This window comes from Flavobacterium sp. NRK F7 (assembly GCF_024054195.1).
In the GTDB taxonomy this organism is placed as follows: domain Bacteria; phylum Bacteroidota; class Bacteroidia; order Flavobacteriales; family Flavobacteriaceae; genus Flavobacterium.
This window is the reverse complement of the sequence record NZ_JAMXLB010000001.1, coordinates 646,493-704,163: the sequence shown is the minus strand read 5'-3', so window position 1 is coordinate 704,163 and position 57,671 is coordinate 646,493. Positions and strand designations below refer to the sequence as shown.

General features: G+C 29.5%; 50 protein-coding genes and 1 tRNA gene (1 of these 51 cut by a window edge). 17 read left to right on the top strand and 34 right to left on the bottom strand.

Going from position 1 to position 57,671, the window contains the following annotated elements; all coding sequences use genetic code 11:
* From NHF47_RS02935 to NHF47_RS02840, 20 genes are all read right to left on the bottom strand, one after another.
* Window positions 1-1,148: the 5' portion of a lipopolysaccharide biosynthesis protein gene (locus tag NHF47_RS02935; RefSeq protein WP_252763526.1), read on the bottom strand. The gene continues 127 nt to the left of window position 1, outside the view; the window shows 1,148 of its 1,275 coding nt (coding positions 1-1,148); it begins with the start codon at window positions 1,146-1,148; the stop codon falls past the left edge of the window.
* Between the two features lie 111 nt (window positions 1,149-1,259).
* A complete protein-coding gene (locus tag NHF47_RS02930; RefSeq protein ID WP_252763525.1) occupies window positions 1,260-1,802 on the bottom strand; it encodes a hypothetical protein in 543 nt (180 codons plus the stop codon).
* Window positions 1,803-1,835: 33 nt separating this feature from the next.
* A complete protein-coding gene (locus tag NHF47_RS02925; protein WP_252763524.1) occupies window positions 1,836-2,573 on the bottom strand; it encodes a glycosyltransferase family 2 protein in 738 nt (245 codons plus the stop codon).
* The gene (locus tag NHF47_RS02920; protein WP_252763523.1) at window positions 2,570-3,301 is read right to left on the bottom strand and encodes an FkbM family methyltransferase; all 732 of its coding nucleotides are present in this window, start codon (window positions 3,299-3,301) and stop codon (window positions 2,570-2,572) included. The genes NHF47_RS02925 and NHF47_RS02920 overlap by 4 nt, the downstream gene beginning before the upstream one ends.
* A 5-nt stretch (window positions 3,302-3,306) precedes the next feature.
* Window positions 3,307-4,365: an NAD-dependent epimerase/dehydratase family protein gene (locus NHF47_RS02915; protein ID WP_252763522.1), complete on the bottom strand. Its 1,059-nt coding sequence runs from the start codon at window positions 4,363-4,365 to the stop codon at window positions 3,307-3,309.
* Entirely contained in the window at window positions 4,365-6,041 is a 1,677-nt protein-coding gene (locus NHF47_RS02910) for a hypothetical protein (protein WP_252763521.1), read from the bottom strand. Before NHF47_RS02910 ends, NHF47_RS02915 begins: the two co-directional genes overlap by 1 nt.
* Before the next feature lie 12 nt (window positions 6,042-6,053).
* Window positions 6,054-8,291, bottom strand: coding sequence for a hypothetical protein (locus NHF47_RS02905; protein ID WP_252763520.1), 2,238 nt, complete (start codon window positions 8,289-8,291; stop codon window positions 6,054-6,056).
* A complete protein-coding gene (locus tag NHF47_RS02900) occupies window positions 8,288-8,725 on the bottom strand; it encodes a T9SS type A sorting domain-containing protein (RefSeq protein ID WP_252763519.1) in 438 nt (145 codons plus the stop codon). The genes NHF47_RS02905 and NHF47_RS02900 overlap by 4 nt, the downstream gene beginning before the upstream one ends.
* 2 nt (window positions 8,726-8,727) lie before the next feature.
* Window positions 8,728-9,789, bottom strand: a complete 1,062-nt coding sequence (locus NHF47_RS02895) for an NAD-dependent epimerase/dehydratase family protein (RefSeq protein WP_252763518.1) — start codon at window positions 9,787-9,789, stop codon at window positions 8,728-8,730.
* A gap of 4 nt (window positions 9,790-9,793) precedes the next feature.
* A complete protein-coding gene (locus NHF47_RS02890; RefSeq protein WP_252763517.1) occupies window positions 9,794-10,561 on the bottom strand; it encodes a GIN domain-containing protein in 768 nt (255 codons plus the stop codon).
* A complete protein-coding gene (locus NHF47_RS02885; protein ID WP_252763516.1) occupies window positions 10,558-11,664 on the bottom strand; it encodes an acyloxyacyl hydrolase in 1,107 nt (368 codons plus the stop codon). Before NHF47_RS02885 ends, NHF47_RS02890 begins: the two co-directional genes overlap by 4 nt.
* Before the next feature lie 4 nt (window positions 11,665-11,668).
* Complete coding sequence (rfbD, locus tag NHF47_RS02880; protein WP_252763515.1) at window positions 11,669-12,586, bottom strand: dTDP-4-dehydrorhamnose reductase; 918 nt, start codon at window positions 12,584-12,586, stop codon at window positions 11,669-11,671.
* The gene (rfbC, locus tag NHF47_RS02875; protein WP_252763514.1) at window positions 12,580-13,131 is read right to left on the bottom strand and encodes a dTDP-4-dehydrorhamnose 3,5-epimerase; all 552 of its coding nucleotides are present in this window, start codon (window positions 13,129-13,131) and stop codon (window positions 12,580-12,582) included. The genes rfbD and rfbC overlap by 7 nt, the downstream gene beginning before the upstream one ends.
* A gap of 2 nt (window positions 13,132-13,133) precedes the next feature.
* Window positions 13,134-13,997, bottom strand: coding sequence for a glucose-1-phosphate thymidylyltransferase RfbA (gene rfbA / locus NHF47_RS02870; RefSeq protein ID WP_252763513.1), 864 nt, complete (start codon window positions 13,995-13,997; stop codon window positions 13,134-13,136).
* A gap of 137 nt (window positions 13,998-14,134) precedes the next feature.
* On the bottom strand, window positions 14,135-15,148 hold the full coding sequence (gene rfbB / locus NHF47_RS02865) for a dTDP-glucose 4,6-dehydratase (protein WP_252763512.1): 1,014 nt from the start codon (window positions 15,146-15,148) through the stop codon (window positions 14,135-14,137).
* A 2-nt stretch (window positions 15,149-15,150) separates the two neighbouring features.
* The gene (locus NHF47_RS02860) at window positions 15,151-16,116 is read right to left on the bottom strand and encodes a hypothetical protein (RefSeq protein WP_252763511.1); all 966 of its coding nucleotides are present in this window, start codon (window positions 16,114-16,116) and stop codon (window positions 15,151-15,153) included.
* 7 nt (window positions 16,117-16,123) lie between these two features.
* The gene (locus NHF47_RS02855; protein ID WP_252763510.1) at window positions 16,124-17,815 is read right to left on the bottom strand and encodes a hypothetical protein; all 1,692 of its coding nucleotides are present in this window, start codon (window positions 17,813-17,815) and stop codon (window positions 16,124-16,126) included.
* Window positions 17,816-17,859: 44 nt separating this feature from the next.
* The gene (locus NHF47_RS02850; protein WP_252763509.1) at window positions 17,860-18,738 is read right to left on the bottom strand and encodes a carboxypeptidase-like regulatory domain-containing protein; all 879 of its coding nucleotides are present in this window, start codon (window positions 18,736-18,738) and stop codon (window positions 17,860-17,862) included.
* 7 nt (window positions 18,739-18,745) lie between these two features.
* Entirely contained in the window at window positions 18,746-20,245 is a 1,500-nt protein-coding gene (locus tag NHF47_RS02845; protein ID WP_252763508.1) for a GH3 auxin-responsive promoter family protein, read from the bottom strand.
* A gap of 2 nt (window positions 20,246-20,247) precedes the next feature.
* Window positions 20,248-21,000, bottom strand: a complete 753-nt coding sequence (locus tag NHF47_RS02840; protein ID WP_308219254.1) for a M23 family metallopeptidase — start codon at window positions 20,998-21,000, stop codon at window positions 20,248-20,250.
* 248 nt (window positions 21,001-21,248) lie between these two features.
* Here NHF47_RS02840 and NHF47_RS02835 point away from each other — a divergent pair, with 248 nt between their 5' ends.
* On the top strand, window positions 21,249-21,449 hold the full coding sequence (locus NHF47_RS02835) for a twin-arginine translocase TatA/TatE family subunit (protein WP_252763506.1): 201 nt from the start codon (window positions 21,249-21,251) through the stop codon (window positions 21,447-21,449).
* 79 nt (window positions 21,450-21,528) lie between these two features.
* On the opposite strand, the gene NHF47_RS02830 is transcribed toward NHF47_RS02835, so the two are convergent.
* The 7 genes from NHF47_RS02830 to NHF47_RS02800 form a co-directional block, all read right to left on the bottom strand.
* On the bottom strand, window positions 21,529-23,652 hold the full coding sequence (locus NHF47_RS02830; RefSeq protein WP_252763505.1) for a Tex family protein: 2,124 nt from the start codon (window positions 23,650-23,652) through the stop codon (window positions 21,529-21,531).
* A gap of 78 nt (window positions 23,653-23,730) precedes the next feature.
* Complete coding sequence (locus NHF47_RS02825; RefSeq protein ID WP_252763504.1) at window positions 23,731-24,552, bottom strand: NAD(P)H-hydrate dehydratase; 822 nt, start codon at window positions 24,550-24,552, stop codon at window positions 23,731-23,733.
* Window positions 24,553-24,564: 12 nt separating this feature from the next.
* Window positions 24,565-25,617 (bottom strand): hypothetical protein, encoded by a 1,053-nt coding sequence (locus tag NHF47_RS02820; RefSeq protein WP_252763503.1) that lies wholly within the window; start codon window positions 25,615-25,617, stop codon window positions 24,565-24,567.
* A gap of 15 nt (window positions 25,618-25,632) precedes the next feature.
* Entirely contained in the window at window positions 25,633-26,535 is a 903-nt protein-coding gene (locus NHF47_RS02815) for a cation diffusion facilitator family transporter (protein WP_252763502.1), read from the bottom strand.
* A 3-nt stretch (window positions 26,536-26,538) separates the two neighbouring features.
* Window positions 26,539-26,877: a hypothetical protein gene (locus NHF47_RS02810; protein ID WP_252763501.1), complete on the bottom strand. Its 339-nt coding sequence runs from the start codon at window positions 26,875-26,877 to the stop codon at window positions 26,539-26,541.
* Entirely contained in the window at window positions 26,877-27,308 is a 432-nt protein-coding gene (gene rpiB / locus NHF47_RS02805) for a ribose 5-phosphate isomerase B (RefSeq protein ID WP_252763500.1), read from the bottom strand. Before rpiB ends, NHF47_RS02810 begins: the two co-directional genes overlap by 1 nt.
* A gap of 631 nt (window positions 27,309-27,939) precedes the next feature.
* A complete protein-coding gene (locus tag NHF47_RS02800; RefSeq protein ID WP_252763499.1) occupies window positions 27,940-28,179 on the bottom strand; it encodes a DUF2007 domain-containing protein in 240 nt (79 codons plus the stop codon).
* Between the two features lie 200 nt (window positions 28,180-28,379).
* On the opposite strand from NHF47_RS02800, the gene rnr reads away from it, so the two are divergent.
* The 3 genes from rnr to NHF47_RS02785 are packed head-to-tail and all read left to right on the top strand — an operon-like array spanning window position 28,380 to window position 31,976.
* The gene (gene rnr, locus NHF47_RS02795; protein WP_252763498.1) at window positions 28,380-30,557 is read left to right on the top strand and encodes a ribonuclease R; all 2,178 of its coding nucleotides are present in this window, start codon (window positions 28,380-28,382) and stop codon (window positions 30,555-30,557) included.
* Between the two features lie 29 nt (window positions 30,558-30,586).
* Window positions 30,587-31,252, top strand: a complete 666-nt coding sequence (locus NHF47_RS02790; protein WP_252763497.1) for a head GIN domain-containing protein — start codon at window positions 30,587-30,589, stop codon at window positions 31,250-31,252.
* A 43-nt stretch (window positions 31,253-31,295) separates the two neighbouring features.
* Window positions 31,296-31,976, top strand: coding sequence for a LysE family translocator (locus NHF47_RS02785; RefSeq protein WP_252763496.1), 681 nt, complete (start codon window positions 31,296-31,298; stop codon window positions 31,974-31,976).
* 275 nt (window positions 31,977-32,251) lie between these two features.
* Here the strand turns inward: NHF47_RS02785 and NHF47_RS02780 are convergent.
* Together NHF47_RS02780 and folB are read right to left on the bottom strand one after the other, a co-directional pair.
* Window positions 32,252-32,322, bottom strand: a tRNA-Cys gene (locus NHF47_RS02780).
* 88 nt (window positions 32,323-32,410) lie between these two features.
* A complete protein-coding gene (gene folB, locus NHF47_RS02775) occupies window positions 32,411-32,767 on the bottom strand; it encodes a dihydroneopterin aldolase (RefSeq protein ID WP_252763495.1) in 357 nt (118 codons plus the stop codon).
* 115 nt (window positions 32,768-32,882) lie between these two features.
* Here folB and NHF47_RS02770 point away from each other — a divergent pair, with 115 nt between their 5' ends.
* Window positions 32,883-34,565 (top strand): glutamine--tRNA ligase/YqeY domain fusion protein, encoded by a 1,683-nt coding sequence (locus NHF47_RS02770; protein ID WP_252763494.1) that lies wholly within the window; start codon window positions 32,883-32,885, stop codon window positions 34,563-34,565.
* Between the two features lie 329 nt (window positions 34,566-34,894).
* Here NHF47_RS02770 and NHF47_RS02765 read toward each other — a convergent pair whose 3' ends face one another.
* Window positions 34,895-35,875: an SPFH domain-containing protein gene (locus NHF47_RS02765; protein WP_252763493.1), complete on the bottom strand. Its 981-nt coding sequence runs from the start codon at window positions 35,873-35,875 to the stop codon at window positions 34,895-34,897.
* 98 nt (window positions 35,876-35,973) lie between these two features.
* Here NHF47_RS02765 and NHF47_RS02760 point away from each other — a divergent pair, with 98 nt between their 5' ends.
* Both NHF47_RS02760 and NHF47_RS02755 read left to right on the top strand, forming a co-directional pair.
* Window positions 35,974-36,624 carry a PorT family protein gene (locus NHF47_RS02760; RefSeq protein WP_252763492.1) on the top strand — a complete coding sequence of 217 codons (651 nt, stop codon included), beginning with the start codon at window positions 35,974-35,976 and terminating at the stop codon, window positions 36,622-36,624.
* 79 nt (window positions 36,625-36,703) lie between these two features.
* The gene (locus NHF47_RS02755; RefSeq protein ID WP_252763491.1) at window positions 36,704-37,615 is read left to right on the top strand and encodes a hypothetical protein; all 912 of its coding nucleotides are present in this window, start codon (window positions 36,704-36,706) and stop codon (window positions 37,613-37,615) included.
* Window positions 37,616-37,660: 45 nt separating this feature from the next.
* On the opposite strand, the gene gltX is transcribed toward NHF47_RS02755, so the two are convergent.
* Entirely contained in the window at window positions 37,661-39,163 is a 1,503-nt protein-coding gene (gltX, locus tag NHF47_RS02750; RefSeq protein ID WP_252763490.1) for a glutamate--tRNA ligase, read from the bottom strand.
* A gap of 83 nt (window positions 39,164-39,246) precedes the next feature.
* Complete coding sequence (locus tag NHF47_RS02745) at window positions 39,247-40,275, bottom strand: alkane 1-monooxygenase (protein WP_252763489.1); 1,029 nt, start codon at window positions 40,273-40,275, stop codon at window positions 39,247-39,249.
* Window positions 40,276-40,367: 92 nt separating this feature from the next.
* On the opposite strand from NHF47_RS02745, the gene NHF47_RS02740 reads away from it, so the two are divergent.
* From NHF47_RS02740 to NHF47_RS02715, 6 genes are all read left to right on the top strand, one after another.
* Window positions 40,368-43,706 (top strand): hypothetical protein, encoded by a 3,339-nt coding sequence (locus tag NHF47_RS02740; protein ID WP_252763488.1) that lies wholly within the window; start codon window positions 40,368-40,370, stop codon window positions 43,704-43,706.
* Window positions 43,699-44,118 carry an rRNA maturation RNase YbeY gene (ybeY, locus tag NHF47_RS02735; protein WP_252763487.1) on the top strand — a complete coding sequence of 140 codons (420 nt, stop codon included), beginning with the start codon at window positions 43,699-43,701 and terminating at the stop codon, window positions 44,116-44,118. The genes NHF47_RS02740 and ybeY overlap by 8 nt, the downstream gene beginning before the upstream one ends.
* A 118-nt stretch (window positions 44,119-44,236) precedes the next feature.
* Window positions 44,237-46,108, top strand: coding sequence for a tRNA uridine-5-carboxymethylaminomethyl(34) synthesis enzyme MnmG (gene mnmG / locus NHF47_RS02730; protein WP_308219272.1), 1,872 nt, complete (start codon window positions 44,237-44,239; stop codon window positions 46,106-46,108).
* Between the two features lie 84 nt (window positions 46,109-46,192).
* Window positions 46,193-47,059 carry a class I SAM-dependent methyltransferase gene (locus NHF47_RS02725; RefSeq protein ID WP_252763485.1) on the top strand — a complete coding sequence of 289 codons (867 nt, stop codon included), beginning with the start codon at window positions 46,193-46,195 and terminating at the stop codon, window positions 47,057-47,059.
* Window positions 47,060-47,283: 224 nt separating this feature from the next.
* Window positions 47,284-47,880: an OmpH family outer membrane protein gene (locus tag NHF47_RS02720; protein ID WP_252763484.1), complete on the top strand. Its 597-nt coding sequence runs from the start codon at window positions 47,284-47,286 to the stop codon at window positions 47,878-47,880.
* A gap of 91 nt (window positions 47,881-47,971) precedes the next feature.
* A complete protein-coding gene (locus NHF47_RS02715) occupies window positions 47,972-50,236 on the top strand; it encodes a helix-turn-helix domain-containing protein (RefSeq protein WP_252763483.1) in 2,265 nt (754 codons plus the stop codon).
* A gap of 1 nt (window position 50,237) precedes the next feature.
* On the opposite strand, the gene NHF47_RS02710 is transcribed toward NHF47_RS02715, so the two are convergent.
* Window positions 50,238-50,621: a DoxX family protein gene (locus NHF47_RS02710; protein ID WP_252763482.1), complete on the bottom strand. Its 384-nt coding sequence runs from the start codon at window positions 50,619-50,621 to the stop codon at window positions 50,238-50,240.
* 4 nt (window positions 50,622-50,625) lie between these two features.
* The gene (locus NHF47_RS02705) at window positions 50,626-51,774 is read right to left on the bottom strand and encodes an ATP-binding protein (RefSeq protein ID WP_252763481.1); all 1,149 of its coding nucleotides are present in this window, start codon (window positions 51,772-51,774) and stop codon (window positions 50,626-50,628) included.
* A 563-nt stretch (window positions 51,775-52,337) separates the two neighbouring features.
* On the opposite strand from NHF47_RS02705, the gene NHF47_RS02700 reads away from it, so the two are divergent.
* The 4 genes from NHF47_RS02700 to NHF47_RS02685 form a co-directional block, all read left to right on the top strand.
* On the top strand, window positions 52,338-52,772 hold the full coding sequence (locus NHF47_RS02700) for a hypothetical protein (protein ID WP_140998996.1): 435 nt from the start codon (window positions 52,338-52,340) through the stop codon (window positions 52,770-52,772).
* Between the two features lie 35 nt (window positions 52,773-52,807).
* Window positions 52,808-54,079 (top strand): hypothetical protein, encoded by a 1,272-nt coding sequence (locus NHF47_RS02695; protein WP_252763480.1) that lies wholly within the window; start codon window positions 52,808-52,810, stop codon window positions 54,077-54,079.
* Window positions 54,080-54,196: 117 nt separating this feature from the next.
* Window positions 54,197-55,750 carry a gliding motility-associated C-terminal domain-containing protein gene (locus NHF47_RS02690; RefSeq protein ID WP_252763479.1) on the top strand — a complete coding sequence of 518 codons (1,554 nt, stop codon included), beginning with the start codon at window positions 54,197-54,199 and terminating at the stop codon, window positions 55,748-55,750.
* Between the two features lie 18 nt (window positions 55,751-55,768).
* On the top strand, window positions 55,769-57,671 hold a 1,903-nt coding region (locus tag NHF47_RS02685), incomplete at its 3' end, for a PorP/SprF family type IX secretion system membrane protein (protein WP_252763478.1).

The following is a 57,671-nucleotide window of genomic DNA, read 5'->3' as shown; positions in this document are numbered from 1 at the left end:
AAAATTCCAATACTATTTAATATCGTAATTACAATTGTTATTTTAATATATACATTCTTTTTTTCTAAACTAAAAAGCAATTGTTCCAGTGGAAGGCTTATACCTATTAGCAAAGGAATTAGTAAAGCTACTTGCAAATATAGATTTAATTCAATTAATTCATTTGTTTTTACTTTAAAGAATAAGAGAATTTGTTCTGAAAAAAGGAATGCCGTTAAAAGCAAAAAAACAAGTGCCATAAAATTCGTTATGTTAAATTTTTTCCATAAAATAAACCCTTGTTTAAAACCTTTATCCATTTCAAAAAAAACATAACTCAAAGAGAACTTAAAAAACATTTGTAAATACGTTCTAAAAAGGTTAATTACCTGTTCAATAATTTTAAATTGCCCTGCTAGGTAATCGCCACCCACAAAACCAATTATAAGTATTGCTGAATAGTTTCTGGTTGCAAGGAATAATTGGGAAACACAGAAAGAAAAGTCAGAAATTATGTATTTTTTAATATTAGAAAAGGAAGCGATTTCAAATTTAAATTTGTAGGTATTAAAAATCCAGAATAAACCAACTAAATTGGAAAGTATTAACCCCAATCCTAACCACAAATTTACATCAATATAACGCTCTTCTGTTTTAATAAATAAAAAAACTCCAAAAACATAAATTAACTTTGATAAAATATTAATAATTGTAATCCATTTGAAATTTTCAATGCCTTGAAAAAACCAAGTTGGATTTAAAAATTGACCAATTATTATTGTAGCACTTAAAAGAAAAGCCGCTTGCTCATTATAAAAAAAAGGTACAAACCAAATAAGCAAACCTATAAACAAAAGTACAATTAAGAGTAACAGCAATTTAGATGAAAAAATAGTAATAAATATTTTCTCTAATTCTAACTTATTATTTCTATTTACTGAGATATCTTTTACGCCAATTATATAGGAACTATAATCTACAACAACAATTAAGATATAGGCCATCGATTGTCCCATAGCTATAATTCCGAGTTTATCTATGCCACAAATAGCCACTAAATAAGGAATTATTAACAACGGACTTACAATGTTTACCGCCTGACCTAAACCATAAACACTAAAGTTTCTTATGGTTTTATTAAAAAATAATTTTTTAAAAATTGTATACAAGTTTGTGCAATTGCTTTATCTTACAAATATATAACAAAGAAATAAAGGCTGATTTTAAAATCAGCCTTTATTTCTTTGTTATAATTATTTTTTTAAAACCTGTAAAAAAGGTTATTGTATTAATTTTTGTATTTCTGGCTCTAAAACCGTTTCATGAGGGTGTAACACAGACTCTACTCGTTTGCCATCTTGTATGGTTGGACTTAAAATTCCTGTATTAAAATCGATTTGTGTTAATTCAAGTGGTCTAAAATATGCAGATAACATTTCTTTTTCAATGATAAATTTTTTACCAAAATACTCCATTTCTATGGAAGATAGTAAAATGTCTTCTTGATTATCATTTACACCAAAATCAAACCTAACTAAGTTGGGAAGGACATCTTTTGGCATCTCAAAAACAATTTTTTGTAAATTATCATTTCCTTTTACAGCAACCCAAATTGATTTTTCTTCTGTAAAAGTTTCTCCTTTATTTTCAGTATAATAAATCTGAAAATCATCGTCTTTTTTTACTAATACGTTTAATGAAACTTTAAAAGTATCATCTACTTCTATTTTATTTTCTTCTTCTTTAATCTCTTTATTATTCTCTTCATTTTTACAAGAAAATAGGGTAATAACAAACACTAAAAAAAATAAGGTCTTTTTCATAATTTATTAAATAAAATTTAAGCAAATATATTACTATTTTTTTCTTTTAAAATCTCCTCTTGAAAAATATTTTTCGACAAAACAATACATCAAAATAAAGAAGTAACGACTACCCATTTCTTTAATTTTTAACTTAGAAACCCCATACTTTCTGTTGGTCCAAGAATTAGGAACTACTGTATAGGTATAACCTCGAATAATTGCTTTTAAAGGTAATTCTATGGTTAAATTAAAATGGGGAGACAAAATAGGCTTCACTCCATCTATAACTTCCTTCTTATATAATTTAAATGCATTGGTAGTATCATTATATTTAATCCCCATAACCATTCTAATAATGAAATTGGCAATGCGATTGATTATTTTTTTTACAAAAGGATAATCTATTACTTTTCCGCCTTTTACGAAACGACTTCCAAACACACAGTCATAATTCCCTTCTATCATAGTGGTATAATAGCGAATCAAATCATAAGGAGAATCTGATAAATCTGCCATCATAACCGCTACGCAATCACCTGTAAAACGTTCTAATCCATAGCGAACAGCAAAACCAAAACCATTGGGGCCTAAATTGGTTTCATATTTTAAAGCAGGATATTGCTGACTTAATGATTCTAAAACAGTTAAAGTATTATCTTTTGAATTGTCATTTACTACAAAAATTTCATGATCAATATTAACCTTTGCAAAAGCCTCTTCTATTTGCTGAATTGTTTCAGTAATAGATTCTTCTTCATTATAGGCAGGAATTACAATACTTAATTTCATTTATACTTTTTATTTTCAAATATTATTTCAGTAAAATCTCCAAAACCATGTTTAATTTCAGCAATCTTTTCAAAATTGTTTTTATATAGAATGTTTTCTATTTCTTGATGTTGATTATTATTTAAATACATATCATCATTATGACTTTCTAATTGAATGAAACGGATAGGTAAAACATCTTTGTCATTGATAAAAAGACCTTGTAAGCATTGCAATTCATGTCCTTCAACATCAATTTTTAAAACATCATAATTCTTATTTGAATTCTCATTTAGAAAATCTGCTAATCTTATAACATCAACTTTATAGTTATCTACAATAATATTTTCAACAGAAACGCCTAAAACTTTTGCTTTTTTTTCTAAATATTTAGAATCTAAATTTAATTCTTCAAAAGTAGATGTTTCATCTAAAATGTTTTCATGAAAAATTAACTCTCCTTTTAAATTACTGACACCTAAATTATGCAATTTGATATTTGCGCTTGTTTTGTATTTGCTTTGTAAGAAAGTATATAATTTTTTGTTAGGTTCAAAAGCATCAAAATTAATTTCTTTATTTATTTTTTTAAAAAAATCAATTGATTGTCCTCTGTTTGATCCAACATCTAGAATATTAATATTTCCTTTTTTTAAATTTTGTTTATAAAATCTTTTCAGTTTTGGGTAAAAGAAAACACTTTCATTAATATGAACAAGCTTTTGGATTATTTTGGTTCTTAATGACATTCCATTTATTTTTTTATTGTAGCTTCATATATTTGAGTTAAAATATCGTTTATATTGTATTTCCAATGCCATTCTGGATAGTGTTCTTTAAACTTTGAAACATCACTAACCCACCAAATGTGATCGCCTATTCTGTTAGTTTCTGAATATTCATAATTCATGGGTTTCCCAGTTATTTGTTCACACATTTCAATGGCTTCAGCCATTGAACAATTGGAATGTCTACCTCCACCAGCATTATAAACCTCACCTTGCTTTGGATTTTGATAAAAATGCCAAAACATATTGACTAAATCCCAACTATGGATATTATCTCTCACTTGCTTACCTTTATATCCAAATACGGTATATTTATCTCCTGTGATAGCACATTTCATTAGATACGATAAAAAGCCATGCAGTTGTGTTCCAGAATGATTAGGGCCTGTTAAACAACCACCTCTAAAAACACCTGTATTCATTCCAAAGTATTTTCCATATTCTTGAACTAGTACATCTGCAGCTACTTTTGAAGCTCCAAATAAAGAATGTTTGGTATGATCAATACTCATGTTTTCATCAATCCCTTCCTTAAAATAAGGATGAGTCGGATCGATTTCCCATCTTTTTTCTTGTTCAATTAATGGAAGGTAATTAGGAGTGTCTCCATACACTTTATTGGTAGATGTAAAAATAAAAACGGCTTTTTCACAATGTAAACGCGTCATTTCTAACAAATTTAAAGTTCCATTTGCGTTTACTGTAAAATCGGTGATAGGTTCTCTGGCTGCCCAATCATGACTAGGTTGTGCTGCGGTATGAACAATTAATTTTATATCTGATTTGTATTTTGAAAAGATAACTTCAAGTTCCTCAATGTTTCGAATATCAGCTGGATGATGTTCAAAATTAGAAATCGTATTTATCAACCGATTGGTATTCCATTCTGTGGAAGCTTCTTCACCAAAAAATCGAGCACGCATGTTATTATCTATACCTATAACTTTATCAAATTTTTGTGCAAAAAATGATACCGATTCACTTCCAATTAATCCTGAAGATCCAGTTACTATACAAATATTCATTATTTTATTAATTTATTTGGATTAATTATTCTTTTTATACTATTATTTTCGATTAGCAAATATAGCTTTTTATATGCATTTGGTAAATCTTCATCTTTTATTCTAAAAATAAATCCCGAGTATTCTAAATTATTTTTATTAAAATATGGATTTAAATCATATCGTTTCACTTTTTGAGCCTCAAAAAATATTTTCTTTTTTTGAATCGTATCTTCTACAGCTAGAAATACTTTTTGATCATTAGTTTCCAAACTATCAATGAAAGCCCATCCTTCAATATAAATAGAGTTTTTTAATTTTTCTATTTTATCAATATTACTCATTATTGATTTATTTTGATAACTATCTGGGTTAATTTCAACTCTTTTAGAAAATTTAAGTTCATTATTTACTTTATTTATAGTTGGTAAAAAATATGTTTGAGATTCTTTTGCTTTTACTAAAACTTTATCATAATATTCTTGTTCAAATCCATTTAGGTAGTTATAATTCCCATTTTGATAAAACATTACACCAAAATAATTTTGTTTTTTTCTAAACTCTAAGTATTCTCGTTGTGGCAAATTTATTCCAAAATAATACCCTACTGAACATAACAATAAAATTCCATTTAAATATTTTTTTTTTCTTGAGACGTTTTCATTGAAAAAGATTAAAACGCATATCAAAAAGATACTACTATTTATTCTATATCGTGAAGCAATAGACATATCTATTCCTAATTGTGATCTTGTTACTCCTGTTACAAATGAAATTAGAATAATTAAAGTCATTACTGAAAAAACAAATAGATTTTTCTTGTAATATTTTATTTTAATTGTATAGATATAAAAAATAAAAAATAAAAAACCTACTCCAGTTGAAAGCATTAAAGATTCATTAGTGTCGTTGGTAAAGATTAAATATTTAGATAAAATATTGCCTAAAAAGGAAAAGGAAAATAAAAAAGATCTAAACTTATAATTTCTAAGGGTTTCAAGTATTTCTGGGCTATTAAAAGGTTTATGATAATCAAAAAAATAAAGTAAAATTAAAGCAAATGAAATAATTAAAAGCTGATATAAGTATTTTTTTTCCTTCTTATAAATGAGAATCGAAATAGTTATTAAAATCAAAAAAATTCCTGCTCCTTGAGTAAATATAGCTAAAATCAAAAATAAAACTGATAATCCAAAATCTCTTTTGTTTAATTCAAATTTTGTAATAAAGTGAATAGAGAGTAAAGAGAATAAAACCACGGTAAAATTTGATAATGCAGCCATAGAAAACGTAATGTTTTCATAGAATGAAAAATTAAAAATTAGAACTGCTACAGGTAATAAAAAAAAGGAATTGGTAGTTTTGTTTTTAAATTTATAAAAGAAGAAAATAAAAATGCCGACTAAAGATAAATTACCAATAAAAGATAAATGATTAAAGTTTAACTGATTAAATAATTTATAATCGATAAAAAACCATAATTTATCATATAATATTCTATGTTCATTATGTTGCTTGAATATCAATTTAATTTTTTCAAATGAAGAATTAGAATTGATAATATCTGTAAAGTTTTCTAAAACCGCATAATCATCATTAATTGGAATATCTGAAGTAACTCTAAAAAATGAATAGAAAAAATAAACTATCAATAAAATCGCAAAAGAAAAATCAACAATAATAAATTTGTTCTTCATAATAATATTTAATTAATTTTTTAATTTATAAGAAACCAAATTATATGTTTCATTATAAGTAACTCCATTAATTGTAGCTACTTCATCTATTTTAATAAATAAAGCCACACTTCCATCCGTTAATGTTAATGACCCTGTATTGACACCACCAGCAACTCCATTCATGTTTCCTAAATAAATGTTTTTTGTTTCATCAAATTTTATTGATCCTTGATCAGACCTAATAAAAAATATCTCCCCAGCAGATATTGTGGATTTAAATTCTTTGACATCTTTAATAGTACCAGAAGTGTTTTTTATATATATAGCTTTAGCTCCTTCAATATCAATCACATCAGAAGATATATTCGTAAAATCAATATCTTTTTTGATTCCAATGGTAGCGCCTAAAGTTTTACTATCAAATCCTGTTCTTGTGTCTTCAAAATAATTTCCAGAAGTATTAATTCCAAAGTTATCCGAAGGATAAGGGTCTAAACTTATCAGCTTATGTGTTTCATTAGCTGGATCATTAAAATAATCATCATTTGGACCTCTACTATTTACAATATAATTATTGGTAAAACTAATCTTGGACTTATTAACAATTACTAAAGAACCCGAATTAGGAGGAAGTTCTCCATATCTACCTGAAGAATTTAAAAAAGAACTGTTAGTTATATTTATTGCTTTAGAAATTCTATAATCTCCTTTCACAACTATTGCTCTTTCAAAAAACTCAAACCAACAAGTATCTAAATTTATATTATTCGAGGATTGTATAAAAACCCCTTCTTGTCCGTTTTGGATAGTACATAAATTAAATTTTACTACAGCTGGATTATAAAGAGTTCCTTCAATCCCTCCTATGTAAACAGGAATTCCATTTACTCTATATAAAGGAGTTAATGATCCATTCCCAAATAAGTAAGAACCTCCATCAAACTTACAATTATTAAACAAAAATTGATTACACGAACCTCTTAATACTAATGCATGATATACATTATCAATTCCTGTATAGGTTTTCATTTGACCAACACTTTCTACACCAACATTTTCCATAGTGATAAATTGATTCACCGATTGAAAATTACCCGCTCCTCCTGCAGAAAAATATATTGATTGTCCATAAAAAAATTGAATTGTAAGGTTTTTAAAAGTGGAGTCCCATATACCTCCTAATTGTCCTTCTGAATCAAAATTAAAACATCCTTTAATATTTATATTTCCCCCTGTATAATTTAATGCTGTTCCATATAATGTTAAGTCAGAAATGTTAATATTTCTTACATAACCATTGTCTTTAATAAACATTGCTCCAGAATTATCATTTGTTGTTACTATTGTTGTTTCCAACATTGATGATCCTTTTAAATTAACATTAGATTTTAATACTACTTGACTAATTTGATATGATCCATTAGCAATATAAACGGTATTACTATTTCCATATCCATAAGGTCTAGTGGATATATCTTGTGTAGATTTATGCGCATAATCAATCGCTTTCTGTAGTTTTTCTGTTATATCTACACCTCCTGTAAAAGCGCCATAAAATCTCAGGTCAATATCTCCACTAAATTGTCTAATCCAAATACCTTTTGGACTAAAACTTCCATGATATGAATGGATGAAAATTCCATCATCATTTATTGGCTTTCTTGGATCATTAGTATATAATGGTGCATTCGATGGGTCTAGTCCCATTTCGGAATATCTTTTAAAAATAAACATTCCACCGCCACCATCACTTGGAGAGGAATAACCTTGAACATATACAACGGGGAAATCTTGTTCTGGATTAAAATCAATGAAGTTTTTTAATTCTTCAATAGTCTTAATTGTTGTAATACTTTTATTTGGATTAGTGTTTTCAGTTGTGCTAGAAAACAAAGCATAAGGAACACTCATTAATTGACTAGAACCTATAACACTATAATTTGTTCCATTTGTAGGGTCTATAGCAATTTCTAAAAATTTATTACCTATAGACCAATTAATATCGCTAAAATTATTTGATCCTTGAACTATTCCTTCTCCTATATTAAAATTATATTGACCATTATTATTTGTTGTTCTATTATGAGTCTCTTCATAAACAATAGTTCCCGAAGCACCATTATCTAAAATTCTTACTCGAACTCCTATATCTGTATTTGTCAAAACCACTCCAGAAGAATTATATGCAATGCCTCTATGACTCATTCCTTGTGGAACCTGAGCAAAAGTAAAACATGAACAAAGTATAAATAATAAAATATTTTTCATTTTTTTAAAATTTTAAAATAATATTTTTTATTCTTATTAAACATTAAATAATAAATTCCAGTAGGAAATTCTTCCAATGAAACCTGTTTAATATCCTCTTTTGTATTAAATATTAGTTTTTGAAATTGATCAAATATTTCTAAGGATTCAAAATTAATCTCTTTTGAAAGAGTGTAATAAAGAATTTTACTTGTTGGATTAGGATAAATTGTTATAGTTTTTTCAACTAGGGTTTCTGTTACTTCTTCATCGTTAAAAAAAACTTCTTTAGATGTTACTTCACTTGAAGCAAAGTTATAAACAACAAAGATTTCGCCAGTATTATATTCTAAATTATTTGTATAATTAGATGAGCTATTTACTATATTCTGTGAATACATTAAATTAATAACTAAACAGAAAACAAGTATGTAAAATATCTTAATTTTTATCATCTTTATTTCAAAATCAATTCCAATTGTTCTTCATTTTCTTTAATCCAATGGAAAATATCTCTAAAAATAGTTTCTACTGATTTTTTTGGTTTCCAACCAATTTCATTTTCAATTTTAGAATTATTCGTAATATATATTCTTAAATCTGCCGTTCTTGTCTCTACTATCTCATCAATTTGAATTTTATTTCCTGTAATTTTTTCACAAATTGCAGTCATTTCTTGTAAAGAGGCGCTGTTTTGTAAGCCTCCACCTGCATTATATACTTTGCCTGTGAATTTTTCAATATTATGAATCTGATAATCTATTAATTCTACTAAATCATCAACATGTAATAAATCTCTAACTTGCTTTCCTTTTCCCCCATAACCAATATATTTTAAAGATTGTTTCCAATAATGTTTTGCCATCCATAACGTAACAACTCCTTGGTCCGTTTTTCCCATTTGTCGTGGCCCAGCTATTACTCCAAATCTTGTAATAGCTGCTTGTAAACCATAAAAAGCAGCATACTCCTCAATAAACAATTCTGAACTTAATTTTGTAGTCCCATAAAAAGATCTTGCCCCATCTAAAGATAAGGCTTCTGAAATTCCATTGTGTGAAATTCCTTCTATGTTTTGGTTATCTGTAAATAAAAATTTGGTTTCCTCTTCTCTATAAAGTGCTTTTTCTATAGTATCTATAGGGTAAACTCTACTGGTTGATAAAAAAATTAATTTGGCCTTATTTTTAATACATGCGTTAAAGCAGTTTATAGAACCATATAAATTATTGTTGATTACATAGGTAGGGTCTGAGTCTAATCCAGCTGTTACAGAAGGCTCCGCTGAAGCTTCTATTAAAACATCAAACTTGCCTATTGATAAAATATCTTCATTATTACGAATGTCTCCATGAATAAATTCTATATTGTTTTTCTTGAAATCTATAAGATTCAATTCAGAACCTCTTCTTTTAAGATTGTCAAATGCTACAATTGTATAATTAGGATATTTATTTTTTAAAGCTAAACACAATGTTGACCCTACAAATCCAGCTCCTCCAGTAATTATTATTTTCATATTATCAATTATAAATTAAACGTCCTGTAAACAATTCTTGCACCTCAATTTCAGGTGGATTATTTCTCAAAAACACATCCCCAGTGGAAAGAATTTTTCCTTCTATTCTTTCTATTGGTTTAACTATCATATCATTTGATCCTCTGTGAAAAAGTTTTATTGTTTGAACTTGCAAATTGTCACCATAAAATTTTCCTTCACCAAAATAGAAATTCAACAACATTTCTGAACAACTGCCATTGATATAAAAATTTGAGACTGTATTGCATTCTACAACCAATTGACTGTTCGATTCACAATTAATATAAAAATCACTCGCCCCTGAGCCATCTCCATCATCGCCAATCGAATACAAACGAACAATTGGAGCATGTAAGGTGCTAAGTGTTTCTATTTTTTGTTCCGATTTTGAGTATAATTCCAACTCTTGAATTAAGGGTTTAATGGTACCATCAGGAATAGTTACATAAACTGTTGTTACTCCATAATCTCTAGTTATATTACAAGAAGAATTGTCTTTTACAACTAACAAATCTCCTTCTAAAGCTACTTCAATATGTTGTTTAATGTTTTTTGTCGTTTGTATTTTTACTTCATAATCAGGTCCTTCATTTAAAACCAATCCAACACCTGTATATACTTTTATTTTAGTAAAATTCTCATATGGAAAAGTCAGGGTTGTAGGATTGCTATTTCCTTTAAAACAATCTTCAGAAATACCACAACTAACTAACAATACTACTAGTACTATATATAAATTAATTTTTATCATAATCGTATTCCTAAAGTTGCTTCAACAGCTTCTGCTCTGCCTCTATGCGTTTTTAAACCAATTCCTGTAAAACAGTTTTTGTAAAGGTAATATTTTAGACCAACTCTTTGATAAATATTATCTTCATAATGAAACGGTTTATAAACATAATACCCTAATTGTGTTTCAATAGATAACTTATTAATAAATAGTTCATGTCCTACGAACAAACCTATTCTTTTATAATCGGTATTTGGGTCGGTATAGTTTTTATGGTCTTTTGGAAAAGCAACCGAAACAAACTGAATGTAGTCTTTTAAATATTGAGAAAAGAAAATATCTGTTCCAGCTTGTAAGGCACTTTTTCTACCCAATCTTTTATCAACATACAAGCCTAAATGAAAAAATTGACGCTGGCCTAAATCGGGAATAGGTCCTTCAGAAACCCCTGTTCTTAAGGCAATGTTATAACGAATAGGTTCAACAAAATTAGACTTAGAAGGTAATGAATCTCTCTTTATTTCTTGTTGTTCTGCAAAATTGTAGTTAATTCCAAAATTAAATGCTATCGTATTTAAACCAATATTCGGTGATTTTATTCTTCCATTAGAAAAATGATTTAGTAAAAATCCGGTTTGCAAACCCACCCCTTCTATTATGTTTTCTTTTTTGTATTGTAGTAAAAAATAGGTGTTGTCCATTAATTTAGTTCCAAAAGCAATGTTTTTGTTGTTGGTCTCTTTGTCGTAAGGGTGAGATGTCATACCAATTCCTTGCGACACTCGGAACATTAAATTTCGTTTCAAGAAATAAAAATTATAGTGGATTCCTAAAGCAAAATTGTGCCCTAAATAATTATTTTTAAAATCAATATAATGAAAAGAAATACCATAATCAGGATAGTTATAGGCTTGATGCCATTCCTTATTCCCATTTGTCTTCCAATTATAGCTTAACAAAAACCCATTAGGATGACCACTAATTAAATGACTTACTTCGTCTTTATGTTTATAGATGTTTCCGCGAAAAAAATGAACATCAAAATAGGTGTTCGCTTTTTCTTGATTTTGAGAAAAAGAACTAAAGCAAAAAAAGAAGAAAGAGATACATAAAATTGGTTTCATTCTCTTATACTTTTTGAAGACAATCTTGAAGACTTACTTTCCAGTTTTGAATATTTAAAGCAAAGACTTCTTTTATTTTAGTTTTATCCAAAACACTATACTGTGGCCTTTTTGCAGGTGTAGGATAAGAGGTGGTAGGTATGGGTTGCAAATTGATAGTTATACCTTTCTCTTTGAAAATTTCATGTGCAAAATCATACCAAGAACAATTTCCTTCATTACTAAAATGATACGTTCCAAATAGGTCATCCAAAATGTTCTTGGAAGTACAAGATAAAATCATCTGTAACAAAGCTTCGGCTAAGTCCATTGCATAGGTTGGGGTTCCAATTTGATCATCAACTACTGATAAAGTATCTCTTTCAGAAGCCAATCGTAACATCGTTTTCAAGAAATTGGTCCCAAATTCAGAATATACCCATGAGGTTCGTATGATAAAATGTTTCTCCCAAGTATGTTGAACTGCTTGTTCCCCTTGTAATTTGGTTAAACCATAAATTCCTGCCGGAAAAGGAACATCAGTTTCAGTAAGTCCTAAGTTGCTCTTAAGAGGCAACCTCAATTCTTTATCGTAATAGGCCGTGTTATTAGAATAATAGGCATCAAAAACAAAATCAGTTGAAATATGCAATAAAATGGTATTGTGTTTCTTACAACTTTCCGCAATATTTTCAGCACCATTCGCATTAATTTCAAAAGCTTTTTCTGGGTCCGATTCCGCTTTATCTACTGCAGTATAAGCTGCAGTATTAATACAAAAATCAGGAGTGTACTTTTCAAAAATAGCTTTACAATTTACTTTATTAGTAATGTCTAATTCTTTAGAATTACAAAAAACAAACTGGAAAAAGGGATAACGATCAGAAAGAGCTTGTAAAGCTTGTCCTAATTGACCATTGCTACCTGTAACTAAAACTACCATATTTTTTTAGCTTTCTCTAATGTGGGTAACGCTATATCCTTAGATGATATAATTAGTTCTTTTAAAGGAGTTTTCCAATCTATAGCCAAGTTAGCATCATTATAAAGAATTCCTCCTTCGCTTGCTGCATTATAAAAATTATCACATTTATAAAAGAAAGTAGCAGTTTCGCTTAAAACTAAAAAACCATGAGCAAAACCTCTTGGAACAAAAAATTGTTTTTGATTTTCTGCGGATAAAATTACGGCCTCATATTGACCATAAGTAGCTGAATCTGGTCTAATGTCTACCGCAACATCCAAGACTTCCCCTTGTAAAACACGAACTAACTTTGCTTGAGCGAATTCACCACATTGATAATGTAGCCCTCTAAGTACTCCTTTGGTAGAAAAAGATTGATTGTCTTGAACAAAATGAATCTGTTGACCTACTATTTGGGAAAATTTATTTTCATTGTAACTTTCCATAAAATAACCTCTTTCATCCTGAAAAATAGTTGGTTCAATAATGAAACACCCTTTTAATTTAGTTTCTAAAAATGTCATAATTATTCTTTAATCAAACTCATTAAGTGTTTTCCATAACCACTTTTTAATAAGGGTTCTGCTAAGTATTCTAAGGTTTCTTTGTTAATAAAACCCATTTTATAAGCTGCTTCTTCTATCGCGCCTATTTTTAAACCTTGGCGTTCTTCTATAACTTGTACAAATTGACTCGCTTGCATCAAAGATTGAAAGGTACCTGTATCAAGCCAGGCCGTTCCTCTATCTAAAATAGACACTTGTAACTTTCCTTTTTCTAAATAAACTTTATTTACATCGGTAATTTCTAATTCGCCACGTTGACTAGGTTTAATATTGGCTGCTATTTCTAAAACTTGATTGTCATAAAAATAAATTCCTGGAACTGCATAATTCGATTTCGGTTGAAGTGGTTTTTCTTCAATCGATAGTACTTTTCCGTTTTTATCAAAATCTACTACGCCATAACGTTCTGGATCATGAACATGATATGCGTAAACAATACCTCCATCTGGATTATTATTTGCTTGTAATAATTCTGCTAAACCGGTACCATAAAAAATATTATCTCCAAGAATAAGTGCTACTTTATCATTTCCTACAAAATCTTTTCCAATTATAAACGCTTCAGCTAACCCGTTTGGGTTTTCTTGTACTGCATATTCAAAGCGACACCCAAGTTGAGTTCCATCACCCAATAACTTTTCAAATAGTGGTAAATCTTGAGGAGTGGAAATTATTAATATTTCTCTAATTCCTGCCCACATTAAAGTTGAGAGGGGATAATAAATCATAGGCTTATCATAGATAGGCATTAATTGTTTACTAACCGCTAATGTTAATGGATGCAAACGAGTTCCTGATCCTCCTGCTAATATTATTCCTTTCATATTATTAATATGACAATCAGACTACATGTCAATATGCCAATACTTTTTAATTAATCAATAAGTAAATATTCAATCTCATCATATTTTTATTGATGATTTTTGAATTCTTAATAATTTTATGTTAACTGTTCAATTATCTAATTAGCATATTGATTGATATACCATTCGATAGTTTTTACAATTCCAGTATCAAAATTTTCATCTGCTTTCCAACCTAATTCATTTTCTATTTTTGATGCATCAATAGCGTATCGTAAATCATGACCTGGTCTATCTTTTACAAAAGTAATTTGTTCTTTATAACTCCCGTTTTTTTTGGGTTTAATTTGGTCTAAAATTGAGCAAATTTTATCTGCTATATACAAATTATTTTTTTCATTTCGCCCTCCAATATTATAAGTTTCACCAGATTTCCCTTTTTTAAATACCAATTCAATTCCTTTACAATGATCCAAAACATATAACCAATCACGAACGTTTTTTCCATCCCCATAAATAGGAATATTTTCACCCAATAGCGCTTTTCTTATAATTGTAGGGATAAGTTTCTCTTGATGCTGTTTAGGTCCATAATTGTTGGAACAATTGGTTGTAATAACATCCATTCCAAAAGTATGATAATAGCTTCTTACAATCATGTCTGATCCTGCTTTTGATGCTGAATAAGGGCTATTTGGAGCATATGGTGTTGTTTCTTTAAACAATCCTGTTTCACCTAAGGTACCATATACTTCATCTGTAGATATATGATGAAATCTAGCGTTTTTAAAAGTTTCATTGTATTCATTTGGACCTTTCATCCATAATTTACGAGCCGTATCTAAAAGATTAAATGTTCCTAATACATTGGTTTTAATAAAAGCTTCAGGGCCCGATATGGAATTGTCAACATGACTTTCTGCAGCAAAATGGATTACACCTTGAAATTGATAATGATTAAACAATTGTTCTACCCAATGTCTGTCACAAATATCTCCTTTTATAAAGGTATAAGAAGCGTTATCTTTAACTTCCGATAAGTTCTCTAAATTACCCGCATATGTTAATGCATCAATATTAACAACATGATATTCAGAGTTATTTTCTAAAAAATAAGGAATAAAATTTGAACCTATAAAACCCGCTCCACCAGTTACTAATATCGACTTCATAACTAACTTCTTTTGGCTATTTGTTCTTTATAAATTTTTCTAGTCTTAAATAGTAAGAAAAAAGAAAGTAACAAAATAAATGGAAGAATAAATTTCATTTTATTATTGGTTCCTTCAAAGTTTTTAATATTTAATACGGAACTAATTTCTTTAACTATTTTATCTGAATTAATTAGATTTATTCTGTTAATTCCTTGTTCAATTATAAGATTTTCTTTGGTTTTTATAATATCATTTAACTGGTTATTTTCATTATAATACACCAATTTATCACTTTTTTGATTATTTGATGAAGTGGATGAGAAAGCATCTAATAAAAAATTAATTTGCGAAATTAAACTATCGTTAGCAACCATTTTTTCATTAATATTCTCTAAACTTTGTTTTCTTACGGTCTCAAAATAGGGTGAATCATTAACAAATTGTAAAATGGGTAATACAGTAGATTTATAATTAACTGTATCTGAGGTTTTTAAATTTATAACATGAAAGGGGTAATTTTTACTTGTAACATCATCATGAATGATTTCTTCGATGTCTCCATCTTGAGCCATTAATTTTATTAATTCAAAATTTTCTTTTTTATAATCAATAAACTTATAAACATCTATGATTGGTTCAATATCAATTTTATTAAAATGTTTAATATCTTTTATACCAATTGAATTGAAAAAGACAGTATCGTCTTCTTTTTTCTTTGAATTTAAAAGATTAACTTTAGCATATAAATAATCTGCACTTCCAAAATTTGGTGCAACTATAATACTATGTTTGTAAGACTTGTTTTTAATATCTAATAAATAACCAAGTCCAAAACCTAAAACCAATAGAATAATAATAATTATACTATTTTTTTTTAGAAACAAAATAAATTCAAAAAGGCTATCTAAAATAGATTCAAAAAATGCCCTAATATTTTTTAAAATTTGTCCTAAATCAATTTCTTGATCTTGAGGGTTTGTACTCATAACTTATTTATTTTATGTTAAATATTTGTTCTAAAATCTTGATAGTAATTAAGTAGGTTGGTTTTACACCTGTAGTTCCAAGTCCACCAGAAGCTAATGTGCTTCCTGTTTCTAATGGGTTATCAGAAGCATAATATGCGTAACGCACTTTTACATTTGCATTAATACTTTTTCTAATTTTAGAAGCAGATTGAATGGCTTTTTGATAGTATGCCCCTTCCATTTCCAATCCAATCGCTTCCCAAGTAGATTCGTGGAAAAACTTCAATAAATCTCTATTTTGAAGCGAAGTTCCTAAAACCGTAATCATAGGTCCAGAAAAAACAGGAATATCATTACCTTCAAACATACTTGCTGTTAATTCGTTTTCAAAAGGGTAATTGTCTGCAGTTCCTTCATTTACATGAGCATTTGGAATCATGATATCACCTTTACCTCCTTGAAGAATACCTGCTTTACCCATTATAGAAACCGACTCTACGTTTAAAAACAATTTATTCTTTTTATCTGTTTTAAATGGTTTTAATAGCTCATCAATAGTTTCAAAAGCTTGTTCACCAAATGCATAATCCATTACAATTAAAACGGGTTTTTCTGCTTCTAATGTAGCATTTGAAAAAACAGTTTTTTTAAAATCTATTTTAGCTGTGTCAAAAATTTGTACATCAATATTTGTTCCTGATGTGTCAGGTAAGAAGAGCATTCCTTGTTTAAAAGCATATTCTTCTACCTTTTTACGTAGTTCTTTATTGTTAGAACTACTTAAATCTTCAAATATTTGAAAAGGAGATGCTTCTTTATATTTTTTTCCAATAACAGGTTCTGCAAAGATTGAATTCATCACACTATGCATATTAGCACTAATAATATGTAAGGGTCTATCAATTAAATTATTTGCTAATAATACTTCTTTAATATTGGTTGCCCAAATATCTCCATAAATATGATGTCCTAGACGCTCTCTTAAAATAGGGCTAAATGTTATGGTTCTTTTATTATTATCAACAATCTCTTCAATTGCTAATCTTCCTAACCAATACACTACATGTATAAATCGGTCTGGGGCATCTGCGATGGCAAAATCATCATAAATATCTTTTACTTCTGCAAAAGTTCTACCTAAGACGTTTGCAGCATGAGAAATGGCTTTCTCTCTTTCTATTAAAGTAAGTTTTTTGGTTTGATTAACCACTTGCTCTAATTTTTGCCAATCTCTTGTTACAGAACCATCATCAGCAATTAAAACTCTGTTTTTGATTTTATGCGACTCTATAAAAATAAAAGTAAGGTGTGTTAAAATATCATATATATCGGAACGACCCCTTGTTATTTCTACATTCATCTGCTCATCATCAATACGATAACAGTTTCTTCTTCTTTTTGGAGGAACAATCGCTTTAAAATGAGAATTAGAATATCCTTCGTCTGACGTTAAATTAATATACCTACATTCTTCAATTCCAATAGGTAACCTTTCAATCACATAAAGTAATCCATTTAGTTCAACTTTTTCTTCTGCAATACTACCATAGATTTCTGGTCGAAGTGATAATAAAGCTTCTCTTAAAGTTTCTCCTGAAACACCCATTGGTTTGTAAAAACCTCTGTTAAATAAATGTCTCATGGTAATGTACAGTCGTTCAATAGCTGCCGACGACTCTTGCGCTCTAGAACGCGAAATGTTTTTAATGTCCTTCATTAATATTTTATTTATCTAACCAGCAAAGGTAAGATTTTTATTTCTTAGTTGGTTAATATAAGATTAATCGCAGGTTCAAATATGGTTAATTTGTCTTTAGGGTTTTGTTCGTTTACTTTTTTATTCCATTTTCCTCCATAAAAACTGTATAAAACATCGCGCTCGACATAATTGTACAACACTAAGGGATAATATGTTTTTTGCGTTTTTTCTCTTTTCGTGTAAGGATCTATAATTTGCCTTTCCAGTTTGTTGTTTTCAATCATTAATTTTTCGTAAGCAACAAAAATTCCATTGCTTGGAATTACAAGGTTAAAATCTGAAACATCAAATTTATTTCGTAAAATTCCCTTTTTCACTTTAACCAAAAAGTCTTTGTTTAATAATTCTTCTCCAGGTGAACCATCTTCATTGACTGCATAAAAATGTATTTTTATTGTAGACTCATCAATTTTACAATCGGTTTGAATACTGACTTTTTTGATAAAAGGGGTTTTCTTATAAGCATCTTTATATGGAAAGAATTTTGCTTCTATTTTTGGTCCATTATCAAAGGTTTGCAAAATGGCATTAGGTGTTTTTCCAATTTCAATCTCTTTTGTGTCTTTTTTATTTAAAACGACTACCTCATCTAATTCAATTACAGCAGCTTTTAAAAAAACTTCTTTTGCTAGAGAAGCTTTAACCACTCTTTTGTAAAAACCTAAAGCAGAAAAAACGAGGTTTGGATTACGTTCTTTTACATTAATAGAAAAACTACCATCAAAATCTGATGTAGTACCTATTTCTTCATTTTCAATCCAAATATTAACAAAAGGAATAGGCTCTTTTGAAATACTATCTCTTACTACACCTCTAATTTGTGCTGAAATAGAAATACTACTCAACAGTAAGAATACAAAAAATCGGGTTTTTAATTTCATGCAATAGTTATTTTGTTTTTAGTTTATCTGCAATATTTCTGTTATCACTTAATCGAGGCAATTTGTTTTGACCTCCTAATTTACCTATAGATTTCATATATTCTTGAAAGCCGTTTTTTTCAATTCTTGTGATGACCAAAGTACGCAAAACTTTACCTGCAATTAAATCATCATAATACACGTTTTGCTTGCGCATGGCAGCATCAATTTTTAAAGCAAAAGCATCCAAGTCATCTGGTTCTTGTTCAAACTCAATCAACCATTCATGATAAGGTAATCCATCTAAAGGAGTAATTTGTGGGGCAACTGTAAATTCATTTATACGTATTGAAGTACCCGTAATTGCTTCTTCTAAAGCACTTTCAACTTCTTTAGCAATTACATGTTCTCCAAAAGCAGATATAAAATGCTTTATTCTACCAGAAACAATAATTTTATACGGTTTTAAGCTAGTAAATTGAATCGTATCTCCTATGTTATACGACCAAAGTCCTGCATTGGTAGAAATAAGTAAAGCATAATTAATACCGATTTCAACTTCACCAATGGTATAGCGTTTTGCTGGAAGACCGTTAGGTGTAGTATAAAATTCATCTGCTTTAACAAATTCATAGAAAATACCAGAATTTAAAAGCAACAACATGCCTTTTTCTTTTTGTGAATTTTGGTAGGCGAAAAACCCTTCAGAAGCTGGAAAAAGTTCAATAGAATCGACTTTTCTTCCAATTAAATTCTCAAATTTTGCACGATATGGTTCATAATTTACACCTCCGTAAATAAACAGATTAAAATTTTTAAAAATTTCACCTACTGGTTTTTGAGCGCGCTCTTGCAATTTCTCAAAGTACATTTGTACCCAAGAAGGAATTCCCGAAATAACCGTCATGTTTTCATGAAGCGTTTCTTCCACTATTGCATTCACTTTGGTTTCCCAATCTTCAATACAATTGGTTTTCCAACTAGGCATTCGGTTCTTTTGTAAATATTTAGGAACAAAATGAGCCACAATTCCTGATAACCGACCTAGTTTGATACCATTTTTATCTTCTAAAATGGGGCTTCCTTGAAGAAAGATCATTTTGCCTTTTACAAAACTAGCATTTCCAGTTTCATGAATGTAATTCAGTATGGCATTTCTAGCCGCTTCAATATGAAAAGGCATGGATTCTTTCGTAAGTGGAATATATTTGGCTCCAGAAGTGGTTCCCGAAGTTTTAGCAAAATAGAGTGGCTTTCCTTTCCAAAGTATATTTTCTTCACCATTGATTACCTTTTCTATATACGGTTTTAAATCTTCGTAATCACGAATAGGTACTCTTTCTGTAAATTCTTGAAAAGTAGTAATGTTTTTAAAATCATGGTCACGACCAAATTGTGTTTGCTGCGCTTGAGCTATTAATTCTTGAAATACTTTTTTTTGAGTAGCAACTGGGTTATCAATCCAATGTTGGTTTTTGAAATGTATTTTTTTTGCAAAAATTTTTGCAGCAAAAGTCTTAATTGACATATTTATTGAAAGTTAATAAACTGAGTTGGATTTATTGGGAAACCATCTTTCCATAATTCGAAACGTAAAGTACTATTTTCATCTGTTGTAGCTGAGTTTCCTGCCAAAGCTATCACTTCTCCAGATTTAACTGTATCACCTTGTTTTTTAGTAGCAGAAGCAGCATTTTTATAAACGGATAAAATTCCCTCTTGATGCTCCACAATAACTACATAACCATAAGAAGGCGTCCATTCTGAAAAGATTACAGTTCCGGATGCTACTGTTTTAATAGGAGTGTTGTTTGCTAAAGCAATCTTGACTGCTAAAAAATTATTTTTGGCATTATAATTTTCTATAATTGTTCCTTCAGCTGGTGAAAATAATACAAAATTAACTTTGGGTTTTGCATTTTCAAAAACATTGTATTTATCTTCTTGAATAACTTTATTCCTTAGTTCCATTTCAACTTCTTGGGTGGCTAAGACGCTTTCATCTATAGTTTGTTTTTCTGAAGCAATTAAAGAATCTTTGTTCAATTTAGCGTATTCTAAATCTCCCGTTAATACCTTTTTTATAGAGGAAATATAGAGGTTATTTATTTCAACTGATTTTTGAAGAGAATCAGATTTAATGGCTAAATTCATCGCATCTTTTTTCAATTGAGTAGAAGCATAGCCAGGAATATATTCTCTTAAAGGTGTAAAAGCAATAATGTAAGTGGTAATTCCGATTAAAAAAATGGCTGAAAGTGTAACAACCACGAAAACGTTCATTAGATTTAGTTTTAATGAAAAGGTCTCTTCAAAAGTATCCTCATTAAGAATAACTAATCGTCTCTTGTTGAAAAGCTTCTTTAAAAGTATCTGCCTTTTTTTTCTTTTTTTAGTCATTTCACTTTCAATTATAGACTCACAAATATACTAATTACAACGGTTTTTTAGGAAAAACAGTATATTTATTAGTTAAAAAATATAGGTTTATCTTTTTCTTGTTATCTTTGTACCATTAATTTTTTGAAATCATGAATGCATTAACAATTTTTTTAGGTGTTGTAGGAACCCCACAAATAATACTAGTAGTCGTTATTGTACTTTTGTTATTTGGTGGTAAAAAAATTCCGGAATTGATGAAAGGTCTTGGTGGTGGTGTGAAAGAATTTAAAAACGCTATGAAAGAAGAAGACCAAAAATTGACTAAAAAAGAAGACGAGACAAAAGAATAAGTCTACTAAATTTCTAATAGTAAAATTCCAAATTCCAAGTTAAACTAAGTTTATCATCGGAATTTGGAATTTTTTTGTTTTATAGTATCATTGTTAACTGAATTCTTTTACGAGCTTCATCCACCTCAACAACTTTTACTTGTACATGCTGATGTAATTTCACAACTTCATTTACATCGGAAACATAGCCCTCTTTGAGTTGTGAAATATGAACCAAACCACTCTCTTTGATACCAACATCAACAAAACATCCAAAAGCCGTAATATTATTCACAATGCCAGGTAAAATCATACCCGCTCTTAAATCTTGAATCGATTTTACATTGGGATCAAATTCGAATACTTTCGCTGCTTTTCGAGGATCTAAACCTGGTTTTTCTAGTTCTTTAACAATGTCTTTTAAACCTAAAATTCCTATTTCTTCCGAAATATAATTTTCCAATTTAATTTGACTAATTTTTTCTTTATTGGCAATTAATTCGTTCACTGATATTTTTAAATCTTTTGCCATTTTCTCCACTATTTTATAGGCTTCAGGATGCACCGCAGAATTATCTAATGGATTTTTACCCTCTTTAATACGAATAAAAGCCGCTGCTTGTTGGTACGCTTTATCACCTAATCTTGGCACTTTTTTAAGCTGCTTTCTATCTTCAAAAGGACCGTTTTCAGTTCTGAACGCTACAATATTTTCTGCCATTTTTTCTCCAATTCCAGAAACATAACTTAATAGCGACTTGCTGGCAGTATTTATATTTATTCCAACAGAGTTTACACATCTTACCACAACGGTATCTAGTTCCTCTTTCAGCTTGGTTTGATCCACATCATGCTGATATTGACCCACCCCAATTGATTTGGCATCGATTTTTACTAATTCTGCTAAAGGATCGCTTAATCTTCTTCCAATAGACACCGAACCACGAACCGTAACGTCATATGTTGGAAACTCATCACGAGCAATTTTAGAAGCAGAATAGACAGAGGCACCGGCTTCCGAAACTACAAATACTTGAACCGGTTTATCAAAAGCTATTTTTTTTATAAAAAACTCCGTTTCTCTGCTTGCTGTACCATTTCCAATAGAAATGGCTTCTATATTATAGGCATTTACCATAGAACGCACCTTTTTCATCGCCATAGCGCTTTCATTTTGAGGTGCGTGAGGATAGATGGTTTCATTGTATAACAAATCTCCCTTTTCATCCAAACACACTACCTTACAACCACTTTTATAACCTGGATCAATTGCCATAATACGTTTTTCTCCAAGCGGAGGAGCCAATAATAACTGACTTAAATTTCCTGCAAAAACTTCAATCGCTTTCTCGTCTGCTTTGGCTTTAGCTTCTTGCAATGTTTCATTTGAAATAGCAGGTTCTAATAAACGTTTATAACTATCTTTTATAGCTGTTTTAACTTGTGTTGTACTTTCGTTTTTACCTTTTAAAATATTTTCTTCAATAAAATCGATGGCTTCATCATTTTCTAATTCTACTTTTAATTTGATAAAGCCTTCTTTTTCTGCACGAAGCATGGCTAATAATCGATGTGAAGGTGCTTTAGAAATAGCTTCCGACCAATCAAAATATTGCTTAAATTTTTGAGCTTCTTCTTCTTCGGCCTTCTTTTTAACTACTTTTGTGGTAATGAGTGCTTTTCTTTGGAACAAGCGACGTAAGTTTTTACGGATGTACATGTTTTCATTGATCCATTCAGCAATAATATCTCTAGCGCCTTGTAAAGCTTCGTCTTCATTAGGCACATTTTTAGAAATATATTTGGAGGCTTCAAATTCAATTTCGTCATTGTTTTGTGCCATAATTATCTTAGCCAATGGCTCTAAACCATTTTCTCTTGCTACATCCGCCTTGGTTTTCTTTTTCTTTTTATAAGGTAAATACAGATCTTCAATTTCTTGTAAATCAAAGCTATTCTGGATTTTAGATTTTAATTCTGAAGTAAGTTGGCCTTGCTCTTCAATAGTTTTTAAAATAGCTTCTTTTCGTTTTACTATTTCGTCAAACTGTTTGGCTAATTTCGCAATTGACTCTATTTCTACTTCATCTAAATTTCCTGTTTGATCCTTTCGGTAACGAGAAATGAAAGGAATCGTACAGTCTTCGGACAGTAATTTTAAGGTAGCTTCAATATTCTTATCAGCGGTTGCAACAACCGCTTTTATAAATTGGATTTGGTTCATTTTAATCTAAAATTTCTGGGTGCAATTTATACAAATAACTTTATTCGTATTAAATAAACTAACGAAAATAAAGTACATTTATGCTGTTATTTTTTTAAATGCCATACCTAAATTCTCAATAACATCTGTAATTAGCATGCTTTCTTCACTTTGTTCAGATAAAGTGATATCTGCGGCTAAACCATGAAGATAAACACTTAAAACAGCGGCTTGAATAGGAGGGTAGTGTTGTGCTAAAAAAGCGGTAATTATTCCTGTTAAAGCATCACCCGAACCTCCTTTTGCTAAACCTGAATTTCCAGTGCTATTTTCGTAGGAATCAATTCCATTAGTAATAAAAGTTTGATGGCCTTTTAAAACAATAATGCAATTCCATTCTGTCGCTTTTTTAAGAGCCGTCGCTCTTCTTACATCTTCAGAATTATGAGTACCAAATAATCGATCAAACTCTTTCGGATGGGGTGTTAAAATGGTTTGTTTAGGTAATTGGCTAAACCAATCTGGATTTTGGGCTAAAATATTTAAAGCATCTGCATCTAAAACTAGGTTTTCTTTTACTTTTAGAAGGGAAGTGTACACTATTTTTTGTGAAGCTTCGTTTTGTTCCAATCCAGGTCCGATTGCCACTGCATTGAAAGGAGTAAAATCGATACTATTTTCTCTAAAATAAAGCATTGCTTCAGGAATGAAATTCGTAACACTTGTTTTTTCTTCTTTTGGAACATTTGTCGTTAATAGTCCAACACCCGATCGTAAACAAGCTTTAGAAGCAATTAATGCTGCTCCCATTTTATTCGGACTTCCTACGATTAAAAAAGCGTGACCAAAATCTCCTTTATGGGTGTTTGGCTTTCTTTTTTTGTAAAAAGTTTGTACTAGTTTGTTATCAATAATCGTCATTTTACTTTACTATTAATCATCTCCTTCAAACCTAAAATTACGCTTCATGAAATTTAGAGCTGCTTCCACAATTTCGCCCATAGAGGTTGCCTTTTTAAAATTAAGATCTAAAGTAAAATCATAAATTTCTTTACCTAGTTGTTCAATATGTTCTTTAGGTGCTAATGGGGTAGACTTCATGGCAACCAATAAATCATGAATACGTACTTTCGAATCTCTCAAGCGTTTTACAAGAACCGATCGTTCTTCATTTTGATACTGTTCAATTGAACTTTGACTCAATTTATTTTGAACCAATTGATTGTATTGAAAATTCTCTTTAAAAAGATGTGGTTTATACAATTTAAAGCTCCCTTCATAACTTTGTTGATCAAAATCGATAGCTCTAATTTTAAATACCAATTGATCAAAATCATAAATAGGTATAATAACAAAATTGTACGAACGCATATCGCCTAATAAACCAATCATACATCTTTCATTAAACTTTACAAATTGTTTGGCTATTTGCGCTTTTTCGTGTTCGGTACACTCTTTTAAGTTTTTTTCTATAAAAACATCACCTGGAATACCTACAATGTGTTCTTCTATTAAAGTATCTTTAAATACCAAATAGTTGATTCGATTCGGCGATAAAATATGTTCTAATTCTAATCCGTAAATACGAGATGCATCTGCTTTTTTTATATAAAAATGCGTGTAATTATCATTTAAGATGTTTCTGACTTTAATTCGAAAGGGCTTGGAATTTCCAAACGTACAAAAATCAATTTGGTCCACATTTAAAAAAGCAAAGCTACTTTCATTTCCATCAGAATGTAGTAAGGTATAAATCTTTTTTAGGTTTTTATCAATTTCTGCTCGTTCATATTCATTATAGTAAACACGAACCCACAAAGTATCTTTTCCCTCTTTATCAAATACAGAAATAGCGCCTTGAAAACGCAATAAATCTTCATAAAAAACATTGGTTTTAGTTAGTCTTTTATAGGTGTCTAAATAATCCCGAAGGGGCTTATTTATAGGAAAAGACTCTTTTTTTAACTGTTGTTTTTCGTTACTCATTTTCAAGTAATTTTTTTAATCTTGTACAATGTAATCTTTAGGATCTTCTTTCTTAAATTCAGGTTGAATATTAATGTGATTGATTTCAAATTTTTCTAAAAGTACTTTTTCAATTTGATGTAACAATTCATTAAAATCACTCATTTTTATGTCTTCTGTACAATCTAAATGCGCTTCTAAATGCAATTCTTCTTCATTCAAATGCCAAACATGAATATGATGTAATTTATGTACTCCTTTAATCTTATGAACTTCTCTAACGATTTCTTTGATATGAATATGGTCTGGAGTAAAAAGCATTAAAATTTTAGTTGCTTTTTTTAATAAATCAAATCCAACAACAATTAGATAGATAGCAATTCCTAAAGTCATGATACTATCAATCCAATATATTTTGTAAAACAACATTAATAAACCGCCTATTAGAACCGCAACAGAAGCCAACATATCAGTTAACAAATGCAAATAGGCCGATTTCATATTCATATTATGATTTGCATCTTTTTTTAATAATAAAACGGAAAAACCATTTACAATAATACCTAGTAAAGCTAACCAAATCACTAAGTTGGATTCTATTTCAATAGGAGTTATTAAACGTTGAATAGCCCCATAAATAAGTATAAAAGCTACAATGATTAAAGTAGCAGCATTTACAAAAGCAGCTAATATTTCAGCCCTTTTAAATCCAAATGTTTGATTAAAAGAGGCTTTTCTTTTTGATAATTTATGAGCCACTAAACTAAAAATTAAGGATAAAACATCCGAAAAATTATGCAAAGCATCGGAAATTAAAGCTAAGCTTCCAGATAGAATTCCACCAATAATTTGTGCTAGTGTAATAATCACATTCAATACAATGGAAAACAATAAGTTTTTGCCTTCTACTTGATGTTTATGACTGTGGCTATGAGACATATTTTAAAAAAATGGTTTAATTATGTATTTAACAATAACTAGAAAAATAATAATATGAATAAATAAACCCAAGTTAAAATATTTCCAATATTGCTTATAGGTTTTTTTATTTCCCTTAATAATCAATTCGGAAGTTTTTTTTAAATGATACTTATAAAGAAAAGAACAAGTTAAAATAATTTTTACCTTTTCAGATACGCTTATTTCTTTTTCAATAGGTATAATTATTTCTAAACCTCTTCTATTTATTTCATTACTAATTTTAGATTTCAGTTCTTTATCTAATTTACAATTTTTAACTAATGCTACTAATTGTTTATCCGATAAATCTACTAAACTCATTATTGACAAGCAATCTTGTTCACTCTAGTCGCGTGTCTTCCACCTTCAAAAGTTGTATTTAAAAAGGTTTCTACCATTTGTACCGCTTGTTCAATAGCTGTAAATCGGGCAGGAATACTTATTATATTAGCATCATTGTGCAAACGGGCTAATTCTGCAATTTCTTTTGTCCAACATAGTGCAGCGCGTATATCTTGATGTTTGTTTACCGTCATCGCAATTCCGTTTCCAGAACCACAAATCACAATTCCAAAATCAGCCTTTTTATTCGCTACATCCTCAGCAACAGGATGACCAAAGTCAGGATAGTCTACACTTTCAAAAGTATCTGTCCCATGGTTAATTATTTGGTGTCCTTGTTTTTCTAAAAACTGAACAATGGCTTTTTTGTAATTTGGACCTGCATGGTCATTACCGATTGAAATTATCATAATACGTTGTGTTGTTTATTAGTTACAAAAATAAGTAATAAACTATGGAGTAAAAAAAGAGAAACCAATTATTATTACTTTTAAATGATTCCTTTTTTAATTATTTAGGAATCAGTTATTTAAAAATTAATTTAAAGTTAATTCACAACGCTGTTAATAGTATTTTACAATGCATTGATAATCAGGTAACTTTAAATTAACATTAATTGTTAATAAGTAAAAACAAAAAAAGAGAAGTTTTTTAAAAAGGAAAGGAGTTTTTTTATAATCAAAAAGAGGAATGAAAAAACGATAAATAGTTTTTATTTTTTATTCTAAAGTTATGAGTTTATAAACTGTAGTTATTAACATTTTTTAAAACTAAAGTTATTTACAAAAGAAGGTGAAAAATATAAATTAACAATTGTTAATAACCAAAAAATAAAATTGTTTTTAAAATTAAAAATCAAGACTTTAACTAAAAAAAGTAATGTTAATAGAATTGTATAAGTAAGGAAAACTTATAAAATCATCAGATTTTAAAAAACTTATACTACATATTAACACGCTATCATAACCATCATAAATTTTAAAATTTTAAAAAAGTTTTTTTGTTGTTTTTAATTACTGTTGAAAACTCTCATTTTAGTAACTAAACAATTTTTAAATGATTGTCATTATTAAACCTATCTAAAATTTCTTTAGCTCTTTCAATATTTTTAGGATGTACTTTTAATTTGATGCCTCCGTAGGCAATTGAAGCAAAAGGATCTATAGCCACCAAAGTTTCATTTTCAAAAAAATGAGCTATATTTTCTTGATCTAAAAGATTTCTTAGAATATACGTTTCATGAGGAAAATTAAAAATAGCAATTGTTACAAAATCTTTCATGTGCTTAATCTTTCTATAAAGATAAATAATGTTAGATTTATATTAAAACTTAAATCATATAACTTGCAACTAGTAACTATTTCGTAACTTTCACCATTAATTAAAAATAGAGCCTATTTACATTTTATAAGAATTCGGAAAGTGTAAAAGTTAGATGCATGTGTTTCCGTAAAAAATAGTAGGCTCATATAAAAAATAAAATGAGTAAGAAACCAAAAAAATTAGGTAAAAAGCAAAAGGATTTTACCGCATCAATATTTAAAATATTATCCAAAGAACCTTCAAAATCATTTAATTATAAACAAATTGCTGCTGCTTTAGAATTAAATGATACGAAAAGCAGAAATGAAATTATACGTGATTTAAAAATTCTAAAGTCACAGGACAAGATTCATGAAACTGATAGAGGTAAGTATCAAATTATTTCTAAATCGGAATATTATGAAGGTAGTATAGACATGACCTCTAGAAAAACAGGTTATTTTATCTGTGATGAATTAGAAGATGATGTTTTTATTCCTTTCATCAATTTGAATCATGCTTTAGATGGAGATAAAGTACGTGCTTATATTTATAATCGTAGAAGTTCAAGAAGACCTGAAGCAGAAGTTTTAGAAATATTAGAAAGAGCAAAAACAGAATTCGTTGGTGTAATTGATATCCAAAAAAACTTTGCTTTTGTTACTACGACTAATGCAAAAATGTATACCGATATTTTTATACCAAAAAATAAAATTAATGGAGCACAACATGGAGATGTGGTGTTAGTTTCTATGGAAGATTGGCCTAAAAAAGCAGATTCTCCATTTGGTTCTGTTATCAATGTTTTAGGAAAACCAGGTGAACACAATACTGAAATTCATGCTATACTTGCAGAATATGGATTACCTTATGATTTTCCAATAGAAGTAGAAACCTATGCTAACAAAATTGATACTTCTATTACAGAGGAAGAAATAGCGAAAAGAAGAGATATGAGAAATGTACTCACTTTTACTATTGATCCAAAAGATGCTAAAGATTTTGATGATGCTTTATCTTTTGAAATTTTAGAAAATGGTAATTATGAAATTGGTGTACATATTGCCGATGTTTCTCATTACCTTAAGGAAGATACTATTTTAGACAAAGAAGCCTATCAAAGAGCTACGTCAGTTTATTTAGTGGATAGAGTAGTGCCAATGCTTCCTGAAGTATTGTCTAATTTTGCTTGTTCGCTTCGACCACATGAAGAAAAATATACCTTTTCAGCTGTATTCCAATTGAATCCAAAAGCAGAAGTTGTAGATTCTTGGTTTGGACGAACTGTAATTTATAGTGACCAACGTTTTGCTTATGAAGAAGCGCAAACTATTATAGAGACTCAATCAGACATTATTCCTGCAGCAATATCCTTAACAGGAACTGAATATAAAGTACCGCAACCTATAGTTGAAGCTACTTTAAAATTAGATGAGTTAGCTAAAATTTTAAGAAGAAAAAGAATGGCTCATGGGGCTATTTCATTTGATAAAGTAGAAGTTAAATTTCATTTGAATCAAGAAGCTGAACCAACAGGAGTCTATTTCAAAGTTTCCAAAGATGCTAATCATTTGATTGAAGAATTTATGTTACTAGCCAACCGAAAAGTAGCAGAATTCATTGGAAAACAGAAAAAAACATTTGTATATCGAATTCATGACGAACCAAATGAAGATAAATTAATGAATTTACAAACTGTAATTAAAAAGTTTGGATATTCCATTAATTTCAAATCCAAAGAATCTATTTCTAATTCTTTGAATACTTTATTAGAAGAGGTACAAGGAAAAAAAGAGCAAAATTTAGTAGATACTTTAGCGATTCGTACCATGAGTAAAGCCGTTTATTCTACTGAAAATATTGGCCATTATGGTTTAGCATTTGATTATTACAGTCATTTTACATCGCCAATTCGTCGTTATCCAGATGTTATGGCACATCGTTTGTTACAACATTATTTAGACGGAGGTAAAAGTGTAAATGAGGAAGAATACGAAGAGAAATGTCGACATTCTTCAGACATGGAAAATTTGGCAGCTCAAGCGGAAAGAGATTCTATCAAATACATGCAAGTAAAATACATGCAAGATCATAAAGATGAGGAGTTTTTAGGGGTTATTTCTGGAGTTACTGAATGGGGAATTTATGTTGAAATTATAGAAAATAAATGTGAAGGAATGTGTCGCATTCGTGAACTAAAAGACGATTATTATACCTTTGATGAAAAGCAATATGCTTTAGTGGGAGAAGTTTCAAAAAATATTTTACAATTGGGTGATGAAGTATTTGTAAAAGTAAAGAATGCAGATTTAGTTAAAAAGCAATTGGATTTCTGGTATTTAAGAAAAAACGAATAGCAAAGAATTAAAATTTAAAATAAAAAATCATGAAAAAATTAATCTATAGTTTATTATTTATAACTGCTTTAGGCTTTTCTCAAACTGAAAAACAAGTAGGTGCTTTTTCAAAAGTAACGGCTTTTGATAAAATTGATGTGTATTTAATTAAAAGTACCGAAAATAAGGTAGTTTTAAAAGGTGATAAGAAGGAAGATGTAGAAATAGTAAATAAAAATGGTGAATTAAAAATTAGAATGAGCTTTGGTAAATTATTACAAGGAGACAATATTTCTGCTACAGTTTATTATACTTCAATTGATGCTATAGAAGCGAATGAAGGCTCTAGAGTTTCTTCAAATGATACGTTTGATGGTGTACTTTTTGAGTTAATTGCTAAAGAAGGTTCAGAAATTAAAGTACATTTTGAAATAGAAAAATTAAAAGCAAGAGCTTCACAAGGAAGTATTTTAAAATTATCAGGTAATGCTGATTATGCTGATATTTTAGTTAATTCTGGAGCTCAGTATGAAGCTAAAGAATTAATTACAAAACAAACCACTATAACTGGTAATGCCGGTGGACAAGCAGATGTATATGCAACTGATTTAGTAGATGCTAAAATTAGAGCAGGAGGCACAATTTTAATTCATGGAAAACCAAAGCAAATCAATCAAAAAACCATAGCTGGTGGAACCATAGAACAAGCGAAATAGTTTTTTTTATGTAACTTCGTGTTTTTAACACGTTTTTTACACTATGTGGCAAGATATTTTAGCAGCAATTCCTTGGGGATTGCTTTTGGCTTTTTCAATAGGACCTGGTTTTTTTGTTTTATTAGAAACAAGTATAACTAAAGGTTTTAGAGCTGCTTTAACGTTAGATTTAGGCATCGTTTTTGGAGATATTTTATTTATTTTAATTGCCTATTTAAGTACGAACCAATTACTAGAACAATTAAAAGATAATCCCACATTGTTTATTGTTGGAGGTTTAATTATGTTAGGTTATGGTTTAATTTCTTTTATTCAATTAAAGAAAACATACAAGAAAAAACAAGATATTCCTGAAGATGAAGATAATATTCAAAAGAACAATTATTTTGGTTTATTCTTTAAAGGTTTTTTAGTTAACTTTATAAACATAGGGGTTTTAGGCTTTTGGTTGATGATTATCATTACACACGGACCAAAAATGCATATGGAAACCCAACGTATCACCATTTTCTTTGGAGCTATTTTATTCTTTTATTTATTGTTTGATATTGCTAAAATCCTATTAGCAAAGCAATTAAAAAATAAATTAACGCCCTTAAATATTTATAAGATTAAACGCGTTATTAGTATAGTAATTCTCATTTTCGGATTGTTTTTTGTTTTACAAGGTTTATTTCCAAACGAAAAGCAGAAATTCCAACAACATTTTGATATGTTTAAATAATATAAAAATCTTTAAGATCATCTTAAAGATTTTTTTCTATAGTAGTAACTATTCTGAAATTTAATCCTAATAATTTTTTTATTTATTGTAACAACTTTTAAAATAGTGGCATCGCCCGATGTCTTTACTCAATTTTTTCTAAAAATTGCACATAAAAAAAAGCTACTATTTCTAGTAACTCTATTTAAAATAAAGGCATCGCCCGATGACTTTACTTAATTTTTTCTAAAAATTATACATAAAAAAAGAGCTACTATTTCTAGTAACTCTTTCAGAGGCATCGCCCGGATTCGAACCGGGGTAGACGGTTTTGCAGACCGGTGCCTAGCCGCTCGGCCACGACGCCTTTTGTTAGGAGTGCAAATATAATAAAAAGTTTAAAAGTTTAAAGTTTAAACACTAAAAAGTTTTAATTTTCCATTGTTTTTATGGCACTATCTTTTTTGTTGTAACACTATTGTTACCGCTTCCACGTCGCCACCAATAGGTGGATTTAACTTTGAAACAGCAACTTTAACTTGTGAAACAGTTGGTAATTCTTGTAAGATTTTATCTATAATGCGTTGTGCTACATGTTCTAAGAGTTTTGCTCGAATGGCCATTTCTTCGATTACTATTCGATTTAAATCTACATAATCAACAGTATCATGAAGTTCATCAGTTTGTGCTGATTTCTTTAAATTGGTCTTAATTTTCAAATCTACTTTATAATCACTACCAATTTTTCCTTCTTCTAATAAACAGCCATGATATGAATAGGTGCGTATATTTTGTAAAATAATAATTCCCATTGCAAATTTTATTTATAATTACTGTCAAAGTTACTATGTTTTTTCAACTTTTAAACAACTTTAAACTTTAAACAATTAAACATTTTCTATCTTTGTCAAAACATTGAAAATTATTATGTCAACGGAAGAAAAATCATTAAATTTTATTGAACAAATTATTGAAGAGGATTTAAAAAAAGGATTACCTCAAGATAAATTACGTTTTCGTTTTCCACCAGAACCAAATGGCTATTTACATGTGGGTCATGCTAGTGCTATTTGTTTGAATTTTGGTTTAGGAATTGATTACAATGCACCTGTTAACCTTCGTTTTGACGATACCAATCCATCAAAAGAGGAGCAGGAATTTGTAGATGCAATTAAAAGAGATGTTGAATGGCTTGGTTTTCAATGGGATAAAGAATGTTATGCATCGGATTATTTCCAGCAATTATATGATTGGGCAGTAGAGTTAATTAAAAAAGATAAAGCGTATGTTGATAGTCAAACTTCTGAAGAAATGGCTATTCAAAAAGGAACTCCTACCACTCCTGGTACTGATTCGCCTTATAGAAATCGTTCGATAGCAGAAAATTTAGATTTATTTGAACGCATGAAGCAAGGCGAGTTTGAAAAAGGAACGCACGTTTTACGAGCTAAAATTTCGATGAATGCGAATAATATGTTGATGCGAGATCCTATTATTTATCGCATCATGCATGCACATCATCATAGAACGGGTAATGATTGGTGTATTTATCCAATGTATGATTGGGCACATGGAGAAAGCGATTATTTAGAACAAGTATCACATTCTTTCTGTACTTTAGAGTTTTTACCTCACAGAGAGTTGTACGATTGGTTTTTAAACCAAATTTATGAGGATTCTAAGGTAAGACCTAAACAAAGAGAATTTGCGCGTAGAAATCTATCTCATACGGTAGTTTCTAAGCGAAAATTATTGCAATTAGTTACAGAAGGTCATGTTACAGGTTGGGACGATCCTCGTATGAGTACTATTTCTGGCATGAGAAGAAGAGGAATTACCGCGACTGCTATTCGTAATTTTGCAAAGACGATTGGCATTGCCAAAAGAGAAAATTTAATAGATGTTTCTTTGTTAGATTTTTGTGTGAGAGAAGATTTAAACAAAGTGGCACCACGTGTTATGGCAGTTTTAGATCCTGTTAAATTGGTAATTACCAATTATCCAGAAGGTCAAGAAGAATGGTTAGAAGCTGAAAATAATCCTGAAGAAGAAGTTATGACCTATAGAAAAGTACCTTTTTCGAAAGAATTATATATTGAAAGAGAAGATTTTCAAGAAGAAGCTCATAAAAAATTCTTTAGATTATCTTTGGGTACTGAAGTGCGTTTAAAAAATGCGTATATCATTAAAGGAGAATCAGTTATAAAGGATGCTGACGGAAATATTATTGAAATTCATTGTACTTATGATGTAGATTCAAAGTCAGGAAGTGGTACAGAAGCTAGTAAAAGAAAGGTAAAAGGTACGATTCATTGGGTATCTATTCCACATGCTATCGAAGCGGAAATTAGAGTATATGATCGTTTATTTACGCATGAAAATCCAGATGGAAATAAAGAAGTTGATTTTAAAGAGTACATCAATCCAAATTCTTTAGAAGTAATTACAGGTTACTTAGAGCCAAGTTTGCAATCAGCTAAAGAATTAGATCATTTTCAATTCCAACGTTTGGGCTATTTTTGTGTAGATAAAGATTCAACACCAGAAAAATTAGTTTTTAACAAAACTGTTGGTTTAAGAGATACTTGGGCAAAAGTAAGTGTACAATAATTTTGACTCAAAATAAATAAAAAAGGCTAGTTGATAACTAGCCTTTTTTATTTATAAATATTATCAATTTTATATTAGTAATAGTTTTTAATTATTATAAATTTTAATTATTATATATTTAATTATAATAGATTTTATATTAAAAATTTAGCTTTTATATTTTAAATGTAAGACATTTTAAAAATTAGCCTTTATGATTTTATATTTATTATAAAGAAAGTCTTTAAAATCGCTTTATTTTAATTTTAGATATCAAAATTGCATCTACAAACAAAAAAACCATCAACTTTTAAAATTGATGGTTTCATTTTTAATTTTTGATTCAAATTTTATTCTTCGGAATCTTTTTCTTCTTCTGTTCCTCCAAAAATATCTTTTTTACCTTTATTTTTTGCTTTAGAAGTATTTGCTTTTTTCATCGCTTCCCCTACTTGATTACTTGCTGTAAAACTAGCAACCATATTATTTAACATTTCACTACCTGCTTGTGGCGAATTAGGTAACAAAATCAAATTACTATTGGTATCTGCACCAATTGCTTGTAAAGTATCATAATGTTGGGTAACCACAATTAAAGCGGATGCTTCTTGTGAATTGATACCTACTCTATTCAATACATCTACAGATTCCACTAATCCACGAGCAATTTCTCTTCTTTGATCTGCAATACCTTGTCCTTGTAATCTTTTACTTTCAGCTTCAGCTTTTGCTTTCGCTACAATTCTAATTCTTCCTGCTTCTGCTTCATATTCTGCAGCCGTTTTTTCACGATCTGCAGCATTAATTCTATTCATCGCATTTTTTACTTGAATATCTGGATCAATATCGGTAATTAAGGTATTGATAATATCATAACCATAAGTAGACATCGCTTCATTCAATTCTCTTTTTACAGCAATAGCAATATCATCTTTTCTTTCAAATACATCATCCAATTTTAATTTTGGTACTTCAGCACGCACTACGTCAAATACATAAGAAGTAATTTGATCGTGTGGGTATTCTAATTTATAAAAAGCTTCATATACTTTTTCTTGTAATACTTTAAATTGGACAGAAACTTTTAGTTTTACGAATACGTTGTCTTTCGTTTTAGTTTCAATGATGACATCCAATTGTTGAATACGAAGATTTACTCTTCCAGCAATGCGATCAAAAACTGGAATTTTTAGTTGTAATCCTGAATTTCGAATACTATTAAATCGTCCAAAGCGTTCTACAATAACAGCAGTTTGTTGTTTAACTGTAAAAAATGAACTTAGTAGAACAAATAATCCTAGTACGATTACAACGATTAAAAAAATTGGCATAATGGTTTATTTAATTGGTTTATAGTTATTATACGCTTTTTATCGAAAAAAGTTACACGTTTTATTTAATAACCTTATTTTTATAGAAAATTTTGAATATGAAAAAAATTATCTGTTTATTAACCTTTCTCATTACCTTTTCTTTGAACGCACAATATGGTCGACGCGATAGTAATCGTATTGGTCTTTCAGGAGGTATTACTCAAATGAGCTTGTTTTCTGATCAATTTAACGCAAAACCTGAATTAGGTTGGACTGCAGGTTTTTCGCTTAGAGGAAATTATTACAACGATTGGCAAATGGCTTTTGGTATGCATTTTACACAAAGTAAATTCTCTTTAGAAGCTTTAACTACTGCCGAAGATATTACCTATACAATGTCTGGTGTACAAGTTTTCTTAACGGGAAGTTACATGGTTATTGAACATCATTTAAGTTTAGAAATTGGGCCGGTTTTACAAGTAAATGGGAAATTAGCAATCGAAGATAACAACAAATTAAAACTATTAAAAGATAGTCCTTTATTAACAGCAAACGATATTGTAGATGTTACTAAAATTAGTGGTAATATTTATGCTGGTATTACAGCTGGTATTGAAAATGTACGTTTGCATGTAGCCTATCAATATGGTATCAATAATTTTATGAATAATTTAAATAAGAAAGACGATTTAAAAGCGCTTAATGGGAATCAAAAGTTTAAAGCCAATTATGGGATTTTGAGCGGTATGATTACAATTTATTTGTAGTTTTAAAATATTTTTAATAAACAATTTAAAGCCAAATGTTTTACATTTGGCTTTATTAATTTTTAACCTATTTTTTATTATGAAAAAAGTCTTTTCAATTATTTTGTTTTTTGTTCTAACTTTTTCCTTTTCTCAATTTAAGTTGCCTCAAAAGAAAGATTGGGAAATTGCCCTTAACAAACCTATTGTAATATTACAATTAGATGAAAGTAATGAATATGCATCTGTTTATAACACTAATATTAAAAAATATGCAGAAGAGTATTTTGGTGCAAATAGAATTGAGAAATATTTACCATATAAAGAATTCAAAAAGTTTATAAAAGGAAATAAAGAAGAATATAATTTTATTGGTTTTCAATATGATATAGTTAATCACCATGGTTTTTTTCAAATTTATTTTGGAATTACAGGGAAAGCCTTTATGATTAACGGTGGTTATTTATCTACAGTTATTTATGAGGATAAATCTACATTATTTAAAAAAGTAACTTTAAAGCTTACAGAAGCAGATATTAAATTTGCTGTTGGTACTTTTAAAAATGAAATTGTAAATGGTTTTCAAACCGGTGATAAGTCATTACGCGATTTAATGAAAGAATCAAAAAAATCATTAAAAGAAATTAACCCTACTGCTAATGCGTTAAAAGGTATGACTTTATTATTAGATAAAGATTTATTAGGTGAAAATTTTATAAATGAATTTTCTAAAAATTATAAATATAAATTTGAAGCAGTTGATAAATCACGAATAGATTCTGCTATTCTTAATAATGAGAAAGATGTTGCCTTTTTGTTTGAATATTGTAGACCAAGTTCAGATTCTAAATTTTATACTATGTTATATATTTACAAAGCAGAAGATAATTCACTTTTATTTTCGTATGTTCCAGATAGGTCGAGCGGTATTGGATTTGTTGATTTAATAAAAGGTTTAACAACAAATTACTCTAAAGAATATGTTCAAATGTTAAATAGTGTTATAGATTAAATTCTTTTTTTATAAAAAACCCAGCAAATCGCTGGGTTTTTACTTTTATAAAGTTTCAATTGCTTTTTTTATTCTCTGAATTGTTTCTTCCTTTCCAATCATTTCAATAATATCAAATAAATGAGGTCCTTTTAAAGCGCCTACTACACTTAAACGTAACGGTTGCATTACTTTTCCCATTCCTATCTCATTTGTTGTCATCCAGTCCTTTAAAATGGTTTCAATAGTTACTGAAGTAAAATCTGTAATTTTTTCCAATTCATTAGCTACTTTTTGCATTAAAACTGGTGTTTCCTCTTTCCAATTCTTAGCTGCTTTTTCATCATACGCTTTTGGAGCTTTAAAGAAATAATCCGATAAATCATACAATTCCGTTACAAAATTGGCTCTGTCTTTTACTAAGGAAACAATTTTTACTAAGTCAAGAGAAGTTTTTATATTTTTTTTGTCCAACTCTTTTTGGAACATTGCTGCTAATTCAACATCACTTTTCTTTTGTAAATATTGGTGATTGAACCATTTATTTTTATCAGGATCAAACTTCGCTCCTGCTTTATGAATTCTGTTCAAATCAAATTTTTCAACCAATTCTTCTAAAGAAAAGATTTCTTGTTCTGTGCCATCATTCCAACCTAATAACGCTAAAAAGTTAACCACCGCTTCTGGGAAAAAGCCATTTTCTCTGTAACCCATAGAGGTTCCTTCAGATGTTTTCCATTCTAGAGGAAAAACAGGAAAACCCATTTTGTCACCATCTCTTTTAGATAATTTTCCGTTACCAACAGGTTTTAAAATTAATGGTAAATGAGCAAATTCAGGTGCATCCCAACCAAAAGCTTTGTATAACAAATAATGTAATGGGACACTAGGTAACCATTCCTCTCCTCTAATCACATGAGAAGTTTCCATTAAATGATCGTCAACAATATTCGCCAAGTGGTACGTTGGCATACCATCACTTTTGAATAATACTTTATCATCTAATAAATTAGTATCAAATTTTACGTTTCCACGAATAATATCGTGAATTTCTAAGATTTGATTTACGGGTGTTTTAAATCGGATGACATAATGTTCACCAGCTTGAATTCTTTTTTCAGTTTCCTCTTTGGATAGATGTAATGAAGTATCTAATGTATCTCTTACCGTATGGTTGTAAATAAAAGTATTTTTATTGGCTTCAGCTTCTTTCCTTAATTCGTCTAATTTTTCAGGAGTATCAAAAGCATAGTACGCCCATCCATTTGAAATTAATTGATCTGCATATTGTTTGTAAATTGCTTTTCGTTCGCTTTGTCTGTAGGGTCCAAATTTTTCATTTTTACCAATGGTTTCATCAGGTGCAATTCCTAACCATTCTAATGCTTCAAAAATATAGGATTCAGCTTCAGCCACAAATCTTGTTTGATCAGTATCTTCAATACGAATGTAAAAAGTGCCACCATTTTTTTTGGCAAATAAATAATTGAATAATGCAGTTCTTACACCTCCAATGTGTAAAGGACCTGTAGGACTTGGAGCAAAACGTACTCTTACTGGTTTAGACATTTCTTGATAATTTTTGGCAAAGATACAACTATAAAAATTTCAATGAAAAAATTCCAAATTCCTTTATCACATAAATTTTAATTTTATTTCATGGTTTCAGGTACTCTTTTATTCATAATTCTAAACCATAAAGGAGGCAATAATGCGATAACCATGCTGGTTGGGTATCCAAATGGCATTTGCGGACTCTCATGATGATACTCTAATATTTGGTATTTTTTAGATGCTTTATAATGATGATCACTATGTCTTGTTAATTCATATAATAGAATTCTTCCCATAATATGATTGGAGTTCCAGGAATGCTTTTCCGATACTCTTTCATATCTTCCAGAAGGCAATTGTTCTCTTTTTAATCCATAATGTTCGATATAATTTATAGTTTCAAGTAGTAAAAAACCTACAATTCCTGATGTTATTGCTAGTAATAATCCATTGGTATGAAATATAAAATATATTAGCATCAAATAACTGATTTCAATTAATGTAAACCAAAACATATCATTCTGTATAAAGAAAAAGGAATTGTTATTTACTTTATTTAATTTAAACTGAATTTGCCAAGCTTTTTTATAAGTACCTAATATAGTTTGGTACCAAAAAGCATATAAATTTTGATTGTATTTTGCGGTTGAAGGATCTTCAGGAGTTGCTACATGAACGTGATGACCTAAATTATGCTCTACATAAAAGTGCATATAAAAAGAAGGAATTAATAAAATTTTGCCAAACATTCTTTCCCATTTCTTTTTTCTGTGTCCTAATTCATGAGCTACATTAATTCCATTTGCACCAAGAATAATTCCTAAACTTAAAATAATGCCTAACCATTCATAGATTTCTTTATACGAATGGGCTACAAGTTGTAATGTATACCAAAGTGAACCAAATACTATTGGAATATTTAAATATAATAAGAAATCAAAAAACCATTTATTATTTTTATTTGTTATCTCTTCTTTATTTAAATTACGAGAGTCTTTTGGTAATGTAATTTCTAATATAGGAATCAAAATAAAAGCATAAACGACACCTAGGTAACTCCATGATTTACCAAAATAAATTCCTAGTAAAGACGCTATCGGTAAGGTATATGCTAATAGATATTTCATAACTATTTTTATTTATTAAAGGTACAAATTTTTTTATTCCGTTCATATTCAATAAAATCGTAAATTTATCGGTTAAAACGATTGCATTAGAAATGGAAATTAAAACAATTATTTATCAAAAATTAGAAGCTTTCATAAAAAAGTATTATATAAACGAATTACTTAAAGGAAGTATTTTGTTTATTGGATTGGGTATTTTGTATTTTATAATTACTCTTCTTATAGAGTATTTCCTTTGGCTATCTATTCCTGGCAGAACTATTCTTTTTTGGGTATTTGTTTTGGTTGAAGTATTTTTATTTTTGCGTTTTATTTGTTTTCCTATCTTTAAATTATTTCATTTATCCAAAGGAATTAATTACGAGCAAGCGTCTAAAATTATTGGAAATCATTTCAAAGAAGTTAAAGATTCTCTTTTAAATTTCTTGCAATTATCAAACTCAAGTTCGTCGTCTGAATTAGTTTTAGCTTCTATTGAACAAAAAGCAAATCAGCTTTCTCCTATACCATTTTCCAATGCTATTTCTTTTTCAAAAAACAAAAAATATTTACCCTATGCAATAGTACCAATTTTACTTTTGCTTTTGTTTTTCATTTCTGGTAATGCAAACATAATTACAACTAGTTTGGACCGCGTGGTTCATTTTCAAACCCATTATAATGCTCCTGCTCCATTTCAATTTGTAATTACAGACCGAAATTTGTTGGTACAACAAGGACAAGATTTTACTGTAGATGTTACTACTATTGGTAAAATTATTCCAGAAAATGCTTCTATAATTATTAATGATGAAACTTATTTCTTAGAAAAAAAAGCGAAAGGTTCCTACTATTTTACTTTTAAAAATATCCATTCAGACACTCCTTTCTATTTTGAATCTAATGGTATTCAAAGTCAAAATTATCTCTTAAAAGTAATTTCTGTTCCTTCCATTTCTAATTTTCAAATGCGCCTTCATTATCCGCCTTATCTTAAAAAAGCAGATGAAGTACTACTTGGTTCTGGAAACGCTATGGTTCCAGAAGGCACTCAAGTTTTTTGGCAAATAGATGCACTTGCTACAACAGCTATTTCCTTTAAAACAAAGAATTCGATCGTTCCTTTTAAAAAATCAAATAATAGTTTTCAATATAGTTCTCGAATTGTAAATCCAATAACTTATGAAATTTTAACTTCCAATCAGAACATACAGAATTTTGAAAAATTAGGTTATCAAATTGCTATTATAAAAGATCAATATCCAACTATTAGTGCTCAATTTGTTCCAGATAGTTTAAAAATGAAAAATAATGTTATCCTAGGTGAAGTTAGTGACGATTACGGCTTGTCTAAATTGCAAGTAGTTTATTATGATAAATTGCATCCTACGATATTAAAAACGAACTCAATTCAATTAAAAAGCAATCTTGTAGATCGTTTTATTTACCATTTTCCAGACGGTATTGACTTATCTCCAGGTATAGATTATGAATATTACTTTGAAATATTTGATAATGATCAAGTTAATCATTTTAAAAGTTCAAAATCTTCTGTTTTTTCACATTATGAAAGATCAAAGACTGAAGTTGAAGATGCTTTATTAAAAGAGCAAAACGAGAATATAAATAGTTTAGAAAAATCTTTACAAAATCAAGATAAGCAACTTACAGAATTAGATAAACTGCAAAAACTAAACAAACAGAAAGAAAATTTATCTTTTCAAGATCAAAAGAAAGTTAATGATTTCATCAATCGTCAAAAGCAACAAGATGAAATGATGAAAGAATTCACTAAAAAGTTGTCTGAAAATTTAGAGGAGTTTAATCCTGAGAAGATGGATAAAGATAAAGAAGAATTAATTCGACGCTTGGAAGAAGCTGAAAAGCAATCTAAAGAAAATGAAGCTTTATTAAAAGAATTAGAAGAATTGTCAAAAAAATTAGAGAAAGATAAATTATTTGAAAAAGCAGATAAATTAAAACAAAATAGTAAAAACCAGTCTAAGAATCTTGAGCAATTAGTTGAACTTACTAAACGTTTTTACGTAGAAAAAAAGGCAGAACAATTAGCTGATAAATTAAACATCCTTGGTGAAAAAGAAGAAAAATTAGCAGATGACAAAGATAATTCTTTAGAAAAGCAAAAAAGACTTTCTAATGAATTTGATGCTTTGCAAAAAGAATTAAAAGATTTAGATAAAGATAATAAAGAATTAAAAGCCCCTTTAGAAATTCCTTTGGATCAAAATGAAAGTAATGATATTGAAAATGATTTAAATAAAGCTGAAGATGATCTACAAAATAACAATAAGCAAAATGCTGGTAAGAACCAAAAAGCTGCGGGTTCTAAAATGAAGCAAATGGGTCAAAAAATGGCTATGTCTATGCAAGCAGGTGAAAGCGAACAGATGGAAGAAGATGCTAAAATGATGCGTCAGATTCTTGATAATCTATTATCATTTTCGTTTAACGAAGAAGCATTAATGAATCAGACTAAAAAAGTTGAAACTAAATCCTTACAGTTTAATAAAATCTTAAAAGAGCAACAAGATTTAAAAAATCAATTCAAGCATATAGATGATAGTTTGTTTGCCATGTCTCTACGTAATCCAAAAATCACTGAAATTATCTTAAACGAAATAGGTGACATTCATTACAATTTAGATAAATCTTTGGAAGTTTTAGCAGATAATAATATTTATAAAGGAGCTTCCCATCAACAATATGTTTTAACTAGTGCTAATAAATTAGCAGACTTTTTAAGTAATGTTCGCGACCAAATGATGATGCAAAGCAGTGGTGCAGGTAAACCAAAAAAGGGTCAAGGTCAAGGAATGCAATTACCAGATATTATCAAAAAGCAAGACGCCCTTGGTGAGGAAATGAAAGAAGGCATGAAAGAAGGACAAAAAGCAGGCCCAAAAGAAGGACAAAAACCAGGAGAACAAAATGGTTCTAAAGATGGTAAGAATGGTGAAAAAGGAAATAAATCTAGTCAACAAGGAACCTCGGGAGAAGGTGAAGGCCAAAGTGGTGTGGAAGGTGACGCGGGTAAAGTCTTAGAAATTATTAAAGAACAACAAAAACTACGTGATGCTTTACAAAAAGCTTTAGAGAAAGAAGGGATGACTGGTATGGGTCAAAATGCACTTCAACAAATGAAAGATATCGAGAAACAATTAATTAATAAAGGTTTTAAAAATGAAACTTTAAATAAGATGCTTAATTTAAAACATGAATTATTAAAATTAGAAAATGCAATTCAACAACAAGGTGAAGACAATAAACGAAAATCAAACACTAATAACAAAGAATACAAAGGTATAAACAATGATATTTCGAAAGAATTGAAAGATTATTTAAATAGTATAGAAATATTAAACAGACAAAGTTTACCTTTGCAGCCAAATTACAATCAAAAAGTTCAAGAATATTTTAAATCTAATGATTAATTTTAATTACGAAACAGATTTTATTTTAGAAGATGAAGCTGTTTATGCAGATTGGTTAGAGAAAATAATAACTTCAGAAAACAAGATTTTAGGAGAAATAGCTTATATATTTTGCGACGACGATTATCTTCACAAGATAAATATGGAATACTTACAACACGACACACTTACAGATATTATTAGCTTTGATTATACTGAAGGCAGTGTTATTAGTGGCGATATTTTTATTTCTATAGAAAGAGTAAAAGAAAACGCAATTGATTTTAATACAACTTTTCCTGCTGAACTTAAAAGAGTTATGGCACATGGGCTTTTACATTATTGTGGATACAAAGACAAAACACAATCACAAAGCAACAAAATGCGTTCTAAAGAAGAAGAAAAAATAAAAATGTTCCACGTGGAACTGTAGTTTTAAATCCTGTTATTTTGTTCCACGTGAAACATTTTCATGTAACTGATTTAGTTGTTCCACGTGAAACATTTTAACTAATTATTAAATAGCAATATTTTAAATATTTTAAATGAGTTTGTTTCAAGAAAAATATGATGTTATAGTTGTTGGCGGAGGTCATGCTGGTTGTGAAGCTGCTGCTGCTGCTGCAAATATGGGTTGTTCTACCCTACTTATTACAATGAGTTTACAAAACATTGCGCAAATGTCTTGTAATCCTGCTATGGGTGGAATTGCTAAAGGACAAATTGTAAGGGAGATTGACGCTTTGGGTGGTTATTCAGGAATAGTGTCTGATAAAACAGCAATTCAATTTAAGATGCTTAATAAATCTAAAGGTCCTGCGATGTGGTCCCCTAGGGTTCAAAGTGATCGAATGCGTTTTGCCGAAGAATGGCGTTTGCTTTTAGAGCAAACTCCTAATTTAGATTTTTATCAAGAAATGGTTTCTGGTATCATTTCAGAGAACGGAAAATTAATAGGAGTAAAAACAGCATTAGGTATAGAGATTAAATCTAAAACGGTTATCTTAACTAATGGTACATTTTTAAATGGTCTTATTCATATCGGTGACAAGCAATTTGGGGGCGGTCGTGCAGGAGAGAGTGCTTCATTTGGAATCACTGAAGATTTAATTCAATTAGGTTTTGAATCTGGTCGAATGAAAACGGGAACTCCTCCACGTGTTGATGGTCGTTCGTTGGATTATTCAAAAATGATTGAACAACCTGGAGATGCTTTTCCAGATAAATTCTCTTATTCTAATTTAACGAAACCTCTTGCTGTTCAAAAATCTTGTTGGATGACCTACACTTCAAATGAAGTTCATGACTTACTTCGTGAAGGTTTTGATCGCAGTCCTATGTTTAATGGACGTATTAAAAGTATAGGACCTCGCTATTGTCCTTCTATTGAAGATAAAATTAATCGCTTTGCTGATAAGGAACGTCATCAATTATTTGTTGAACCAGAAGGATGGAATACAGTTGAAGTTTATGTCAATGGTTTTTCAACCTCTTTACCAGAAGATGTTCAATTTAAAGCGATGCGATCTGTAGCAGGTTTTGAAAATGTAAAGTTTTTTAGAGCAGGTTATGCAATTGAATATGATTACTTCCCTCCTACGCAATTGCAACATACTTTAGAAACGAAGTTAGTAAGTGGATTGTATTTCGCAGGGCAAATTAATGGAACAACAGGATATGAAGAAGCTGCTTCACAAGGTTTAATGGCTGGAATTAATGCCGCTTTAAAAGTACAAGCACGTGACCCTTTTATTTTGAAGAGAAACGAAGCTTATATTGGTGTTCTTATAGATGATTTGATTACTAAAGGCACTGAAGAACCATATCGTATGTTTACTTCAAGAGCCGAATATCGTACCTTATTGCGTCAAGATAATGCAGACATTCGATTAACTCCAAAAGGCTATGCTATTGGTTTGGCTAAAGAAGAACGTTTAATTCGTATGGAAGAGAAATTATCCAAATCAGAAGCCATGGTTCATTTTTTTAAAGAAACCAGTTTGAAACCTGAAGAGGCAAATCCTATTTTAGAAGAAAAAGGTTCTAGTCTAATGATACAGCCTGATAAAATGTTTAAGGTATTTTCAAGACCTCAAATAGATTTAGAAGATATCGTTAAGTTTGAAAAAGTAAAATCTTACATTCAAGAAAACAATTTAGATAATGAAATTATAGAACAGGCAGAAATTCAAGTTAAGTATTCAGGATACATTGAAAAAGAAAAAAATCATGCTGATAAATTGAATCGTTTGGAAGATGCCATCATTCCGGAAAATTTTGATTTTAATAAAATTAAATCTATTTCTATTGAGGCCAAACAAAAATTAAATAAAATTAGACCAAAAACTATCGCACAAGCTTCACGTATTAGCGGTGTTTCCCCTAGTGATATTTCTGTTTTATTAATACATATGGGAAGATAAAATTGTATTTAGATGAAAATGTTTCACGTGAAACATTTTCATCTAAATACAATTACACTATTTACTTATAGAATTTTTTAAAAAATGAATTTTAACGAAAATCAGCCTTATATTCATGTTAAAGATTTTTCTGTTTCTGGAGAATCTTTTTCTTTAGTATTAGATTCGGAATTACAATTATTAAAAACTACTCCACAACCTTCAATTGATAATCTGGGTTCTTATTATGAAAGCGAAGATTATATTTCGCACACAGACAATTCTCGTTCCCTATTTGAAAAAATCTATCAGCTTGTTAAAAAAAATGCAATTCGAAATAAAGTTAAATTAATTTCAAAATATGCAAATAAAGGAGTTGTTTTAGATATAGGATCTGGTACAGGAGATTTTTTAGTTGAAGCAAAATTACAAGGTTGGAATATAATGGGTTTTGAACCTAATGATAAAGCAAGACAAATTGCATTGAATAAAAATGTAGCTTTATCTGAAAGTTTAGAAGTTTTACCTAATGCTTCTTTTGATGTGATAACCATGTGGCATGTATTGGAACATGTTCCCAATTTAGAAAAACAAATTTTAGAATTAAAGCGTCTTTTAAAACCAAATGGAACCATTATAATTGCTGTTCCCAATTTTAAATCGTATGATGCAAAACATTATAAGCAATTTTGGGCAGCTTATGACGCACCTCGTCATCTTTGGCATTTTTCTAAAACTGCAATCAAAAAAATATTTTCTAAAGAAAATATCAAATTGTTTCACGTGAAACCGATGTGGTTTGATAGTTTTTATGTTTCCCTTTTATCTGAAAAATATAAAACTGGAAAAATGAATTATTTTAAAGGTTTTTGTATTGGATTATTCTCAAATATGCTTGGTGTTTTTAAAAATGAATATTCTTCTCATATTTATATCTTAAAAACCCAGGAAAACGATTTTAAAAAGGATTAATCTACGAATAATACATATGATGTAAAAACTATTCAAACAAAAGAAAAAACACCTTAAAACGCCTTTAAATAGGTTAAATTTTATAATTTTTACCTATAATTTAATTTAAACACTATAAATTTTACTTATGATTAAAAAAACCATAGAATTTGGTACTTCATAAGGAATTACTATTTTTACCAAAAATTTCAAAATATAATTTAAAAGCAAATACAAATTAAAAAATGAAAAAAGCCTTATTGATTTTAGGAGTTGCAATTGCACTTATTTCTTGCGATAAAAAAGAGGATAAAAATGAAAGTTTTAAAACAGCATATATAGACACTGCAAAATTAATTCAGGATTATGCTAAATTTAAAGATGAAGATGAAAAATTCAAAGTGAAGTCTCAAGAAATGGGTAGACCTTTAGAAGCTAAATTAAAAGCTTTTCAAACTGAGGCTTCTGGTTTTCAAAGAAATGCTCAAATTAAAGGTATGGCTTGGGCACAACAAAAAGGTGCTGAATTGCAACAAAGAGAACAAGAACTTTCAATGGAACAAGATGCTTTATTGAGACAAATTCAAATGGAAAGTGATAGCATCAGAACTTCTATCGTTAAAGAATTAAAAGATTATATTAAAGGATACGGAAAAAAAGAAGGTTACGATTACATTTATGGTACAGGTGATGCAGCAACGATCCTATTTGCAAAAGAACCTTATGACATCACAGATAAAGTGTTAAAACAATTAAACGATGAATTTAATGCTAAAAACGGTGGAGCTGATAAGAAAGAAGAAGAAGCCGTTAAGTCTGATAAAAAAGAAGAAGAAAAATAATAGTTCCCATTTATTTTTAAAAAAGCCCCTTTTTGAGGGGCTTTTTTATTGATAGCCATTTCTATATATTTGTTTTTTAATATCTGCCAAAATGAAATTATCGTTACAAGCTCAATACACCATTCAATATATTAATAATACGAATAAATCTATCTTTCTAACAGGTAAAGCGGGTACTGGTAAAACCACATTGTTGAAAGAGATTTTAAAGGTTACACACAAAAACACTATTGTTGTAGCTCCAACAGGCATAGCGGCATTAAATGCTAATGGCGTTACCATACATTCGATGTTTCAACTTCCTTTTGCTACTTTTATTCCTGATTCTAAAGAAATTAGTCCTTCTCATTCCATTTTAAAAATTGAAAATAGAATTTCACTAGCAAGGCATTTTAAAATGAACGCTATGAAAAAAGCAATCATAAAAAACTTAGAATTATTAGTGATTGATGAAGTATCTATGTTACGAGCTGATGTTCTTGATGCTGTGGATTTTATGATGAGAAAAACAAGAAGAAACGAGGAAGCTTTTGGTGGTGTACAGGTTCTTTTTATTGGTGACTTATTACAATTACCTCCAGTAGTAAAATCAGAAGAATGGCAAGTTTTAAAAAATTATTATAAGGGAATATTTTTTTTTAATGCACATGTTATGCAACAATTTCCCCCACTATATATTGAGCTCGAGACTATTTTTAGACAATCTGATCCGGTTTTTATTGAATTGTTAAATAACTTACGAAATAATTCAATTACAGCAGAACATCAAAACCTTCTAAACCAATATATACAACCCTCTTTTAATCCTAAAAAACATAAAGGATATATCTCTTTAACAACTCATAGTAGTAAAGCCAATGCTATTAATCAAGAAGCATTAAAAGATTTATCTGAACAACGATTTAGTTATTTTGCAGAAATTATTGGCGAATTTCCAGACAAAATATACCCCATTGAAGCGCATTTGGAACTTAAAATAGGCGCTCAAATAATGTTTATTAAAAACGACTTAAATGCTGATAAACAATATTATAATGGTAAAATGGGAATTATTGAATCGCTTTCAAATAAAGAAATTTTAGTTCATTTTCCTGATGAAAATAAAACTATAGAAGTTGAAAAATATGAATGGCAAAATATTCGTTTTCACATTAATCCTACAACAAAAGAAATTGAGGAAGAAATACTTGGAACATTTGTTCATTATCCTATTAAATTGGCTTGGGCCATTACGATACATAAAAGTCAAGGACTGACTTTTGATAAAGCTGTGCTAGATGTTTCTCAAGTTTTTGCTCCAGGACAAGCCTATGTAGCACTTTCAAGAATACGAACTCTTCAAGGATTAGTCTTACTCAATCCTTTACTAATGAATGGGGTAGCAAATGATCAAACGGTCACTAATTATGCTACTAATAAAACAAGTGAACAGGATCTAAGAAATAGTTACTTAATTGAAAAGCAGCAATTTACAAGAAAATTATTATGCAATGCTTTTAACTTAAAAGAGCTAATTCAAGAATGGAGAAATCACTATTACAGTTATTCGTCGTCAGAATCAAAAGCTGTAAAAAGCAATCATTTAACATGGATTACTTCTCAATGGGAAGCTATTGCCGTTTTGGAAAGTCCATCAGAAAAATTTATAAAACAATTAGAATCTTTATTTAAAAAGGAAAAAATTGACAATCAGTTTATTAATGAAAGATGTGAAGCAGCATATCATTATTTTTTTAAGACTTTAGATAGCATCTATGGAGAACTTCTTTTACAGATTGAAACAATCAAACGTACAAAAAATGCAAAAGCGTACTTTAAAGAACTGTATCAATTAGAAGATTATACTTTTAGTACACTTAAAGTTCTTCTAAAAGCAAAACAAGTGGCAAGTTTACTTTCTGAAAATTATGATTTAACGAAAAACAGTTTAGATTTCAAGCAGATTCAAAAATATCGGGTTTCCAAATTAGATCAAGCAAAAGCTCGTTATCTTATTGAAAATCAAAACATAATAAATGATTTTGACGGTTATTATGATACATCTGAAAAAAAGAAAGGAAAGAAACAAAAGCAATCGACTGTAGAAGTTACCCTTGAAATGTGGAAAGAACAACTATCAATTACAGCCATAGCCAAAAAAAGAAAGCTTACGGAAGCTACTATTTTCAATCATTTTGAAAAGTTAATTCGTATGGAAATTATTCAAATTAATGAAATTATGGCTGAAGAACGTGTTGAAGCACTAGCTTTTGCTTTTAAGGATTATAATGGAGAAAGTTTATCCCAAGTAAAAGAAAAACTAGGTGATACTTTTTCTTGGGAAGAATTAAAGTTATATCGGGCTACTTTAAAATAGATTACCCTAGTAGATAAACAGCTATTATTGCAGGTATGAAATAAATAACTATAGTTCTTGCTCCATCGTAATCTTTAGCAATGCGTTGTCCAAAAAGTAAGAACAACAAAGTGATGCAAGATAAAATAGCACCATAATACCCTACTTCTGTAGTTTGATTTGAAAACAATTCAATTATTCCAGAAACACACAATACACCAGAGAAAATCTCTAAAATTAAAATAATAAATAAGGCTAAAGGAACTGTATTTCCAAAAATTGTTCCTGAAAAATGACCTTTTAACCAAGAAATATTTCCTTTCCAATCTTTAATTTTATCATAACCAGATTGTAAAAAAGTAATACTTAATAAGGAAAGTAATAAAATTGGGGCAACTTGAATCATAATCTTATTTTTTATGTAATAAACGGGTTAATTTAATAGACAAATCGGTTAATATAATTTTACTATTACCATTTCTTTCAATATGATAAATAGCTTGTTCTAATTCCTTAAATATAAGAGTAATATTGTTTCCATCTATAAATGGAGCAAATTTTTTCAAATCAAAATTATTTTCTTTAGGTTCAAAAAACACCAAACTTGTAGCTTGATAATTACTTAATAAGGCTTGCCTAAAAAAATGGATGCAATAATGTAAAAATTGCTTTTGTACCTCTCTTCCCAAAGACGCTATATTTTCACTCCAAGCAATTAAATCTTGGATAGCAGCAGCATTTCCTTTCGCCTTAAAAGCACTTCTTACCCACTCGATAAACCAAGTTTCAAAAGGAAAATCATCTGTATCTTTTTTTAGTAGATGTAAAGCTTTATTATAATTTCCTTCACTTTGATGAGCGATTTTTTGAGCTAGTTTTTCTTCGCAATTTTCTTTTTCAATTAAAGCATTAGCAATCACTGCTTCACTTAAACCAATAAAGTCCAAAACTTGACATCTAGATAAAATAGTTTGAAGAATATCATCGAGTGATTCCGTTATTAAAATAAATAAGGTCTTATTTGGTGGCTCTTCTAACAATTTTAATAATTTATTGGATGCAGCTGTGTTCATTTTATCAGCCATCCAAATAATCATTATTTTATAACCTCCTTCATAGGCTTTTAGTGAAAGTGCTTTGTTTATTTCTGAAGCTTCATCCACTCCTATTTGGCCCTGTTTGTTTTGTATTCCAATATAATTGTACCAATCAAACAAACCCCCATAGCTATTTTCTTTTAAAAAAGTGCGCCATTCTTGTAAAAAATGACTACTTACAGGATGTGATTTTATAGTATCGTTTGTAGCCACAGGAAAAACAAAATGTAAATCAGGATGGGAATAATTTTCAAATTTTAAATTACAATTAGCATTTCCAGTATCATTCTCATCACCTACATTTGAGCATAAAATATATTGAGCATAAGCAATTGCCATCGCTAAAGTTCCTGAACCTTCGGGTCCTACAAATAATTGAGCATGAGGAATTCTTCCTTGTGAAACACTTTTGGTTAAGTGGTTTTTTATATGATCCTGTCCTAAAACGTCTTTAAAAAGCATGAAACAAATATACTAATTGTATAAATATATCACTCAAATAATCTATTTTTCAATCTCTTTCAAAAGTTATTTCGTAAATAAGTTATTAACAATCTGAAATTTAATCTAATAGAAATAAAATTATTTTTTCAATTAGAAAAAGTAACATTAACCCTCCTTTTTTTAACAGTTAAAAATCTCAATTGTACAAATTAATTCGTAATTTTATAAAAAAGGCTATTGATGATTATCTAAGAATTTTGCACTTAATCTAAGATTAATCAAACAAAATAAGGGATAAATGTTAAGGTTTATAGTTTTATATAACACTTTTTTATAAATTTTATAGTTGACAATTAGTGTTTTAAAATTTTTGGCACGCATTTTGAATATCCATATATATAATTGATATATTGATTAAAAATCGAATTAACGGCAAACCTAATTATGAATAAAAAATGATTATAATAAATTTTTTTTTAAAAATTTTATCAACATTTTTATCAAAATATTTTGTTAAAACATTTAAATACATATATTTGTAGTTGTTTTGCCTATTTACTGAAAAATTAACAAAATTTATTATGAGAAAATTTTACGTATGCATAGTTGCATTATTTTTACTTGCATCAGTTGATGTGGTAGCTCAAAACGGCCAAAAAGTAATTATTGATATTAGAGGTATCGGTACTTATCATGATCGTAAAGACCTAGAGGCAATGACAAAAGGACAATTGATGCCATTGTATTTAGAAAGGGTAAAAATTTTATTTAGTGTTATCCAATATTTTGGAGTAACCAGTAAATCAGGAGTGACATTTACCGATTTAGGTATCCCTACAACAAAAGAAAATATCAAGTTGTTAGATACTGAACAATCGAATAGAGAAGAATTTTTAACAAACAATGCTGAATTTTTAAAAGGTATTTTGCCTTATTCAGACACTAAAAACATAATTAACGCCATTTTATTCTATGAAGAAGTATTAAAACTTGTTCATCAAGTTCAAGTTGAGTAATAATCTTGGCAACAAAAATCTAAAAATCAAAAGTTATGAAAAAAACTATCTTATTAATTGCTTTAGTCCTATCAGGACTTTCAATACAAGCTCAAGACAATTGGGGGATTGTTGGTGGTAATAATTGGTTAAATGGTTGGTCTTCTTTCAACCCAGTTGGAAAAGATTACCCACAAACAACAAAAATTTTAACTGGAAACATATCTTCAGATTTAACCTTAACTAATTTAGAAACCTATAGTCTTGTAGGAGAAGTATATGTTACCAATAATGCCACTCTTAAAATTGAGCCAGGTACTGTAATCAGAGCAAATTCAGATCAGTTCAGTGCATTAATCATAACTAAAGGTTCTAAGATTGTTGCTGAAGGTCAAGTTATTAATCCAGTTGTATTTACCTCTGACAAACCAGTAAACGCTCGTAAAGCTGGAGACTGGGGTGGGATTTTCATCTTAGGTAATGCTCCTATTAATACTTTTGGAAGCATGTCAAGAATTGAAAGTAGCATTCCTAGTAATTTTGTAGTAGGTGGTGGTGATAACACTGCTGATAACTCTGGAGTTATGAAAAACGTAAGAATTGAGTTTGCTGGAAAAGGAAAAGATAGATATGCGGTATATGATGCCTTAACATTAGTTGGTGTAGGTTCAGGAACTGTTTTTGAATCTATTCAAGTAAGTATGTCAAATGGAAACGCTTTTAAATTTATAGGAGGTAACCCTAAAGCTTCTAAATTAGTAGCTTACAGATGTAAAAGCAGCGATTTTGATTTTACACAAGGTGTTATTGCAAACATTAATAATGGATTAGCAATTAGAAATCCTTATTTTTCTGCTAGCTCAAATTATAGAGCGGTAACAATCAACGCTTACATCAATAAAGATTTGACTGATTTTTCTAAACCAAGTACTAATGTTACTTTAGATAATTTTACAATTGTAAATGAAACTGATGGTAAAGTAGCAGATGGATTAGTTAAAGAAGCTATTTATATCAACAAAGATTGTTACTTTGATTTTAAAAATAGTGTAGTAACTGGTTTTGCTTCTTCTTTATATTTAGATGGTAAAATTCCTGTTGAAGAGGAAGGCTTATCTAAAATAAAATTAAAAAGAATTTTCATTAACAATTGCAAGAAAAACATTGTTTCTGAAAATGGTGGAGTAACAAATGATGACTTAGAAAGTTATTATGGAAACCCATCTTATGGTAATAGATACTCTGGTATTAAATCGGAAGATTTATTTGTTGATGCTAACAATCCAAAAACGCCAGATTTTAGAATAAAAATAGGTAGTATCAACTAATAATAAGTTTATATACTAATTAAAATAGCGAATAATCTAAAAACTGTTAAAATTGAAGTGCTAAGCTTCAATTTTAACAGTTTGGTTATTATAAACGAATTTAATATTTGATAAAAGATGGGATCAAAAAGCTTTAAATTAATATTGTTTTTTACAGCTTTATTTGCATTTAAAACGAATGCAAATAACACGGCAATGGATGTAAAAGAACTTTTGTTTCAAACTCCTATCCTTCAGAATGTAAGAGTACCTAATTATAGCTTTACTGATCCAGTTAATTATTGTCAAAGTGCTTCAAATCCTACTTTTACTGTCACATTTCAAGTTAGTAATTATGCTAACCTAAGTCCAACTAATCAATTTCAGTTGTTTATTTCTAATGACGGATTTGTGAATCCACCTGAAGGAATTCAAATTTCTAATCCTACCATTACATTTGTTACGAATAACGGAAGTACGACTGGTACCTATTCAGCAACTTTTAGCTTTCCTGCACAGTCCTATGGGAATTATAGAGTCCGTGTTAAAAGTACTACTTTATCTAGTTTTGCTACCTCACAAGTAATATCGGTATACGATATCATTTTTAACAGTCAGATTCCATTAAACGTGACTAATGGAAATGTAGTCATTTGTTCGGGATCTAATTTTACCATTTCCATTTTAGAAAACAATAATCCAGATCCTTCACCATTAGCGTATCCCTATTTAACATACGTATGGAGAAAGAAAAATGGAACTAACTTTGATATTATTCCTAACGAAACTGGACCCAATCTAACGGTTAGTACGGCTGGAGTATATTATGTTGAGGTAAATTATGGTCCAGCTTGTTCAAGTTCTGCTTCACCAAATACTTTAGCAAAATCTGTGCAAGTTACAGTAACGGTTGCTACTGCAAGTGATTCATTACAAATTAATTCTCAAAATGGAGAAACTGAAGTATGTGAAACTATAGGGGTAGAATTATATTTACAAGACAGTTCAGGTAATTTAGTTGCTAATGGCTCGAATATAATTTGGTATTTAAACGGAACTGTTATTCCTAATGCCACTAATAATACATATACCGCTACTCAAGGGGGTGCTTACACGGCTTCTTTAAATAATGGCTCTTGTACTATAAATGTACCCAATAGTGAAGCTTATGTTTTGGAAGACATCACTTTTAATGCAACCTTAAATGTAAGTACACCTTATGAATTAGAATTAGGTGGAAATTTTGATGCGATAGTTACTACTGATGCTATATCTCCTTCTTTTGAATGGTTTTTAAATGGTAATGTACTCTCAGAAACATCGAATACATTAAATATTAGCGCGGCTGGTTTATATACGGTAATTGTAACCGAAAACTCTGGTTGTGTCTCAACTATAGAACTAAATTTAGATGTAATTGATCCTAGTGTGGATGAAATTCCTAATCTAATAAGCCCGAATGGCGATGGAATAAATGAAAAATTTAAAGTTCCATACAGTTTAACAAGTTCCAACAATCTTAATCTTGAAATATACAACGCATCTGGTCAGCAAGTTTTTGCTACTGAAAATTATCAAAACACTTGGCCTGAAAATATAGATGAAGCCTTTCAAGCGAAAGCATTTTTTTATTATAAAATGACAAAAGATAGTCAAGTAATAAAAGAAGGCATTTTAACCGTAATTAAATAACCCCTACAAATCTATCAATTGAAAAATAAGTACTTAAGTATAATTTTGTGTGTCTTTTTTACAGCAGCTTTTTCACAAGAAAATGCCTACTCTTCTTTTGATGTATCGTTAAATAATTCTATACGATTAAATCGTTTTTTGATAAACCCTTCTTTTAGTTACGCAAGAGAAATAGCGCCTACTATAAATTTAGTAAACAAAAGACAATGGGTCAAGTTTGAAGACGCACCTGTTTTATATCTTATCAATTACCAAGGTAGGTTGAGTAATGAATCTCGATTTGCTATTGGCGGGTATTCACAATCTATTGGAATTTCAAAAAACACAGGTGGATTTTTAAATTATGCACTAAATGTTCCCTTACAGAAAGACGCCAATTTTACTTTTGGATTAAATGCTTATTTTTCAAGTAGTAATATCGATATTAATAGAGCAATTACGGAATCTCCAGAACCTCTTTTTGAAAATTTGAGTGCTACAAACATTATCTCTATAAAGCCGGGTATCAATCTTAATTTTAACAGTTTTGATATTGGTATTGCCGCAGACAATATTATATCCTATAATTTATCTACTAGTGAAAGTGTTCAGGAGAATAAATCTTCTTCTTTTTCTGGTCATGTTATGTATACTAAAGAGTTAGATAGTTATTATAACCTTTTAGATGGTGCTAATTTATCTACGATGGTACGCGTTAAAAGTAGTAATGGAGCTACGGGCATTGGAGGAAACTTTTTGTTAGACCAAAAAGAAATGGGTTGGGTTGAAGCAGGTTACAACACACTTTATGGTGCTAATGCAGGTATTGGAGTTGCCATTTCTAACAAGTTTTTAATTGGTTACGCCTATAATTTATCGATAAATAATTCTTTATTTTTTGGCTCTAGCCATGAATTTTCTCTTTCGTACCGATTTGATGAATACGATAATGCTTTTGATTACAGAAAAAGAGCTCAGAAGATTAGAGAGCGTAATGCAAAGAAAAAAGGTGCCGTTAATACCACTTTTGCAAAACTGGAGCAAGAGCGTATCGATAAAGCAAAAGCGGAACGAGAAAGGATAGCGAAAGAAAAAGCTGAAAATGATCGATTAGCACAACTTGAAAGAGAAAGATTAGCGGCTTTAGCAGAAGCCGAAAAAGAAAGGTTAGCTAGAGAACAAGCCGAAAAAGATAGATTGGCAGCTTTATCACAAGCAGATCAAGCAGAGAAAGATAGATTAGCAGCTTTAGCACAAGCTGAAAAAGATCGATTAGCGAAAGAACAAGCGGAAAGAGATCGATTAGCAGCTTTAGCACAAGCTGAAAAAGATCGATTGGCTAAAGAAAAAGCGGAAAAAGATAGATTAGAAAGATTAGCTAGACAAAAAGCTGAAAATGATAAAATAGCGAAAGAAAATGCAGAAATAGATCGCTTAAATAAAGAAAAAGCGGAAAGAGAACGTTTGGCAAGAGAGAAAGCTGAAAAAGATAGACTAGCTAGAGAACAAGCGGAAAGAGATCGAATAGCTAAAGAAGAGGCAGAGAAATTGAGATTAGCTAAAGATCAAGCTGAAAGAGATAGGTTAGCCAAAGAAGCAGCAGAGCGAGATCGTTTAGCAAGAGAGAAAGCAGAACAAGATCGTTTAGCAAGAGAGAAAGCGGAACAAGATCGTTTGGCTAGAGAGAAAGCGGAACAAGATCGTTTAGCAAGAGAGAAAGCAGAACAAGATCGTTTAGCAAGAGAGAAAGCAGAACAAGATCGTTTAGCAAGAGAGAAAGCAGAACAAGATAGATTAGCTAGAGAAAAAGCAGAACAAGATCGTTTGGCTAGAGAGAAAGCGGAACAAGATCGTTTGGCTAGAGAGAAAGCAGAACAAGATCGTTTAGCAAGAGAGAAAGCAGAACAAGATCGTTTAGCAAGAGAGAAAGCAGAACAAGATC

Coding starts and splice junctions, on each gene's coding strand:
- NHF47_RS02700 (WP_140998996.1), top strand. CDS start 52,338: ATGAGAAAATTTTACGTATGCATAGTTGCATTATTTTTACTTGCATCA.
- NHF47_RS02695 (WP_252763480.1), top strand. CDS start 52,808: ATGAAAAAAACTATCTTATTAATTGCTTTAGTCCTATCAGGACTTTCA.
- NHF47_RS02825 (WP_252763504.1), bottom strand. CDS start 24,552: ATGACGATTATTGATAACAAACTAGTACAAACTTTTTACAAAAAAAGA.
- NHF47_RS02910 (WP_252763521.1), bottom strand. CDS start 6,041: ATGAAGAACAAATTTATTATTGTTGATTTTTCTTTTGCGATTTTATTG.
- NHF47_RS02915 (WP_252763522.1), bottom strand. CDS start 4,365: ATGAATATTTGTATAGTAACTGGATCTTCAGGATTAATTGGAAGTGAA.
- NHF47_RS02855 (WP_252763510.1), bottom strand. CDS start 17,815: ATGAAGGACATTAAAAACATTTCGCGTTCTAGAGCGCAAGAGTCGTCG.
- rfbB (WP_252763512.1), bottom strand. CDS start 15,148: ATGAAGTCGATATTAGTAACTGGTGGAGCGGGTTTTATAGGTTCAAAT.
- NHF47_RS02710 (WP_252763482.1), bottom strand. CDS start 50,621: ATGATTCAAGTTGCCCCAATTTTATTACTTTCCTTATTAAGTATTACT.
- NHF47_RS02800 (WP_252763499.1), bottom strand. CDS start 28,179: ATGAAAGATTTTGTAACAATTGCTATTTTTAATTTTCCTCATGAAACG.
- NHF47_RS02830 (WP_252763505.1), bottom strand. CDS start 23,652: ATGAACCAAATCCAATTTATAAAAGCGGTTGTTGCAACCGCTGATAAG.
- gltX (WP_252763490.1), bottom strand. CDS start 39,163: ATGTCTAAACCAGTAAGAGTACGTTTTGCTCCAAGTCCTACAGGTCCT.
- rpiB (WP_252763500.1), bottom strand. CDS start 27,308: ATGATAATTTCAATCGGTAATGACCATGCAGGTCCAAATTACAAAAAA.
- NHF47_RS02905 (WP_252763520.1), bottom strand. CDS start 8,291: ATGAAAAATATTTTATTATTTATACTTTGTTCATGTTTTACTTTTGCT.
- NHF47_RS02895 (WP_252763518.1), bottom strand. CDS start 9,789: ATGAAAATAATAATTACTGGAGGAGCTGGATTTGTAGGGTCAACATTG.
- ybeY (WP_252763487.1), top strand. CDS start 43,699: ATGATTAATTTTAATTACGAAACAGATTTTATTTTAGAAGATGAAGCT.
- NHF47_RS02755 (WP_252763491.1), top strand. CDS start 36,704: ATGAAAAAAGTCTTTTCAATTATTTTGTTTTTTGTTCTAACTTTTTCC.
- NHF47_RS02850 (WP_252763509.1), bottom strand. CDS start 18,738: ATGAAATTAAAAACCCGATTTTTTGTATTCTTACTGTTGAGTAGTATT.
- NHF47_RS02740 (WP_252763488.1), top strand. CDS start 40,368: ATGGAAATTAAAACAATTATTTATCAAAAATTAGAAGCTTTCATAAAA.
- NHF47_RS02890 (WP_252763517.1), bottom strand. CDS start 10,561: ATGATAAAAATTAATTTATATATAGTACTAGTAGTATTGTTAGTTAGT.
- rnr (WP_252763498.1), top strand. CDS start 28,380: ATGAGTAAGAAACCAAAAAAATTAGGTAAAAAGCAAAAGGATTTTACC.
- NHF47_RS02785 (WP_252763496.1), top strand. CDS start 31,296: ATGTGGCAAGATATTTTAGCAGCAATTCCTTGGGGATTGCTTTTGGCT.
- NHF47_RS02810 (WP_252763501.1), bottom strand. CDS start 26,877: ATGAGTTTAGTAGATTTATCGGATAAACAATTAGTAGCATTAGTTAAA.
- NHF47_RS02930 (WP_252763525.1), bottom strand. CDS start 1,802: ATGAAAAAGACCTTATTTTTTTTAGTGTTTGTTATTACCCTATTTTCT.
- NHF47_RS02820 (WP_252763503.1), bottom strand. CDS start 25,617: ATGAGTAACGAAAAACAACAGTTAAAAAAAGAGTCTTTTCCTATAAAT.
- NHF47_RS02720 (WP_252763484.1), top strand. CDS start 47,284: ATGAAAAAAGCCTTATTGATTTTAGGAGTTGCAATTGCACTTATTTCT.
- rfbC (WP_252763514.1), bottom strand. CDS start 13,131: ATGACATTTTTAGAAACTAAATTAAAAGGGTGTTTCATTATTGAACCA.
- NHF47_RS02715 (WP_252763483.1), top strand. CDS start 47,972: ATGAAATTATCGTTACAAGCTCAATACACCATTCAATATATTAATAAT.
- NHF47_RS02790 (WP_252763497.1), top strand. CDS start 30,587: ATGAAAAAATTAATCTATAGTTTATTATTTATAACTGCTTTAGGCTTT.
- NHF47_RS02835 (WP_252763506.1), top strand. CDS start 21,249: ATGAATGCATTAACAATTTTTTTAGGTGTTGTAGGAACCCCACAAATA.
- rfbA (WP_252763513.1), bottom strand. CDS start 13,997: ATGAAAGGAATAATATTAGCAGGAGGATCAGGAACTCGTTTGCATCCA.
- NHF47_RS02885 (WP_252763516.1), bottom strand. CDS start 11,664: ATGAAACCAATTTTATGTATCTCTTTCTTCTTTTTTTGCTTTAGTTCT.
- NHF47_RS02690 (WP_252763479.1), top strand. CDS start 54,197: ATGGGATCAAAAAGCTTTAAATTAATATTGTTTTTTACAGCTTTATTT.
- NHF47_RS02925 (WP_252763524.1), bottom strand. CDS start 2,573: ATGAAATTAAGTATTGTAATTCCTGCCTATAATGAAGAAGAATCTATT.
- NHF47_RS02765 (WP_252763493.1), bottom strand. CDS start 35,875: ATGCCAATTTTTTTAATCGTTGTAATCGTACTAGGATTATTTGTTCTA.
- NHF47_RS02770 (WP_252763494.1), top strand. CDS start 32,883: ATGTCAACGGAAGAAAAATCATTAAATTTTATTGAACAAATTATTGAA.
- NHF47_RS02860 (WP_252763511.1), bottom strand. CDS start 16,116: ATGAGTACAAACCCTCAAGATCAAGAAATTGATTTAGGACAAATTTTA.
- NHF47_RS02725 (WP_252763485.1), top strand. CDS start 46,193: ATGAATTTTAACGAAAATCAGCCTTATATTCATGTTAAAGATTTTTCT.
- NHF47_RS02845 (WP_252763508.1), bottom strand. CDS start 20,245: ATGTCAATTAAGACTTTTGCTGCAAAAATTTTTGCAAAAAAAATACAT.
- folB (WP_252763495.1), bottom strand. CDS start 32,767: ATGGGAATTATTATTTTACAAAATATACGCACCTATTCATATCATGGC.
- rfbD (WP_252763515.1), bottom strand. CDS start 12,586: ATGGTAGTTTTAGTTACAGGTAGCAATGGTCAATTAGGACAAGCTTTA.
- NHF47_RS02745 (WP_252763489.1), bottom strand. CDS start 40,275: ATGAAATATCTATTAGCATATACCTTACCGATAGCGTCTTTACTAGGA.
- NHF47_RS02900 (WP_252763519.1), bottom strand. CDS start 8,725: ATGATAAAAATTAAGATATTTTACATACTTGTTTTCTGTTTAGTTATT.
- NHF47_RS02815 (WP_252763502.1), bottom strand. CDS start 26,535: ATGTCTCATAGCCACAGTCATAAACATCAAGTAGAAGGCAAAAACTTA.
- NHF47_RS02760 (WP_252763492.1), top strand. CDS start 35,974: ATGAAAAAAATTATCTGTTTATTAACCTTTCTCATTACCTTTTCTTTG.
- NHF47_RS02840 (WP_308219254.1), bottom strand. CDS start 21,000: ATGAACGTTTTCGTGGTTGTTACACTTTCAGCCATTTTTTTAATCGGA.
- NHF47_RS02705 (WP_252763481.1), bottom strand. CDS start 51,774: ATGCTTTTTAAAGACGTTTTAGGACAGGATCATATAAAAAACCACTTA.
- NHF47_RS02920 (WP_252763523.1), bottom strand. CDS start 3,301: ATGTCATTAAGAACCAAAATAATCCAAAAGCTTGTTCATATTAATGAA.